The sequence below is a fragment of the Binatus sp. (SeqCode) genome (assembly GCF_049584895.1).
Classification (GTDB): domain Bacteria; phylum Desulfobacterota; class Binatia; order Binatales; family Binataceae; genus Binatus.
In genome coordinates this window covers 115,344-157,921 of record NZ_JBAUYR010000147.1, presented here as the reverse complement: position 1 = coordinate 157,921, position 42,578 = coordinate 115,344, and the positions used below count along the sequence as shown (strand labels likewise).

The following is a 42,578-nucleotide window of genomic DNA, read 5'->3' as shown; positions in this document are numbered from 1 at the left end:
CGCTCGATACTCTGCCATACGCGATTCGATCGGAATGACAGAGCGGCGAGAGGCAGATAGGATGATGTGAGATTCATGAGCCAGGCGAAAAATCCCGAAAGTCACGTCGGCCGCAAGCCGAATCGGTTAATCAACGAACAGAGTCCGTACCTGCGGCAGCATGCGTACAATCCGGTCGATTGGTATGCGTGGGGGCCGGACGCGCTCGCGCGCGCGCGGACCGAGAACAAGCCGATCATGCTGTCGATCGGCTATTCGGCCTGTCATTGGTGCCACGTGATGGAGCGCGAGTCGTTCGAGAACGATGCGATCGCGCGGGTGATCAACGAGAACTTCATCCCGATCAAGGTGGATCGCGAAGAGCGGCCCGACCTCGATCAGATTTACATGGATGCGGTGCAGCTGATCACGGGTCGCGGCGGATGGCCGCTGACGATGTTCCTCGCGCCCGACGGTCGGCCTTTTTTCGGCGGGACCTACTATCCGCCCGAGGATCGGCAGGGCATGCCCGGCTTCCCGCGAATCCTGGCGGCGGTGTCGCAGGCATATCGCGACAAGGCGAAGGAGGTCACCAACAATCTCGAGAAGCTGACCGAGGCGCTCGGCGCGATTACCAACTACGTGCCGACCGTCGGCGATTTGAAGCCGGGCCTGGCGACCGAATCGGCGCGCGCGCTCGGCTCGCACTACGACAGTATCAATGGCGGTCTTGGGCAGGCGCCGAAATTTCCCAACACCTTCGTGTTCTCGCTGTTTCTTCGCGTGCATGCCGCTGACGGCGATGAGGCGATGGCCGAGATGGTTCGGCATACGCTGTCGAAGATGGCGCGCGGCGGAATTTACGATCAGATCGGCGGCGGATTCCATCGCTACAGCGTCGACGAGCGATGGCTGGTGCCGCATTTCGAAAAAATGCTCTACGACAACGCGCTGCTTGCGCGCCTTTACCTCGATGCCGGCCGCGCGCTGAACGAGCCGGAGTTCCTGGGCGTCGCGCGCGAAATTTTCGACTACGTTCTGCGCGAGATGACGAGTCCCGAGGGCGGCTTTTACTCGGCGCAAGACGCGGACAGCGAGGGCGAGGAAGGAAAGTTCTTCGTCTGGACGCCGGAGCAGGTCGACGCCGTGATTGGTCCCGAGCTTGGCGCGATAGCCGAGCGCTATTTCGACATCTCGATCGAAGGCAACTTCGAAGACGCGAACATTCCGCATCGCACAATCGAGCTGCCTGACGCGGCGCGGATGTTCAAAATTTCGGAAGACGAGATGGCGTCGAAGATTCGCGAGATTCGCGAGAAGCTGTTTGCGGCGCGCGAACAAAGGGTGAAGCCGGGCCGCGACGAAAAGGTGCTGGTGGCATGGAATGCGATGATGATCGGTGCGTTCGCCGAGGGTTATCGCGCGCTGCACGAGCGCCGGTATCTCGATGCGGCCGAACGCGCGGCCGATTTTATCATGACTACGATGTGGGACGGCCGTGCGCTCAAGCGGTCGTTCAAGGACGGCGTTGCGCGGCACAACGCATACCTCGAGGACTATGCGCAGTTGGTGGGCGCGATGCTCGACGTCTACGAAGCCTCGCTCGACGCGAAGTATCTGGCGCATGCGCGGACGCTGGCCGACGTGATCCTCGATCGCTTTATCGACAAGGAAAAAGGCGGCTTCTATTTCACGTCGGACGATCACGAGGCGCTGATCATGCGCTCGAAGGCGGCCTTCGACGGCTCGACCCCGTCAGGCAACAGCGCGGCCGTGATGGCGTTGCTCAGGCTGCACGGGTACACCGGCGATGAGCGTTACCGCGTCGAGGCGGAGCGGACGCTCAGGCTGTTCCGCGAATTTATCGAGAAGCAGCCGTTCGGATTTTCGCACATGCTCGAGGCGGTGGATCTTTATCAGCGCGGGCCAATCGAGGTTGTGATTGTCGGCGACCGCAAATCGTCCGAGCTGATCGAATGGACCGAGCGGCTCGGCCTGCTCTACGTTCCGAATCTTGCGATCTTCGTCACCGACCCTGCCGACGCTCAAACCGGTTTCATCCCGGAGCAGGTGCGCGACAAACGGCAGCTCGACGGCCGCGTGACCGCGTACGTCTGCCGCGATCATACCTGCACGGCGCCGATCACCTCGTTCAAAGATCTTCAGAAGGAATTGGCCGACTAGCTCCTGGCGATGCACCGCGACGCGCTCGATCTCACCGCGGCAGGCGCAAAGCTGGCGCCGCATTTTCCGCCGGTCGTCGTCAATCGTGCGGCGCGCCGGGCAAAGTCGCGGCTGCGAGTCGTGCTGCTCAACGCCGCCGGCGGGAGAAGATTCCGCGACATCGTGAAGTGTCTGAAGCGTCCGCCGCTCAACGGCGCCGAGGTGATCCTGCTGTGCGAAGTCAATGCGGGATCGAAGCCGTCTGCCGGCCGCGACGTTGCCGCCGAGATGGCGGCGATGCTCGAGATGAGTTGCGCATACATTCCCGAGTTCGGTGTGACGAATTCGCGCGGAGAAATCATCGGATACATGGGCAATGCGATCCTGAGCGCTGCGCCGTTCGACGACGTGCTCGCAGTCGCGATGCACCGACCGCGCACGCCGCCGATGTTGAGGCGCCGCCGGCGCTGGTCGCGAAAAGGCACGCCGACGGGACTCGTGACCAGGGTGAATTTCGGAGGTAGGGAATTGACCGTCGGCCTCGCGCATCTGCATAGCCGATGCATGCCCGCCGAGCGCGCGCGCCAGATGGCGACTTACCTGGAGTCGTTTCCGCGGACAGGTCGCGCGGTTTTCGGCGGCGATCTGAATACTACAACTACCGAGCTGGCGAGCTGGGCCGATATGCGGGCAACGGCGCGGCAAATGATCGCTACTCCCGATCGATTTCGCGCACCCCAGGCATACGAGCCCCTGTTCGAGCATTTGCGAGAGCATCGGCTCGAGATCGAGGGCGTCAACGTTGCCAATCACCCGACTTTCACTTTCTCCGGACTGATTCCGCGATCGATGCGACCAAAACTCGATTGGCTCGCGGTCCGCGACCTCCATCCAATAGCGGGGACGGCGGCGGTAGTCTCTCCGCGGTCGTCGATTCTGATGCGCCGCATATCCGATCATGATTTCGTGACAGTCGATCTCGAGCCGTAGTCGCTCCCAGAAATACTTCCGCATCGCGATGTGAACTGACTAGAATTGCGCGGCTCGTCACGAGGAGGCGCACGCGATGGCATCGTTCAATGGACTCGGCATGCATATGGGGAATCTCGCGATCCTGTCGACGGCGGAAAGCCGCTCGATAAGTGCGGAGAATCCGACTGGCGAAAAGGGGAAGGGCGCGATGGCGACTCCCGACCCGGCGAAGAGTCCTGCGCGAAAGCTCGGCCGCGGATGGAAAGTTGCGCCCTACGTCGTAATCGAGCCGGGCGAAGTGAAAGTGCTCGCCGATATCGCGGGTGCGGGCGCGATCGCGCAAATCTGGATGACCCCCACGGGAGCGTGGCGCTCGAGCATCCTGAGAATTTACTGGGACGATTCGCCGGAGCCGTCGGTGGAATGCCCGGTCGGCGATTTTTTCGCGTGCGGATGGAACAAGTACGCGCAGGTTTCGTCGTTGGCAGTATGCGTGAATCCCGGCAGCGCCTTCAATTGCTATTGGGAAATGCCATTTCGCAAGCGATGCCTGATTACTATGTCCAATACCGCTGACTCGGCAATGATACTATTCTATCAAATCAACTACATACTCACTGAAGTACCTACTGACGCTGCCTACTTCCATGCACAGTTCCGGCGTGTGAACCCCCTGCCGTACAAAGAGGTATACACAATCGTCGACGGCATAACCGGGCGCGGGCAATACATCGGCACCTACATGGCGTGGGGCGTTCACAACAGCGGATGGTGGGGCGAGGGCGAGATAAAATTCTTCATGGACGGCGACGCGGAGTTTCCGACGATCTGCGGCATCGGCACCGAGGATTACTTTTGCGGCTCGTACAACTTCGACGTCGGCGAGGAGAACGGCGGGTATCGCGAGTTCACGACGCCCTACGCGGGATTGGCGCAAGTCATTCGGCCCGACGGGCTTTACGCGTCGCAGCAGAGATTCGGAATGTACCGCTGGCATATCGCGGACCCGATCAGGTTCAAGCGCGACCTGCGGGTGACGATCCAGGCGCTCGGATGGCTGGGCGACCCGCGAAAGGGCGCGGAGTTCCTGCCCCTGCAGGACGACATCGCGTCGGTGGCATACTGGTACCAGACGCTGCCGGCGGCAAAGTTCCCACCGCTGCCATCGCCGGCCTACCTGCGAATTGTGTAGTGCCTTTTTCCGACTGGCTATTTGAGTTTGCTCGCGGCTTCGACTATCAACTCGTACACTTGGCGCGGGTCTTCGAGTGCGAGTATCCGGTACCACTCGTTGCCGGTCCAATCCGGCGGAACAGATGGGTCGGTGAATGGGAGGGCTCCCGAACGACTATCCGGTGGGCTCAATTCCACAGTGCGATTGATACGCAGGACGCGGAGGCGCGGCGTATTCAGGGCGTCCAACGGAACGGCGGTCATCTCGGGCTCTCTCAATCCCGATACGATGATCGCGCGCTGATTGGTGACGCCGTAAAAGGTGTTCGAGAGATAGGTGTGGAAAACGATCGCTTCCGCGATCAAGAACGCAGACCAGCACCGCGAGCAGAATCGAATTGATGTCCGCACGCTCGGCAAGACTGGATTCGAGCGGCAGTGCACGCAACGCAAGCGCCGCGATTCCGACCAGGACTATCGCGACGACGCGCCATCGCAGCAGCGCGGCGGTGTCATGCGGGCGTCCGCACCAGAGCAGTTTCTCGCGCGCCAGCAGATGCGGAGTGATGACGGCGGCCGCCTCAGGATCCATCGATCACTTGACGATGCGGGCGGCGCGCAAATCGGCGATTCGGTTGGCCGAGTAGCCGAGGTACTCACGCAGGATCTCGTCGGTGTGCTCGCCCAGCATCGGAGCGGCGCGTTCGATCGTGCCGGGAGTCGCGGAAAACTTCGTCAGCATCCCGGTTTGATGCACGCGGCCCCATTGAGAATGAGACAACTCGGCGATCAGATCGTTCGCGACTACCTGCGGATCGTCGAAAAGTTCGCGGGTGTGATTTACCCGCGTTGCCGGGATGTTGGATTTCTTCAACGCTGCGAGTGCGTCGTCGCGATTGAGCTTCGCAAACTGTTCCGCGAGCGCTTCCGCGAGAGCACCCTCGTCCGGCTCGGTGGAGGCAGTGTCCCAGTTGGTATTCGGCAGCCCCGGCATAATAGTCAGTAGCGCGTTCCACTGAGGTTCACTGGATAGCGAGATGAATAGCCATTCGCTGTCGCGGCATTGGTACGCTCGCGAGAGCGCGGAGCGTCCGCGATTCTCAGTGGCCCCATTTTCCATGTCGGGCCGGCCGGTATAGAACGCGAACTCGCCAGCCTGAAAGGCCATCGCGGATTGCAGCAGCGAGGTCTCACAGAACTGGCCGCGACCCGTGAGTTCACGTGCTCGCAGCGCGAGGACGCATCCAAATGCGGAGAGCATCGCAGCACCGTAGTCGCAAATCGCGCAGGTCAGGTACACCGGATGCCCGTGATGGCCGCCCTGCGCCGCCATCACGCCCGACCGCGCCTGCAGCAGCGGATCGAAGCCGGGCTGATTGTGCTCAGGCCCGCGATTTCCGAACGCGTTGACCGACATATAGATGATGCGCGGGTTGCGCGCTGCCAGCGCTTCGTAGTCGAATCCGAAATTGCGCATCCGGCCCGGCCGCAGATTCTCGACCACGATGTCGGCCTGGTCGGCGAGCCCGTGGATTATTTCGCGACCTTCCGCACTTGTGAGATTCAAAGAAATGCCGCGCTTGCCCTGGTTCCAGCCGAGAAAGCCGAAGCCGAAATGGCGAAACGAATCGCCTTCGAGGCTTTCGATCTTGATAACTTTGGCGCCGAGTTGCGCGAGAATCATCGGGCCGTACGAACCCGCGATGTAGCTGGCGAAGTCGAGCACCGTGACGCCATCAAGCGGAGGTTTTCCAGCCACGCGCAGATCGCTTTTCGCCGATGTGTCGCGCTTTGGCTCTGCAAGCCATTGTGATGCTGCTCTCTCGTCGCCGACCTTGGGAACAGGGCCGGTGATTTCACCGGGAGTGTCGTTGAGGAACACTGGCAGGCCCATCTGAATCATGCGGCCGAGAGTGGGGTCGTCGATTTCCCGACGCATCGCGAGCGCGCGCGTCTGCGGGTGATCGATGAACTCCTGGCGGGACATAACCGGCGCGCATGGAACGTCGGACTCGCGCAGGATGCGCAGCCATTCGTCGCGCGGGCGCGTGCGGATGATCGGCTCGATGATATCTTTTAGGGGCTGCCAGTGCTCTTGCGCGATTCCCCACGGCGCATTTTCGAAGCGCGGGTCGCCGACGAGATCGGGCCGGTCGATTGCAATCGCGAACTTGCCCCAGAAGGTCGCGTTGCCGCATGCGGCGAAAAGGTACTGGCCGTCGGCGGCTTCGAACAGACGATAGACCGGAATCGGACCGAGCGGATCCTGCGGACCGTGATAGAGCGTCGTCATTTTTTCGTGGCGCAGAATTCCGCCGGTATGCAGCGAGAAGGCCCCGGCCAGGAGCGAGACCTCGACGGTCTGACCTGCTCCGTTCGGTCCGCGCGCAAGGATCGCGGCAACCGCCGCAGTCGCCGCCATCACACCCGCCGAATAACTTGCCGCCGGAAAAACCAGCGCGACGGGATTGCCGCTGCGCGCCCACTGGCTTCCGGTGATTCCGCCGCGCGCAGCGACCAGATCGTCGTTCGCGTCGAAGTCCGCGTCAGGGCCGCGGCTGCCGAGCGGAGGCACGCCGAGCGCAATCGCGCGGGGATTCATCCGACGAATCGATTCAGGATCGAGGCTGAGTTGACGTAGCCGGGCCGGCGTGAAGCCGGTCACCACGACGTCAGCCCATCGAATCAACTCCGCGACGCGCGCCTGCGACGCGCGATCGTCGAGGTCCAGTTCGAGCGCGCGCTTGCTGCGGTTGAGGACGTGGAAGTGCGGCGTGCCGCGCTCGCGCGAGCCGCCGCGGGGCTCGACCTTGATGGCGCGCGCGCCGTTTTCCGCAAGCAGCATCGTCGCGTAAGCCGCGCCCATGTTTGAATCGAATTCAATGATATTGATTCCGTCGAGTGATTTGCTCATTGAAAATTGCCAATGGTTGGTCTGCGATTTGAATTGTCGTTGAGCAATGCCAAGAAAAGCAAACGATCGTGCCAACGCATGATTATGCTCCGGAATTGCGCCCCGGGGCCGAACGATTTCAACCCGCCGACACGCCGGGTTCATACGCTGTTAACGTTGAGTGCATAGCTTCTGCGCGCCGCCATTCAGATCCACGGAGCGGGGACGACTAACTTCGAGGCAAATTCAAGAAGATGCTCAAACGACGACTCATTCTGGTTCTCTTCACAATCGCGTCGATTGCCGGGATCGCCAACATCGGATTCGCCGACTTGTTAATTAATGGCGCCGGCGCAACGTTCCCGTATCCGATCTATTCCAAGTGGTTCGACGTTTACGCGAAAGAAAATCCCGGTATAAAGTTCAACTATCAATCGATCGGCTCGGGCGGCGGAATCAGGATGCTCTCGAATCGCACGGTTGACCTCGGCGCGAGCGACGCTCCGCTCACCGATCAACAGCTCGCCGACGCGCCCGGCAAAATTTTGCACTTCCCGAGCGTGATGGGCGCGGTAGTAGTCGCGTACAACCTGCCCGGATTTACCGGCACGCTGCGTCTGACGGGTCCGGTCATCGCGGACATTTATTCGGGAAAAATAACCAAGTGGGACGACGACAAGATCAGGGCACTGAATACAGGTGTGGCGCTCCCGTCGGGTCAGGACATCGTCGTATGCCACCGATCGGATGGCAGCGGCACATCGTACATTTTCACCGATTACCTTTCCAAGGTTAGTCCGAGCTGGGCGACCGACCCGGGCAAGGGCACTGCGGTTAAGTGGCCTGTGGGACTGGGCGGCAAGGGCAATGAAGGCGTGACGGCATTGGTCCAGCAAACGCCCGGCGGGATCGGATACATCGAGCTGATATACGCGCTCAACAACAAAATTCCATTCGCGCAGTTACAGAACAAAGCGGGCAACTGGGTGGATGCGAGCCTGGCGGGGGTTACGGCGGCGGCGGCTTCGATGGCTGAAAAGATTCCGGCCGATTTCCGCGTGTCGATCACAGACGCGCCTGGCCCAAATGCGTATCCGATCTCGTCGTTTACCTACCTGCTCGTTTATCAGAAGCAGACGAAAAAGGATGTTGGTGATCAGATCAAAAAGTTCCTGGGCTGGGCGCTGACGGAAGGACAGAAGGAAGCGCCGGATCTCAAGTACGCGCCGCTGCCGGCCGGAGTCGTCCAGAAGGAGACTGCGCAGATTCAGGAGATCCAGGTTCCGTAACGCGATCGTCGTCAGTCTAAAGACGCGCGGGCGTCGAACATAGGCGCCCGCGCTTTTTCTTTTCGTCGAATGCTTCAGCTATGGTCGAGGGCTGTGACACGACAACTGCAAGCATTCATCCTGGCGCTCTCAATTGTGGTAGCGACATGCGGTATCGGGCGAGCGCAGGACTATGTGATCGATCAGCGCACCAGCGACGCGCTTACGAAGTATCTACATATGAGCGAGCTGCCGATGGTGACGGCGCAGTTCTCGACGTCGCCGGGCGGCAGCAAACAATTGATACTCACGGGATTTGTAACGACACAGTTTGGGCGCAATGACGCCGAACGAATCGCGATCGGCTACCTGAACGATCCGAGCGTCAATATGGTCGATCAGATCCTGCTCGATCCGCACATCGAAGATATGCGCGGCGGGCAGCAAGGTTCAGGCACGGCTGGTTCGCAATCGCAAAACAGTCCCGACCAACTTTGGAATAAGACGATGCAGGGCATCTACAAGAACGGCGGGCAGACACCCTCTGGCAGCGGGCCGATGCTGCCCTAGGCGGCATCGTAACTTGCGGCGCGCGGCGTGGTAGGATCGCGCTTGCCGTGGCCGACAAGGTAATTTACCTGCGCGAAAAGCCGGCGTCGCCGGTCGACGAGCGCAACTTCAAAATCAAGTACGCCGAGCTGCTGAATCCCGCTCAGCTCGCCGCCGTGACACATCGCGACGGCCCGCTGCTGGTCGTGGCGGGAGCGGGATCGGGCAAGACTCGCACACTCATCTATCGCGTCGCGCGACTGATCGAGAGCGGCGTGCCGCCGGGCGCGATCCTGCTGCTGACGTTCACCCGTCGAGCGGCGCAGGAGATGTTGCGTCGGGCGGAGCAGCTCGTTGGAGATCGCGCAGGCGCGGTCGCGGGCGGAACGTTTCATTCCTTCGCGAACAACATACTGCGGCGGCATGCGGCGCCGATGGGCCTCAAGTCCAACTTCACGATTCTCGATCGCTCCGACATGGAAGACGTCATCAACCTGCTGCGGACGCGGATGGGACTGGCGTCGCGCGAGCGCCGGTTTCCCAAGAAGAGCACGATCGCCGAGGCGATCAGCATGGCGCGCAACAAGCGCCGCGCGTTGGAAGAGGAAATCGAGATCGATTTTCCCCATCTCGGCGAGCATGAGACGGAGATTCTCGAGCTCGCGAAAAATTACGAGAGCTACAAGCGCGAGCGCGGCCTGCTTGACTACGACGACCTGCTGTATCGGCTCGCCGAGCTGCTCGAACAGTACGAGAACGTGCGGCGAAGGATTTCAGACAGCTATCGCTACATCATGATCGACGAATACCAGGACACCAACCTGATCCAGGCCGACCTGGTGCGGCTGCTCGCGATGAATCATCGCAACGTGATGGCGGTCGGCGATGACGCGCAGTCGATTTATTCGTTTCGCGGCGCCAATTTCCGCAACATCATGGATTTCCCCTCGATTTTTCCCGGCGCGAAGATCGTAAAGCTCGAAGAGAACTATCGCTCAATCCAGGGAATCCTCGACGTCGCCAACGACGTGATTTCACGCGCCGGCGAGAAATACACCAAGGCGCTGTTCACGCAGCGCGAGGGCGGGTTTCGGCCGTTCCTGGTGCGTGCGCAGGACGAGCACATGCAGTCGCGATTCGTCGCGCAGAGAATCCTCGAGCTGCGCGAGGAGGGCGTCGATCTCAGCGAGATCGCGGTGCTGTTCCGATCGAGCTTTCACTCGTTCGATCTCGAACTGGAGCTGCAGCGGCGCGACATCCCGTTCATCAAGCGCGGCGGGTTCAAGTTCATCGAAACTGCGCACATCAAGGACGTGCTGGCGCATCTGCGGGTCATCGCGAATCCGGCGGACGCCGTCTCGTGGCTGCGCGTACTCACGCTGGTGAAGGGTATCGGGCATCGCACGGCGGAGCGGACGATCGATTCGCTCGTCGCCACTGACGATCCGGCGGCCGCTATTGCGAAGTTTGCTGAAAAAGCGCGCGGCGGTGCGGAAGGTGGTCTCAAGCGGCTCGGCACGCTGCTGGCGGAGTTACGCAGCGGTGAAAAACGTCCACCAGAGCAGATTGCGATGACGCTCGAATACTATCTGCCGGTGATGCGCGAGGCGTACGCCGACGATTACCCCAAGCGCGAACGCGACCTCGAGCATTTTCAGAATCTCACGGAGCGCTACAAGAGCCTTGAACAGCTTCTCGCGGACATGGCACTCGAGCCGCCGACCGATTCGCTCGACGGCGTGCTCGCGACGGATTCTGAAGACGAGCACCTGACGCTCTCGACGATTCACTCCGCCAAGGGGCTCGAATGGAAAGTGGTCTTCCTGATCTGGGCCGCGGACGGACGCTTCCCGGGACCGCAAAGCGTCGGCGACGATGAAATCGAGGAGGAGCGCCGCCTGATGTACGTCGCGAGCACCCGCGCGCGCGACGAACTCTACCTGTCGTATCCGATACACATGTTCGACCGCACCTTCGGCTTCGTGATGGGCCGCGTCTCGCGCTTCCTCGAAGACGTCCCGGCAGAGCTGCTGCAGACCGCAACCCTGCAGGAGTCCGAGGAGTCCTAGCGAAGTTACTCTCCGATCAGCTTTATCAATATGCGCTTGGGGCGGTGGCCGTCGAACTCGCCGTAGAAGATTTGTTCCCAGGGGCCGAAGTCGAGCTTGCCATCCGTGATTGCGACCACCACCTCGCGGCCCATCACCTGGCGCTTATGATGCGCGTCGCCGTTGTCCTCGCCGGTGCGATTGTGATGATAGCGCTCGGGGCTCGGGTCGTAGGGCGCCAGCCATTCGAGCCATCGCTTGTAATCTTCGTGAAGCCCGGGCTCGTCGTCATTGATAAAGACCGATGCGGTGATATGCATCGCATTGACGAGGCAAAGTCCCTCGCGCACGCGGCTTTCCTTCACGGCCTTCTCGACGTCACCGGTGATATTCACGAAATCCATCCGCTCCGGCACCTTCATGGTGAGATATTTGGTATGCGACAGCATGAGAGGTAGTCCTCCGATGATTGTTATTTCATTTGACTGCCTCGAACTTGGCGTAGCCGGTCAGGTCCTGATCCGACGTTGTGTGCATCGGCGTCGAGACTTCGCGCAGTACCGGGACCTTCTCGGTGATCGTTCCCGTTGCCGGCGCGTCCTTCGGCACTGTGATTACGCGCGTGCCGACGAAGCGGACCACCGTTGGCAGCATTCCGCCGGTGTCGGTGTAGTGCGTGTGCGTGGCCTCGAAGACGGTGTCGGCCTTGAAGAGTTTCGAGCCGGCGCGGATCAGGTACTCGTTATTCGGGAGCGGGCGGACCAGGGTCGACTGGCTAATCACATATAGATGTCCGACGGTCGGGCGCAAAAATCCGGGGTACAGCGGATTCACGCCGAGCCAGTACGGCATGACGATGCGGCGGCCGGGCTTCCAGTCGGTCAGGCTGACGTGCGCCTCGTGATCGTTGGCGGCGAGGATGAAGTCGCGGCCGTCGAAGTCGCGCATGATGTCGCGGCTCAATTGATCCTCGGGCGGCGTGCTGATTTCGCCGGTGGGTCCGAAGTCGAGCGCCTTGTCCGGCGTGCATCCGGCGACGACCGCGATGAGCGCCAGCGCGATTGCGAGGACGATCGTTCTGCCGCGGCGAATCATGTGCTGTATCTCGCGTAATCCTTCGGGATATGGCCGCCGAGCGTCCATTTCATCGGCAACGAAACCTCGCGCAGCACTGGAATCTGAACCGTTTTGCCGTCGGGTCGTTTGAATTCGCGCTTGCCCATGTATTGCACGATCGTCGGCAGAATTTTTCCGGTGCCTAAGTAGTTCGTGCGCGTCGTGACGAACACCGTCTCTTGTTTGACGAGCGAGCTGCCCGCTTCAATCATCCATTCGCCGGGCGCGTCGAGCGGCTTTTCGAGAGTCGCCTCACTGATGACGTAGAAGTCGCCTTCTTTCGGCGCCATCACTCCGGGGACGAGGATGTTGACGCCGAACCAGAACGGCAGCTTGAGGAACTTATCCTTGCGCCAATCGAGCGGGCGCACTTCGGCGATTTCATTGTTGTCACCGAGCACGAAAGTGCGGTCGCGAAAGTTGAGCTCGACATCTTCGGCGCTGGCGTAGATGCTGGGCGGCGGCTTGAGCGGCTGGGACTTTGCACATCCTGAAAAAATAGCGACCACGAATGAGAACGCGATCGCGATCCGCGCGAACTTTTCAGGCCGCAGCGTAGTGCGAGGCAATCTCGCGGCCGACCAGTTCGATTTGCTTCGGCCACGCATCGGGTTCCGCAATTGGCCACAGTACAAACTTGTCGAGACCCTTCGCAACGTATTCGCTCAAGCGTGCGATTACGTCATCGGGCGAGCCGTAAACCGTGCGCTCCAGGTAGGCCTCCGCGCCACGGCCCATCGCGGAGAGCATCGGGCGCATTTCCTCGAGCGCGCGCTCGCGCGATTTCGAGATGCGGCAGAGCAGGATTAGTCCCGATTCGATGTGCGCGTTAGCGCGTCCGTAGCCGGCCGCGTAGTCGCGAATCTTCGCCATGCTCGCGCCGAATTCTTCGGGCGTTTGAAACGAGGCGAAGAAGCCGTCGGCCAGGCGCGCCGCGCGTTTCAACGCCGCATCGGAACGGCCGCCGACCCAGATGTCCATCGTGCCGAAATCGTTGTTGGTGCGCGCGACCGGACGCGGCTCGATCGTGACGTTATCAAAGTTGAAGAAGTGTCCGTGATAGCTCGCGACGCGCTCGCGCCAGACCGTGCGCAGCACCTCGATTCCTTCGTCGAGGCGCTTGCCGCGCCCTTCGAGCGGGATTCCGCACGCGGCGTAGTCGGCGAGATTCGCGCCGGTGCCGACCGCCATCACCATCCGGCCGTTCGACAGGTAGTCGAGCGACGCGAACGATTTCGCAACCATCAGCGGGTGACGCAGGTTGAGCAACAGCACGCTCGGTCCGAGTTTCATGCGCGAGGTGCGCGAGGCGAGGAGCGACAGGGTCGCGACGACGTCGAGTTCCGGCGAGGGCGCGAGCAGATGATCTGAGAGCCAGAACGAATCGAGGCCCCAGTCTTCGGCGCGTTCGGCGACGTGCGCGATCGTTTCCGCGGCGGGCATCCCAAGCCGCCAGAGTCCGAAACCGACACCGATTTTCACCTGTTTCATCGCGGTTCTCTCCCATGTTTGCGCGGCTCTCCTGATGATAATAGCATAGCTCGCCTGAATGAATCAGAATCCTACGGCATCGAATGGCGCGAATGGTACGAAGGTGACCGTCACTCTGCTGGGCACCGGTGATGCGTTCGCGAGTTTCGGCCGTTCACAAGCTGGTTATCTGATCGACGCGCCCGCGGGCCGAATCCTGATGGAAGCGGGTCCCGGGCTGATGCAGGCGCTCAAGGGCGGCGGGATTTCCACCGACAGCTTTGATCTACTGCTGATCAGTCATCTGCATGGCGATCATTTCGGCGGCCTGCCGTTTCTAATCCTCGACTACATGTGGGAGACGCGCCGCAAGAAGGCGCTGACGATCGCGGGGCCGGCCAAGCTCGAGGAGCGCACCTGGACGCTGGTGCGCACGATGTTCCCGCATTTCGAGCTCGACCAGATCAAGCACAAACTGAAGTTCGTGGTGCTCGAGCCGGGGAGTTCGACGCGGCTGGGCAAGTTCAAAGTCAGCGCGATTCGCAGTCCGCACACCAAGCCGGACATTTCGCTGTCCTTAAGAGTCGACGGCGGCGGCAAGTCGATAGTTTTCTCGGGCGACAGCGGGTGGAATGATGAACTGGTGGACTTCAGCGAAGGCGCGGATCTGTTCCTGTGTGAATGCACGTACTTCGAGAGCGCGCATCTGAAGTTTCATCTCAACTATCCGCTGCTGGCGGCGAATCGCGATAAGTTCAAGGTGCGGCGGATGGTGCTGACGCATCTCGGGCGCGAAGTGCTGAGCCGCGAGGATGAGATCGCGCTCGAAATGGGCTATGACGGAATGAAGATCAAGATATAAGAATCGAGATCGACTCCTTCGCACACCCGCGCAGACAAGGAACTCCTCATGGGCATAGTAGAAGGCAAGCGAGCGTTGGTCGTCGGCGTCGCGAACGACAAAAGCCTGGCGTGGTCGATCGCGCAGACGCTGGCGGCGGAAGGCGCCGAGATCGCGATGACGTACCAGGGCGAGATTCTCGAAAAGCGCGTGCGTCCGCTGGCGGCGCAAATCGAAGCGGACGTGATCGGCGAGCTGGACGTCAATGACGACACGCAGATCGCGTCGGTGTTCGCAGCGCTCAAGAAAAAATGGGACGGGCTCGACCTGCTGGTACACGCGGTCGCATTTGCAGAGCGTGAAAATCTGCGCGATCGATTCCTCACGGTGAGCCGCGAGAGCTTCAAGAAGTCGCTCGAGATCAGCGCCTATTCTCTGGTCGCGCTCGCGCGTGCCGCGGAACCGCTGATGGAAGCGCGCGGTGGCGGATCGATCCTGACGCTCAGCTATCTAGGCGCGGTGCGCGCGGTTCCCAACTACAACATGATGGGTGTGGCCAAGGCGGCTCTGGAAGCCTGCGTGCGCTACCTTTCGGTAGACCTCGGAGCAAAGAATATTCGCGTCAACGCGCTCAGCGCAGGGCCGGCGCGCACGCTGTCATCGTCGGCGATTCGCGACTTCCATTCGATGCAGCATGAGGTCGAGGCGCGCTCACCGCTCCGGCGTGGGATGAAGATCGAAGAGGTCGGCAAGATGGCGGCCGCTGTGCTGAGCGATTTTTCGAGCGGCGTCACCGGCCAGACTGTATACGTGGATGTGGGCTACAATATCGTCGGCATATAGCTGCAAGGAGTATTGCGATGGCTATAGTTATCGTCCCCCAGCTATCGGACAACTACGCATACCTGGTGATCGACGACGGCAGCAAGGAATGCGCGGTGGTCGACTGCGCCGAGGCCGACAAGGTTATCGCGGCGGCGAAATCGCACGGCGCGAAGATCGTCGAGGTCCTGACCACGCACTGGCACGGCGATCATTCGGGCGGCAACAACGACATCGCGTCGAAGGTGCCGGGAATCAGGATTTACGGCGCGAGCGCGGAGGGCGGTAAGATTCCCGCGCTGACGAATCCGGTCGCCGACGGCGACAAAGTTCGAATCGGCGCGCTCGAAGGCCGCGTGATCGGAATCCCGGCGCATACCAACGGCCACGTCGCCTACTATTTCCCGACACTCAGCGCAGTGTTCACCGGCGATACGATGTTCGTCGGCGGATGCGGCCGCGTGTTCGAGGGCAACGCGGCGACGATGGTCTCGTCGCTGAAGAAGCTCGCGGCGCTGCCCGACTCGACCCAGGTTTATTGCGGGCACGAGTACACCGAGAAAAATCTGCGCTTCGCACTGACGCTGGAACCGGGCAACGAGGCGCTGAAAAAGAAGCACGATTGGAGCGTGAAGACCCGCGCGGAGCACAAGTTCACGGTGCCATCGACGATCGGCGACGAGAAGAAGACCAATCCCTTCCTGCGCGCCGACAGCCCGGAGCTGCGCGCGAATCTGAAGAAGCGCGATCCGTCGGTGAACGACGATCCAATCGCGATTTTCGCCAAAGCCCGCGAACTTAAAGATCACTTCTAAAAAGATCACATCCTGAAGACACCGAAGTTAGCGTGCTCCGGGATCGGCGCGTTCATCGAGGCCGCGATGCCTAGCGCCAACGCTGCGCGCGTCTCGACCGGATCAAGCACGCCGTCATCCCACAGCCGCGCGCTCGAATAATAGACGCTCGACTCGAGTTCGTAGGTCTCGAGTGTCGGGCGCAGAAATTCCTGTCGCTCCGCGTCAGTCATCGTCGCCCCTTCGCGTTTCAACTGATCGAGCTTCACCGTGAGCAGGGTGTTCGCGGCCTGTTCTCCGCCCATCACCGAGATGCGCGCGTTCGGCCACATGAAGAGCAATCGCGGCGAGTATGCGCGTCCGCACATGCCATAATTTCCCGCGCCGTTCGATGCGCCGATGATCACCGTGAATTTCGGCACCTGCGCGTTGGCGACAGCGTTGACCATCTTGGCGCCGTCCTTTGCGATGCCGCCCTGCTCGTAACGCTTGCCGACGATGAAGCCCGTGATGTTTTGCAGGAAGAGCAGCGGGATGCGCCGCGCGCAGCACAGCTCGATGAAGTGGGTGGCCTTCAGGGCAGACTCGCTGAACAGCACGCCGTTGTTGGCGATGATGCCGACGGGGTAGCCGTAGATTCGCGAGAATCCGGTGACGAGCGTGGTCGCGTAGCGCGCCTTGAACTCGTGCATCCTGCTCCCATCAACCAGGCGCGCGATCACCTCGCGCACGTCGTACGGCTTGCGCGTGTCGACCGGGATGATGCCGTAGAGTTCGGCGGGATCGTAATACGGATCCTCGGGCGCGTCCTGCTCGATCGACGTGTGCGTGCGAGGGCCGAGATTCTCGAAGATCGCGCGCGCAATTTGCAGAGCATGATCGTCGTCGTCGGCCAAGTGATCGCTCACGCCCGACAGTCGCGTATGCACGTCGCCCCCGCCAAGTTCCTCGGCAGTAACCTCCTCGCCGGTTGCGGCGCGGACGAGCGGCGGCCCCGCGAGGAAGATCGTTCCCTCCTCGCGAACTATAATGTTTTCGTCGCACATCGCAGGCACGTACGCGCCGCCCGCCGTGCAACTGCCCATCACCACCGCGACCTGCGCGATGCCTTTCGCGGACATCCGCGCCTGGTTGTAGAAGATGCGCCCGAAGTGATGCTCATCGGGAAAAATCTCGGACTGCATCGGCAGGAACGCGCCGCCCGAATCGACCAGGTAAACGCACGGCAGCATATTTTCAATCGCGATTTGCTGCGCGCGCAGATGCTTCTTCACCGTCATCGGAAAATACGTGCCGCCTTTTACGGTCGCGTCGTTGGCGACGATCACTGCTTCACGGCCATGAATTCTGCCGACGCCGGTGATGATGCTCGCAGACGGCGAGTCGCCGTCGTACATGTTGAACGCGGCCAGTGGCGAAAGTTCGAGGAACGGACTGCCGGGGTCTAGAAGCTTTTTGACGCGGTCGCGTGCGAGTAACTTGCCGCGTTCGACGTGGCGCTCGCGCGCGGAGGAGGAACCACCCTGGCGAACCCGCTCGATTTCGTCGCGCAGGCGTTTGACCAGCGATTCCATCGCCTCGCGGTTGCGGCGGAACTCGTCGGAGTTGGTGTTCAGCCGCGATTCAATTCGATCCATTTCATTTTTCCTTGAGGTCCGTTTAAGAATCGAGGATGCCTGCGACCCGAAGTTGGGCTAAATTTTAGAAAGCTGGCTGGATATTAGCGATGCGCGAACGCGATCTGAAAGCACTCGAATACGACAAGGTGATTCACCTCGTCATGGAGCTGTGCGCCTCCGAGCCCGGGCGCGAGGCCACCGCCGAGTTGCGCCCGTCGATCGATCCAGTCGAAGTGCAACGCCGCCTGACCGCGACCGCCGAAATGGTCGAGCTCAGATCGCACGCCGGCTCAATCCCGATAAGCGAGTTCGCCGATCAGCGGCCCTATCTGCTCGCTGCCGCGCGCGCAGGTGCTATTCTCGGCGGCGAAGCGCTGGTGAAGGTGCGCGATTTTATCGTGGGATCGCGCCATGTCAGCGGATTCCTGCGATCGCGCGTCGAGCGCTTCCAGCGTGTCGCGGCGTTGGTGCAGAACCTGCTCGCGCCGAAGGAGCTCGCCGACGCGATGCTCAGTGCGCTGGCCGACGACGGCACAATCCTCGACGACGCGAGTCCCGAGCTGAAGCGTCTGCGCAGCAGGCTGCGTGATGAGCGCAATGAACTCGAGACGCGCCTGCTCCGTTCGCTCAACGCCTCGGGCATGGAGTCGTTCGTCTCCGACTATATCGTGACGATACGCAATCGACGCTTCGTGCTGCCGATGAAGCTCAATTACTCGGAACGGTTCGAGGGAATCGTGCAGGACCGCAGCGTTTCCGGGGAGACGCTGTTCGTCGAGCCGATGTGGGCGGTCGAGCTGAACAACCGGCTGATGATGCTCGAGCGCGAAGCGGAGGCGGAAGAAACGCGAATCCTCGCGCAGCTTACGGCGATGGTTGGTGGCTACGCGCCGGAACTCCAGCTCACGTTCGACGCGATGGTCGCGCTCGACGCGCTCAACGCGCGCGCGCTTTTCGCCGAGCGATTTAGATGCGTCGAGCCGCAGATCGTCGACGATGGAATCGATTTTATCGGCGCGCGGCATCCGCTGCTGCTGACCAGCGGTCGCGACGTGATTCCGATCGACGTGAAGATCGGCGCCGGGCAGCGGGGCATCGTCATCTCGGGTCCTAACACCGGTGGAAAAACTGTCGCGCTCAAAACGGTCGGACTGCTGTCACTGATGGCGCAGGCGGGGATGCTGATTCCGGCGCTCCCCGGCAGCAAGGCGACGGTGTTTCGCAGCGTGTTCGCCGACATCGGCGACGAGCAGTCGATCGAATCCAACCTGTCGAGCTTCTCGGGGCACATCGCAAATCTGTCGGAGATCATCAGGTCGCTGGACGAACCGGCGCTGGTGATTCTCGACGAGCCGGGCGCCGGCACCGATCCCGCCGAAGGCGCCGCGCTCGCGATCGGCCTGATGAACCATCTCGGAACGCGCCGCTGCATGCTCGCGATCGCGACGCATTCGACCGCGGTGAAGCTGCACGCATACTCGCAGGCCGGCTTCGAGGCCGCCGCGGTGGATTTCGACGCCGAGCATCTCGCGCCGCTGTATCGGTTGAAGCCGCATACGATTGGCCAGAGTTACGGACTCGCCGTCGCGCGCCGGCTCGGTCTGCCTGAGGAAATAATTCGCGCTGCGGAACAATCGATGGGCACCGGCACTATCGAGCTGACCGACTCTCTAAAAAGGCTGGACGCCGAGCGCGCGAAGCTGAATGCGCAACTAGAAAAGTTGCGCGAGCGCGAACTCAACCTGGCTCAGATCGAGCAAGACGTCCTGCAGAAGGCTGAAAGAACGCGCGAGCGCGCCGAGCTGGAACGCAAGCGGCTGCGCGCCGAAGTCGCGGACCTGATCGAAGAATTAAGACGTGACGGCGCCGCGCTCATGGACGAACTAAAGACGCGAGCGAAATCGCGCACCGATTTGAAGGGGTTCATCACGACAGCGTCGTCGAAGCTCGAGAGCCTCGCGCCGGCTGACGCCGCATCGGAGTCCGACGCACCGCTGAAAGTCGGCGACAGCGTCGAGGTCGGCGACATCCGCGGCGAGTTGATCGTGCTCGAAGCGGGACGCGCCGTCATCAGTCGCGGTGGCCTGAGGATCGAGGTCGCGCCTGAACGGCTGCGGCGGTCAGCCGCAAGCGCGCCCGACCTGCGCCCCGCTCCGACAAAAGCCGCGACCGTCACCTTCAGCGTCGAGGGCGGCGAGGGCACCGAGTTGAACCTGATCGGGATGCGCACGACGGACGCGCTGCGCGCGCTCGAGGACTTTCTCGACACCGCCTTCCTGACCAATCGCGCCGAAGTGCGAATCGTCCACGGCATCGGCTCCGGCGCGCTGCGCAAAGCCGTCGCAGAATACCTGGGCACGTCGCCCTATTGCGCATCATTCCGCGGCGCCGAACCGCACCACGGCGGCGCCGGCGCCACCATTGTCCAGATGAATCTGTAGCGAGTGTGCTAGAACAACTTCTTCAGCTGATCCAGCGGATTCGGTGGCGGATTGGAGTTGCCTCCGCCGTTGCTGTTGCCTGATCCGTTGCCCGAGCCGTCAGTTCCACTCGAGTCGCCTCCGAGAAATTTGCTCAATCCTTTTGGGATGCCCTTCTTGCCGAAAATTTTCCCAAGATACTTCTGACCCTGGGATTGGGCCGCGTTGTTTGTCGCCAGCTGCGCCAGTTCCGTCACGTTGGGCAGGACCTGCGGCTTGGGCAATTGCCCGACGACTTGCAGCGGGATGTCGATTTGCCCGTCCTTGTTCGCGATGAACGCGACTTCTTTCTTCTGCTCGACCAGTTCCTTGCTGAATTGCGGCGAGAGCACGATTTCCGCCGCGAGGTCGATGTTCTTGTCCATGTCGAACCATCCGTCGCCGAGCAGATTGTAGTCCACCGTCTGCGCCTTGACATCGTGCGACGTGATTCGCGGACCGTCGAGCACGAACGTGAGGCTCGCAAGCTGGATATCAGTGTCGGGGTTGCTGAAGAGTTCGGGATGATTCTTGACGACCGCATCCGGAACCAGGTTGCCGATCGCGGGCAGATGCTGCACCTTCTTGAGCGCCTGGCCTCCAATGTTGACGCCGACCAGCTTGCCGTTGGTCAGCGTGAGATTGCCGTTGCCCTTAAACGTCGGTTTCATCTCGTCGAAGGTGCCGGTCTTTCCGCTGACTTTGATTTTCCCGCCGAGCGTTCCGCGAACGGTCCCGGCTGCCTTGGATTTTTGCGAGTCGAGCGCCTGCTGAAGGTCGAGATTGGTGAAACTGATCGACGCCTCCATCGGCGCCGACGCCTCGAGCCGCGTGTTCCCGGTCGCGACGATGTCGCCTGAGAACGCCTTCACTCTGAGCGTAGTCACTCGCGCAAGCTTGTCCGCGAGCGACAGCGACAGCCGCAAATTCTGATACGGAACATTCGCGAGGTTGCCCGACGGCGACGTAATTTCAGAATCGACGGTCGGGCCGGTCATCGATCCAATCGACACCGCGCCCTTGGCGAAAAGCTGGTTGATCACCTCGTCGGGCGGGCGCGACGGCGCGAGGTCCGCCAGGCGAACCGCGGCGGCATTCAGTTCGTAGCTCATGACCAGCGGCTGAAACTGATCGATATGCGATTTCAACGTCGCCTGCTGCGCGCCAAGGTTGAACGTCAGCGGCCCGACGTCCGCGCTGGTCCCCGTGAGCTTGATGTTGCCGCTGACATTGCTCAGCGGCGGCGCCTTTTGATCGGGTATCGACAATCCGACTCCGGCCAGCGCGACGGTGCCGTCCGCCGACGCTTTGCCATTCACAAGGGTCGCGGCGGTGTGAATCTCGGTCTTGCCTGTCAGGTTGTATTTGCCCAGCGCCGGAATCATATTCGCGATCGCCGCAAGATCGAAGTTGTTGGTATCGACGTGCGCCTCGCTCGTGCCGCCGCCGATTTTGATATCCGTCGCTTTCGCCTCGAGGTCGCCGAGCGTCACGTTGGCGACCGTCAGTCCGACTACATCATATGTCCGCGTTCCCTCGGCCGAAATTTTCAACGGCGTATCGGCGGGCTTGTTGAAGCTGTCGTCGAAAGCGATTGCAGGCGCGCTCAAATCGCTCGATATGTTGAATTTGATCGACTGAATATTGCCGTCAGCCGTGGCCTCGAAGGTGACGGGGCCGGAAACAGAAAGCTTCGGCGGTATCGCCTTCGCAACCATCGGGATCGTCTCGAGCTGCGTCAGCAGAATCGGACCGACCTTGGCCTTGCCGGACAGCGGAATCGCGTCGACGTCGATAACGGCGTTGTTGATCAGCGGGCCGATCGTCGCCGAAAGATCGAAGTTCTGTTGATCGCTGAGCGCCGCGAAAGTGACTGCGACGGTGAACGGCGCATTGAAGCCGAAATCGCGAACCTTCAGGTCGATGGCGTTGACGGTCGAGCTCTCCGGCGCGCCCTCGGTCTGAAAAATCAACGTGCCGCCGTTGATCGAGAAATTCTGCACCAGCAACGAACCCAACGCGGCCGGCGCGCGGCCCGCTTCCGCCATCGGCGACTCTTCGTTATCGCCGCCGCCTTTTCCGCCCTCGCCTTCGCCGCTCGATTCCTCCTCGGCGTGAACCTTCTTCCTGCCGAGCGTCGACACGTTGAACGTACCGTCGCGCGTCTGGACGATTCTGATCACAGGCTTGTCGAGCACGACTTCAGTCACTTCGATTCGGCGCGCCAGCAGCGGCAGCAGTTGCAGCCGGGTGTAGACGTTGCTCGCTTCGATGAACGGCTTGGTCGAGATATCGGGATCGTCAGCCACCTGCACTCCGGTAACATCGGCCATGATTCCCCAACCGAGACTCACCTTGATGTCGTCGGCGTGAATCTGGCGTCCGAGTGCGGTGCTGACTTTGTCGAGGATGGACTGGCGGCGCTCGGCGATTATCGAGTTGAGGTTGGTGGCGGCATAGAAGATGATCGCGCCGGCGAAAATCACGACTGCTCCGACAATTGCGGCGGCAACTACGATCACACGGCGCATATGAGGACCCTCACGTCAGCCAGCTTCGAAGCGGGTTCGCGACACGCTGGCAAGTGTAGTTGATGCGCGCTGGACGCGCACCATTTTGGGTGGCGACTTTAGTTCCGCTCCCTTGCACGTGGCACAGGCTTCAGCCTGTGATTCTTTCCTGGATTTTGCATGGACCACTAATCACAGGCTAAAGCCTGTGCCACCAAAGATACGTTCGCGGTTTGAACCGCGTTGCCTCCTCGGCATAGTCTGTCGAGCAGGCGTTGCTCCGGATCCTGCGGGCCTCTTCCGATGGCAAAAAAGCGAAAGCATGATCGCCTCGCCGAAGAACGAGAGGGCGAAGGAAAGGCGACTCCCGCTCCCGCGCGGGTTTTCTCGTCGCCATTTAAAGATCTGAAAAAGATGCTTGCCGATCGCGAGCGCGTCCTGCCTCAGTCGCAGCCGATACTCAAGCCCAAGGTTCCGGCCAAGGCGGCGCCAGTCGTTGAAAAAGCAGCGCCGCCGGTTGCGCAGCCACTCGACGAGGAATCCTTTTTTCGGCAAGCAATCGAGGGAGTGCGCCCGCTGCATCGCAACGGGACCGCTCGCTCACGAATACCGCTCGACCCGCCGACGACTCACACGATCGTCGATGAAGATGCCGAGGTAATCGCTCTGCTGTCCGACCTGGTATCGGGACAGGCACCGTTCGACATCACCGAGTCCGACGAATACGTCGAGGGTTACCGCGTCGGTCTCGACCCGCGCCTGGTGTCACAGCTTCGCCGCGGCGCGTTCGCGATGCAGGATCATTTTGATATGCACGGGATGATCCAGAGCGCCGCCAAAGAAGCGCTGAAGGAATTCATCATCAAGTCTGTGCGCAAAGGGCTGCGCGCGGTGCTCGTCGTGCATGGACGCGGGCTGCGCTCTCCCAACGGGCACTCTGTCCTCAAGCACGCCTCCGCAGGATGGCTCTCGCATGGCGCAATCGGCGGTCACGTGCTCGCATTCACCAGCGCGCGGCCGGCGGACGGCGGCGCGGGCGCTACTTACGTGCTGTTGAAGCGCGAGAAGAGCCGCGCCCCCTTCGACATTCTGCAAGGCGCCAAACGCCGCTAGCGGTTTCTTCACCGTCCCAGGAAATGCACTGCGATTATGATGTTCGTCACCACGAACGCTCCCGGGATGACAAAGCGCGAGTACTTGCGTATCCGTAGCCCCAAGTCGCGGCGCACTTCCGATCGATGGGTCACGTGGACCGTCATCAACTCCACCACCGCCAGGAAAACGTAGATGTAGCATTCGAGGAAGAACGCATCGATGTACGTCAGGTACGGCAGGCGTGGCATCGTCGCGGAGATCGCAAACGCGAACGCGATTACAGTCAGAATCGTGGTGACCGCGACTGTGATCTGATTCGACAAATCGCTCGCCTCGATCCAGAAAACCGCCCACGACAGGAACACCATCAGCAGCAGCGGCAGGAACACTTTCCAGATATAGAAGCTCGATCGTCGCTTGACGTCGATCTCGAATCTGGCTTCCGGCATCGTCAGTCCGCCGTACGTCGGCGCGACCAGCAACTGCGAAGTCATCGAGATCAGGTGCCACTGCGCGAGCGACGAGTAACTCCTGAATTCGCTGGCGGTCCACGTCGAGGTATTGTTGAGTTTGAACTTGATATGCGGGCCGTCCACCAGGAATGGATGAATGATCACCATCAACCGCTGCTCATCGAACGGGAAACGCCTCAGCTCGAAACTTGACGAGAGCGTTACCAGCAGGCGTTCCGCGTATCTCACCGTGCCGTCCGGGCTCACCATGATCGAGATTTCGTCACGCTGGCGCGGCGTCGAGGCGTTGATCATCTCGAGTTGAGGTATCCAGATCTGCCCGAACGCGTAGTTACGCACCTGGTCCTGCGGCCCCTCCGGACTAAATGCGAGTCGTGGGTCCTTCCATCGCTCGAACATATACGCGTCGAGTTGGAACTGTTCACTGACTTCGTCGATCGCAGCGACATTTACGATGTGCAGGCCGATGGTGACCTCGAGCGGTTGGCCGTTGTACGGTGGCGGCTGCAGGATCGGATCGGTCGCGATGCCACCCGGAGTTTGCGCCACGCCCGCCGTCGCCGATGAAAGCGCCGCGCCTGCGATAAAAAAGATCGCGATCGCAAAAAGAACGATCCCCGGCCGCATCCCGCCTCAGCCTTCCGGTGCCAGCATTTTCTCTGGCCGCACCAGCCGGTCGAACTCCTCTCCCGAGAGCAGCTTCAGCGCGATCGCTGCCTCGCGCAGCGAGATGTTTTCTTTGTGAGCCTTTTTCGCGACCTTGGCCGCGTTGTCGTAGCCGATCGGTTCGCTCAACGCGGTCACCAGCATCAAGGAACTTTTCACGTTGCGCTCGATCTGTTCGCGATTCGGCTGGATCCCTTCGACGCAATACTTGCTGAACGACGCGCACGAATGCGCCAGCAGCATCGTCGAGTGCAAAAAATTGTGGATGATTAGCGGTTTGAAAACGTTAAGCTCGAAATTCCCCTGCGACCCCGCCGTCGTGATCGCCACGTCGTTGCCGATCACCTGGATGCAGACCATCGTCATCGCCTCGCTCTGCGTCGGGTTCACTTTGCCCGGCATGATCGACGATCCCGGCTCATTCTCCGGCAGGATTAATTCTCCCAGCCCGGCGCGCGGTCCCGATCCCATCCAGCGGATGTCGTTGGCGATTTTCATCAACGAGACCGCCAGCGTCTTGAGCGCTCCAGAAGCCGCCACGATCGCATCATGAGCCGCGAGCGCTGCAAATTTGTTTGGCGCCGATTTGAATGGCAGCCCGGTGTACTCCGCGATCTTTTTCGCGACGCGCTCCGCAAATTCAGGATGCGTATTCAGTCCGGTGCCGACCGCCGTGCCGCCAATCGCCAGCTCGAGCAGGTCCGGCAGCGCCGCCTCGATTCGCTTCAAGTCGTAGTCGAGCTGCGCGACGTATCCCGAAAATTCCTGCCCGAGCGTCAACGGCACCGCGTCCATTAGATGCGTCCGTCCGATCTTCACGATCTCGGCGAACTCTTTGGCTTTGCGCGCGAGCGCGTCGCGCAACTTTCGCACCGACGGGATCAGGTCGTGTGTGACTTCTTCCGCCGCCGCGATATGCATCGCGGTCGGAAACGTATCGTTCGACGACTGCGACATGTTCACGTCGTCATTCGGATGAATCGGCTTCTTGCTGCCGAGCACGCCGCCCGCCATCTCGATCGAGCGATTCGAGATGACTTCGTTGGCGTTCATGTTGGTCTGCGTGCCGCTGCCGGTCTGCCAGATGCGCAGTGGAAAATGATCGTCGAGCTTGCCCGCGATCACTTCGTCCGCTGCGGCGGTCATCAGCCGAGCCTTGTCGGCCGGCAGTTTGCCGAGATCGCGATTAACTTCCGCCGCCGCCTTTTTCAAAATTCCGAATGCGCGCACCACCGATCGCGGCATCCGATCGAATCCGATCGCGAAGTGCAGCAGCGATCGCTCGGTTTGCGCTCCCCAGTAGCGATCGTTCGCGACCTCAATCGCGCCCATACTGTCCGACTCGACGCGCTTGCCCGTATTCGGCGCGTTGCTGGCCGCAACCGCCTTCGCGGTCACCGCGCGCTTGGCGACGCTGCCCTTGCGCATCTTCGCTTTCGACTTTGATGCCATCTTCGATTTCCTGTTGTATTTCCGATTCTTCGCGCCGAATATTCTAGCCCGGCTGGCCCCCGATGACAGGGTTTTCCCGACCCCGCGAAATCGCCCGCGCTGCCCTTTTCAGAGGCGCTGTGCCGATATAGGTTATGCGCGTACTCTCGACAATAGGGAGTGCGAGTTTAAATCGAGATAATCTAAGGACTGGATCCTAAGCGAGGCTGCCAACCATGCCCTGGACTATAACCCGCCTTTGCCGCGACTGCGTTGACACCGGATGCGTCAGCGTATGTCCGGTCGACTGTATCTACGAATACATCGGCCCCGACAAGGAAAAATTCCCCAACCAGCTCTACATCGATCCCGACGAATGCATCGATTGCGGCGCCTGCGAGCCCGAATGCCCATGGCAGGCGATTTTCGAGGAGCCCGCGGTTCCCGAGGTCCTCAAGGACGACATCGCATTAAACCACGCGCTGCTGGAGATCAAAGATCAGTTCAAGGTGATGCCGTTCAAAAAGGTCGATCACCCAACCCCCGAGCAGGTCGCCGAAAACAAGAAAAAGTGGGGCCTCGACCCGAACAGTTGATTTTGATTTACCTCGCCCGTTTCTTTTACGGGAGAAGGAGGCCGGCCGCATCGCAGCCGGTAGGTGAGGGTTCCGCGGTTCAAGTCGGAAGCGCGTAGTTCTGACGCCTTCCTTTTTCTGTCGGCTCCTATTTTGGTGTGCTTGGTGTGTCATCTGGAGAGAAGTCGAGGGACCCCGAATCTTTCTCGATGCTCGGTACTTCGACTTTCACTGAGGGGATTCGCAGAGGCGAGTTGCTCCGAACATTACGGTTGCGCCCAGAACCCTCACCTAACCTCTCCCGTAACGTAACGGGCGAGGGATCAGGCCGCTTCTTCGATCGCCGCCAGCAGCGAAGCAAGATCGAACGGTCCGTCGTGACGCACGCCGTTAATGAAAAAAGTCGGCGTGCCGTTCACTCCGCTCCTCACTCCGCTGCTGAAATCCTCGCGCACCCGCTCGAGGTACGCTCCCGATTCCATCTCCTTGACGAATCGCGGCATGTCGAGATGAAGCGCGCGCGCGTATCGCACCAGGTCTTCATCTTCGAGCGCATCCTGATTCTCGTAAAGCATGTCGTGCATCTCCCAGAACTTACCCTGGGCGCCGGCAGCCTCCGCGGCTTCGGCGGCATGCTCGGCATGCGGATGCGCCTCTCCGAGAGGGAAATTTCGAAAAACAAAACGCACCTGATCGCCGAGGCGCTTCTGTAGCGCCTTCACCACCGGATACGCTTCACCGCAGTAGGGACATTCGTAGTCACCATATTCGACTAGCGTGATCGGCGCCTTCGCCGGACCCTGCACGTGATCCCTCGCGCCGACGGGCGGCTTGAGCTTCGCAGATGGACTCATCCAACCGCCTCCTACTTTTTCGCGGCGAGCGCTTCGAGCGCCTCGAGAATTCCGTCAGCGCCGGGATTGACGCCGACCGGCGACAGGTAGCTCCACGCAATCGTCCCCTTCGGATCGATCACGAAGAGCGCGCGCTCGCTGACCCCCTCGTGATCGCGATACGCGCCGTACTTGCGTGCGACCCCGCCCTTCGGCTCGAAATCCGACAGCAGCGGGAAGTGCAGCTTGCGATCACGCGCGAACGCTGCATGGCACCAGGATCCATCGACCGAGATACCGACGATCGCAGCCTTGAACTTGTGGAACTCGGGCAGCACTTCATTATAAAGCGCCATCTGATCGCCGCACACCGGACTCCAGTCGGCCGGATAAAATGCCACGATCAGCGGAGCGCCGCGAAAGTCGCTCAACGAGACCAGTTGATCGGGCGTGCTATGCAGCGAAAAGTCCGGCGCTGCGGTGCCTGGGGCGAGTATCTTGTTCGGGTTTTCTGTAGCCACCTTGCGACCCTCCTTGAATTGGCTGGTAGGTCCGAAATGGTTCGCAGAAGCTTGATGCTAGTACCGCCGCATTTCTGTGACAAACCAATCAGCGCGATCGCGGCCTCTCCGACGGTGCTACTTGCTCGACATCAAACGCCCAAGTATAAGCCCAGCTAGTGCCTACCGTCAGTTATGTTAGTCCGCAAACTCGTAACATCCTTGCCAGCCTTGCGAGCCTGCTGATCTATCTGGCGCTGTCGGTATTGTTCTTCGGCCGTTCCCTCGCAGGTCATCTTTCGAACTTCCATGTAGGCACCGGTACCGACCCGTCGGTCATGATGTGGATGCTGGCATGGTGGTCCCATGCCATCGGTCGCCGCCTGAACGTATTTGTGACGCACGCGATCTGGGCGCCTTCCGGTTTCAACCTCGCTTGGGCAACCTGTATTCCGCTGGCGGCGTGGGTTTCGATCCCGCTCACTCGCATCTTTGGGCCAGTCGTAAGTTACAATCTGCTGTGCCTGATCGCCCCGGCCCTGGCGAGTTGGACCGCGTTTATCCTCTGCCGGTATGTGACAAAGAGTTTTTGGCCCTCGCTCCTGGGCGGCTACATATTCGGCTTCTCGTCGTACATGCTCGGCCAGATGTTTGGGAACTTGGCCCACCTTCTCGTGTTTCCGGTTCCGCTCGTCGTGTATCTTGTCGTGCGTAAACTCGCCGGTGAGATAAGGACTGCGAGCTTCGCGATGCTGCTGGCGTTGGTGCTGGTGGCGCAGTTCCTACTCACAATCGAAATCGTCGCGACCATGACGATGTTCGGCGCGATGGCAATCGCGCTCGGCATATCATTTACCTCGGGAGATCTGCGAAGCCGCCTCTTGCGCCTGATCGCGCCGATTCTGGCCGGCTATGCGATCGCAGTCGTGTTGCTGAGTCCCTATCTGTACTACCTTTTCGCCTTCAGCTTTCCGCATCAGCCGATGTGGTCGCTGTCGGCGTTCTCCGGGGATCTCCTCAACTTCGTAATTCCCACTCGATTGAACGTCCTCGGTCGGGTTGGCGCATTTGAATCGATCTCCAACAGGTTCCTGGGCAACGCCTATGAGGCCGGAGGTTATCTCGGACTTCCGCTGGTACTGATCGCGGCCATCTTCGCCCGCTACCACTGGCGCGAGCCCCTTGGCAAATTGCTGATCGATTCCCTGGTTATCATCTGCGTCCTGTCAATGGGTCCTCTCCTTCATTTGGCAGGGAAGCCTGGCATTGGCCTGCCCGGAAAGTTGCTTGCTCGGCTGCCGATCCTCGATAACGCTTTGCCGGCGCGGTTTATGCTCTATTCTTTTTTGGATCTCGCAATACTAATTTCGATCTGGCTGGCCACCAGCTCCACAAAATCAGCTTCGAAGTATGCTATCTCGGTTCTGGCGGTTTTGTTTCTCACGCCGAATCTTTCCGCCGGTTTTTGGATCGCTCCCGTGGATACGCCCGTTTTCTTTCTGGATGGGACGTACAAGAACTATCTGGCTCCCGACCAAACTGTAGTGGTCCTGCCCTATGGGTTCAGAGGCAACAGCCTGCTCTGGCAGGCCGAAACCGACATGTATTTCCGCATGGCGGGCGGCTATACGGGCATCGTTCCTCCTGAGTTCGAATGTTGGCCAATCGTGGATGCGATTTACGCTGGAGTTTATCTTCCAGACGCTGATCTTCAGTTGAAGGCATTCCTGGCCAATCATGACGTGAGCGCGGTACTCGTCAGCGACCCTGAAGAGGACGCCTGGCGACCTCTGCTCTCCACTTTCGGAGTCACGCCGGTCGACGTCGGCGGCGTGTCGCTCTACAAAATACCGCCGCTCCTGCTGGCCGCTTACAAAGGTCAGACCCCGCTTGATTTGGAGCGACAGGCCGATTCAACCCGTTTCGATACTCTGGTCGTCGCTGCCAACAAGTATCTTGAGCGTACCGGCGCGCTGGCCGGTCTGACTCCGCCCGTGGCCTATCGCCTGGGACTACTCCCCGCCGATTGGCTCGTAGGACCGCCGGTGCCGCCATACTATTTTAGTCAGGGTTCGGAGCTTCGGCTCGACAAGGGACTCTGGATTGGTCCGTGGACCAACGGCGAAGCCAGCGTCGGGGTGGAAGGTTCATATGATGCAATCAGACCGCTCATCGACAAATATCGCGGCTCGGCGAGCCAGATCTTTTTCCCTTATCCGGAGCAACTCTCGGGAACTTCAGAGAAAGCCGGCCGCTCGGCGCTTCTGGTGATGGTCTTCGACCGCGTGCAGCTATCACGTGCGGCCGCTCGGATTGAGGCGTTATCATCACGGCCTGCGTTTGATCCTCGATTGGGTCGATCGTTGCTGCCGGAACACGATCGCCCAACGCCGAGACCGCCCAGGATCGCGACGACTCCTTCAACACCGCCCGATGCGATTACGCACAGCTCTTTGTCGACGTGAGCCGTCCTTCGAAAGACTACCGTCCGACTCTCGACGGATGGCGCGCGATCGCCATCCTGCTGGTGATGTTCGAGCATGCCGGCGGTGCTTTGTTCGAGCCGGGTGGTCGATTTCCCAACCCAGCCTGGTACGCAATCAGCCTGCACGGCACCTTCGGGGTCGACCTGTTCTTTGGTATCAGCGGGTTACTCATTTGCGGCCGAATGCTCGACGAGAATGAGAGAACCGGCAGTATAAGTCTGCGCAGCTTCTACATTCGCCGTGTCTTCAGGATTCTGCCGCCCGCATTCACGTACCTCGCGACCATCGGACTGCTCGCTATCGCCGGCATTATCGTCGTGAGTCCGCGCGAATGGCTCAGCAGCCTGTTCTTTTCCCGCAACTACATCATCATGCCGCCGGAAACCGGATGGTACACCGGACACTTCTGGTCGCTCGCGGTCGAGGAACACTTCTACCTGATCTGGCCCGCCACGTTGGTGGCTCTCGGCGCCACTCGCGCCAGGCGATTCACGCCATGGTTCGCGATCGCCGTCGCGATGTGGCGAGTGATCGACTACGTTTGGTTCCACGGACAAATCTGGCCTGGCGTCCTCTCGAACCTCATTTACGAGAGAACTGATACGCGCTTCGACGGCTTGCTATGGGGATGCTGGATCGCGCTTATCGCCAGCGTTCCTGCTTACCGCGCGTCTTTCTCCCGGCCCTGGTCCGGTCTCATTATCGGCGTGCTGCTGCTTATGCTCATCTCATTGATCGCGCTGAACCCTCCGTTGCAGACCGGGCTGGAGAGTTTCCTGGTGCCGTTGATCCTGATTGGAACAGTTCTCAATCCCGGACTGTTGTTCAGCCGAATTCTCGAGACCTCGCCGCTGCGCTGGATAGGAAAAATTTCCTACAGCCTCTACATCTGGCAACAGCTATTTCTCGGGACGATTCGCGGTCCGCTTCCCCTCGGAAGGTTGCAGGAATTCCCGCTGAACATCGTGGCGGTATTCGTTTGCGCGGCCGCCAGTTACTATCTGCTCGAGCGGCCACTGGTCGCCATCGGGCATTCATTGTCGAGCGGGTTCAAGACTCCGCAAAGCCGGACCTTCGAAGTCGCAGAGCCGGTTGCGTCGATCAAGCAGTGAAGTCCAACCGACTGTGCCGTCCGCATGACAAATCAACAGATCGATTCGATCTGAGGCAGGATTTCTCTGTTCGGGCTAGTAAGCGGTGCTGCGGCGCGCCGACTGGACGAGTCTCTGAATTTCGTCCTCGGTAAAGCCCGCAAGGAGCCGTGATTCGCGCGCGATCGCAACCAAACTATTATCGTCCGCGCTAATATCCTCGCTCGCCCGGCGACGGCCCCGATAGTTGAGCTCTGTATCAAGGCCTTCTTGAAAGGCTTGCGCGGCGGCCAGACGTTCTGGATTCCCCTCGGTTAACTTGCGCATCCATTTTGAGCCCATGCGTACGTGCGTGATTTCATCGGCCAGCACGTAGTCGACGGCTCTTTCGATAATCGAATCACCGTTTTTCTGCGCAATTCGAATCAAATGTTCGAACACATCGCAGGCCAGGCCCTCGAGCCCACGGTTGATCCCCGCAACCCGCGCTGCGGGATCATCCGTCAGCGTGCAGCGCCAAAGCAGATCCGTCTCGACATAGTCACCCGGCGTCGCGCCCATGTATTCCACGAGGCGAACGAAAATCTCGGTATGCCGCGATTCGTCCCATACCTGGCGCGCCATTTCGAGTTGGAATTCCCATGGCGCTTCGGGAAAATCGAACAGCGTGCGCCCCGCCGCTTCCATCGCCTGTAGCTCGCCCGTATAAATCGTGTGGAGACGCGTGCGGAGGGCTTCTTCGTCGAGCGTAACGATCACTCCCGTCAATCCTTGCTCGGCCCGAATCGCCCGCATCTTCTCAACGCTCATCGTGATGAAACTGTCGGGGCGGCCAAGGCGATCGGCGGGAATCATGCGTTTCATGAAAAATCGGTTCCTTGACCAAGGGTTAGCAGCGCCAACCGCTCGAAGCGAGAGGTGAAAATCGTCTCTACACCCGTAACGTTCGCAACGTATCGTTTAGGGGATTGTCCGGTGTTGGACACCTGCGTAAAGAGCCCGTCTAATCACCAGAGGCGATGCGGGGGCAGAGTTCTTTGCGCTCAGCACCAAACAGCCAGCAATTACAAGGAGCCCGATCACTGGTCGTTTCATAGCGAATGTGTTGAAACTCTAGTCGATAAGTCATCAAAAAGTGAATGGCCGCTGGTGGGAGGCAGCGGCAACCTGCTCTTACCTAGCAAATGTCCACTGACCAACGCGACCTATTCGGAATTCTCGGTTTCTTAATCTCCGTGCTGGTTTCGATCATGTACGGAGTCAGTTTCTTCTGGCAGTGCTTGTTTTTAGCGTGTCTCATCATTTTCGTGACACATGCTTGCTGGTGCTCCCGACTGATCGTTATGCGTCCTATTTCCCGCATAGGAGCATCGGTATTACTCACGGTTGGAATTCTCGGTCCCTTAGCGAATCCCTTGCGTGTCAAGTGGATGGCGGAGCATCTGCAACCAAGCACTGCATATGTAATGCCTTACATGTGGGTAGGGGACAATTGGGAAATGGTCGTGCTTCATTACGGACCCGCTCCCGCCAAAAGTGTTGCAATGCATTTTCGAGATCGGGTTAAAGAAAAAGACGTTCGGAACAATCCCCACTTCAACAAAGATACCGGGATAGAACCGTACTTCACGGGATTCGAACTAAATTATCCAGAAATCGACCCTAATGCTTCTTTTGAAAACCGCATGTTTAATTGGAAACCTGAACTGAACGCGCAGCAACAGTACTACGAAGTCGATATAGACTCTTGGGATGGTGACCCGAAAGACGTCTATTTCAAGGAACTACTTGCAATCGAGAAAGCCGTTGATGGGCGTTGGGCTGTCTCACTGCTGCTGGCGCGCGAGCCGGATGGAAAAATCCTGATGTATTGTAAGGACCCTAACTTTCCACCTGGCGCGCCACCCGCTCCGCAATTTTGCGGTAACCAATACGGCCAACATCAAGGCGGCGCTCACCTGCCGTTGGAATTTCCCGAACGGTCCGAAGACCGCGCTATGGCGCTGTTCGTGTGCACGTTTGTCGCCCTTGTTCTATTTTCGCTTTACGGAGTGTTCGCAGCGTGGTGCATGGGCACGCAGGACTTACTTCAACCTAGGTAGTGTGATGCGGATGCGTTTTCAGGTGATACTCGCCGCACTTGCGACAATAGAAATGTGGATTCTCATCTGAGGCAGGTTCTTTGAGCAACTCACTCACAACAGCATCGAAGTGCACCTCGGACACTTTCGCGTCCAGGATATGCGGATGCTCCCCTATCGTTTACTGCGTGATGACCATCGCGGCGGTGCGGGTGAGCGGGATAGTGACGGAGGAAACCAGGCTGGTCAGGGGCGGATAGCGGTAGGTGACCGCCACTGTGACTACACCCCCGGGCTTGTTGTTCGGCGACCAGGTCGTGCTGACGGTCATCGCGCTCGTGTTCAGCACGCCGACCACCAGACCGTTTACGTAAGTCTGAACGTTGGATGCCGTCACCGCCGTCGTCGCGGTCGAGCCGTGGACTGTCGCATATCTGACTGCCTGCTGGGCGCTGTAGCAGACGAAGTCGTAGCAGTAGAGCGCCAGCGCAAAGTTGATCAAGCCGAAGAACAACATCAGGCATGGCGTGATCACCAGTGCGAACTCCGCCATCGCCTGTCCCGGGTGCGAGCGTCGGATCGCCGCGCACATGCGCCCGCGCCACAACTTGATGCCGCCGGCGTTCATCATGCCTACTGCACCACGCGCATGATTGCTTTGCCGGGCACCGTCATCGACGGCAGGATGCCCATGAAATTTATCAGCGGCGCGTATGACGCGCTGGTGTTCACCTGCGTGTACAACAGACGATGGCTGCTGGCGCAGTCGGTAGCCAGGCAGGTCGAGGCGGTTCCGTCGGAGCATATGCAGAAATGAGTCGCGGTCGCCGTCATGCCGACGAGATTTGGCGCGTCGTTGGTCGCCGCCGTCCGCATCCCTGCATTGTCCGCGGCGGTGGTGAGACTCTGTGAGCCGTATTGAACACCGGCGCGCGCAGCGTTGGCGACCGAAATCGCGATGTAAAATGCGCGCCCCATTTCCACCACTACCAGGAACATCATCAGCAGCAACGGCAAGCTGAGCGCGAGCTCTACTGACGCCTGCCCACACCGGTGCGCGCGATTCGGCCTCATCTCGACGGATTTGCGCGATGAATTCATTCGGCCAGTATCGTTCCTTTTATCGGTGAGCCGTTGGCCAGCGACGAATAGTTGCTGCCAAGTGACGCGTTGCCACTCAGCGTCAGTTGATTCGCCACCACGATGCTGTAGCCGCTGGCACTGCTGTTTCCGTTGAAGCTAAGCGCCGTAGTCGGGAAATAGACCGCTCCATCGAAAGTCGAACTCGAATTTCCAGTGATCGTGCTGCCCGCGCCGCTACTCGGGATCGAGCGATCCTGAAAGAACAGGATCCCCGCCAGCGGACCCGAGGTCGGGGCACTGAGATTGGCCTGCGTGTTTCCATTCATACTGATCGCGCCGTAACCGCCGGTTCCGGTCGTATTGTAAAAGGTCACCCCGGTGCCGGTCATGGTCGTGTTGGCGCTGATCGCCATTCCGCCGCCGGCAAGCACATAAGTTCCCGCGTTGAATTTCAGCCACGCATTGCCGTGGACCGTGATACCGCCGCAATAGGTGCCGGCATAAAGCTGGAGCGGAGTGCTCGCGCTTCCGCTGTTCCCGTTCAGCGAATAATTGGTGTGAGCGCATGAACCGACAGTCGGCGCCTGCAGGTAGGCCAGCGGGTCGCTGGCCGCAATTACGCCGGTCTTCGGCGTCGGCGTTAGACTGGAATTGCCGCCCGCACTATATCCTCCCACCACCCCGATAGTCGGCGCCGTAATCGAGACGTTGCCGACCACCGACAAACCGCTCGACGAGCTCGAGTCCACCAGCAGGCCGCAGCTGCTGGTGACCGAAACATTGCCGTTGGCCGAGAACGCGCCCGAGGCCGACGGATTCAACACATATATGCAGTTCGGCCCGTTGCCCTCGTACGCAACCGCTCGCGTGGACACCGTCATCGTGCTGACTCCGAGCACGCGCAGAAAATAAGTCGGCTCCGGCTTGCTGACGATCGCCTCGACATACGCCGAGTTTGACGTATTCGGTCCCGTGCTCGGCGGATTGTTGATCGTTACCGTGACACTGCTGACGCCGTTGGTGTATCCGTTGCTGGCCGCGTCCGTCTGCCCCGCCGCCACCTGGTCGCCGTAGTTCAATTCTTCGGCGCCGGCCATCGCCGCGCTGTCCGCCGCCGTCTGCATCATGTTCTTTTGATGCTGCATGAAGCTGAAGTCTGTAACCACGGCGATCATGCCCATGAGCGCGATCAGCGAGACGCAAACCAGCACCATCACCTGGCCGCCTGCGCTCGCCGCCAGCGTAAACATTCTGTTGGCACTATCCCGGCGGACAGCCTGATGCGTCGCCGGCAAAACTTTTCTGCTCATCTTCAGTTTGCTCCGACTCACAAAGCACCGCGCGTGCCATCGGGGTGTTTCCTCTGATTCATCGGGAATCTCCCCCCAATCTGTCCCAAACTGACTATTGTGTCCCACGATGCGTATCGTAAAGAGTCTCTTAACGTCAGATACAACCGTTTGCTGATTTAAATTGTCGTATAAAGAAAATTCCTTAGCATCGATATCAATCAAAAAAACTTGACGGAGCCCACCTGAATTTCTTATGTTTCGATAAGTTCAATAGCGGCAATTGGTCGTCTCAAACTTATCAGGGAGGCCCGTTATGCGAAGGGTGAAAAGCGCGTCGTTACGTTTCGCGATGATCCTGGCTGCTTTGGTGCTGCTCGCGATTGGTTCCTACACCACTCCCAGTCATGCTCAGGTTAAGCCGGGTGATTTCATCACGCCCGACAACGCATCCAAGGTCAGAGATCTGGTAGGCCCGGGCGTCTACTACAAGGTCGAGCGCGGCATGTCGATGAAGATCGTGCCGACCGAGCGCGTCGATTGGCCGCCTCCTTATAAGGATGCGACCGAAAAGTATTCGTCGCAGGTACAACTGTCGCGGGACAAGAAGTCGATCGTCGGCTTCGTCGCCGGGCAGCCGTTCCCGTTGATCGACGCCAATGATCCTGACGTCGCGGTGAAGATCATCTGGAATAACGTCTTCCGCCCAATCACTTCGGATGACTACGATCTGCGCTTCTACGACTGCGATTCCGAGTACCAGAAGAAAGGTGCGCAGACCGGCCAGATCGAGTATTTCCAAATCGGGCATTATGCCGGTTACGATCTCGTCGGCCGCACCGAAGTCGAGCCGCTCCCGACCGATCCCGATTTCAAGACCACCGGCCGTTACTGGCTGTTCGGCTTGTACCCGATTCTTGCTCCTCAGGAAATTCGCGGGACCGGATTCATCCGATGGCGTTACGCCGATCCGAGACGTGGCGACGATATCTGGAGTCTTGACGCCGGCTCGCGCCGGCTGCGCCGCGTCAACGAGGCCATAATGAGCTCGTCCACCGCCAGCGGAACCTCGGCCCATGCGTGGGACCCCGATCATTACTCGGGCTTCAATCCCAAGACCGAGCAGTACACCTACAAATTCCTGGGCGAGAAGAACATGCTCGCGACCATCCACGCGGTACATTCGCCCGAGCAGCGATGTCCGACCGACGGCGGCGCCAGCGCATGCCCCGAGGCTTGGGAGATGCGGCATATGTACATCGTGCAGGCGCTGCCTGATCGATCGCGCATCAACGCGCTTGATTCGCGCACCGTCATCTTCATGGACAGCGAAATGTGGTTCGAGCCCTACATCGACACCTACGATCGCGCCGGCCATCTCTTCCGCGCGCACATCTACTGGCTGGCGACTCGCGATCGCCCGGTGCCGGACGCCAAGGTCGCAATCTATCCGTTCAAGCGATCGTTCGTCGTAGGCGCGGTCTCAACCGACGTGCAGTCGGGCCTGGCGACGATGTGCTATCTGCCGGGCCTCGAAACGCCCGAGCGCGAATGCTGGTACATCAATATGGGTGCGGTCGATCGCAGCTTCTTCACCACGGAGGCAATGTTCCGCGCTGCGTCGTTCTAGGCGATTCGCATAGAGGACAACGGACGGCGATTAACGGGCAGTTCTCCGATCGTCGGGGCGCGCCGCGCGGGACTGCCCGTTATGAGGCTGTCGAGAAAATGATAATCGCACGAGCCAGCCCTACCTAACGTTTGTTAGGAGTGGTTGATTGATATTTAGATCTGCCCGATCAGCATGCCTTATGCGAATTGAGCAAACGCTATCGTCGTACGAAATAAGGCACTCATCGGCCATGAGCCCTTTTCGGCGAGAAGGAGGCGACACTCGTCGGTGAAATAATACTAATAATACTGATGATCCGGAAAAGTCGTGATTAAAGGCAGTCGACGATTTTTCAGCGTCACGTTTTCCGAAATCATCGCCAGAGGCTCAGAAATCTTCGCGCGAATCGTTCCGCGTACACTGACTCGCATGCTCGATGCGGCCAGTATGGTTCCCTCCGTGACGTTGGGTTCGGCGCGTCATTCAGATGGCAAGTCGGAATTTGGCCATTAGCCAACCTGAACTGCCGCATAATCCTGAGCCCCGTAAATCGCAATCTGCAAGAAATTATATTGACGATTCAGTCAGACCTCCCCTAATGTCGGAAACAATTGATTAAGACCGCGGCCACGGGCCGCTCGGGAGGCTATCGTATGCGAAGGCAGAAGGCTTTGTCGTCAACGATCTCGACGACCGTCGCTACCTTGGTGTTGCTCGCAATTTGCGCGTTCAGCACTCAAGGTTACGCCCAGGTCAAGCCGGGTGATTTCATCACGCCCGACAACGCATCCAAGGTCCAGGACCTGGTAGGCCCGGGCGTCTACTATAAAGTCCAGCGCGGCATGTCGATGAAGATCGTGCCGACTCAGCGTGTCGATTGGCCGCCTCCTTATAAAGATGCGACCGAGAAGTATTCGTCGCAGGTACAGCTGTCGCGGGACAAGAAGTCGATCGTCGGCTACGTCGCCGGTCAGCCGTTCCCGTTGATCGACGCCAACGACCCTGACGTCGCCGTCAAAGTCATCTGGAACAACGTCTTCCGCCCAATCACTTCCGACGACTACGATCTGCGCTACTACGACTGTGATTCCGAGTACCAGAAGAAAGGCGCGCAGACCGGCCAGATCGAGTATTTCCAAATCGGGCACTACGCCGGCTATGACCTGGTCGGCCGCACCGAGGTCGAGCCGCTGCCGACCGATCCCGATTTCAAGACCACCGGCCGTTACTGGCTGTTCGGCCTGTACCCGATTCTGGCGCCGCAGGAAATTCGAGGAACCGGCTTCATCCGATACCGCTACGCCGACCCCAGACACGGCGACGACATCTGGAGTCTTGATGCCGGATCGCGCCGGCTGCGCCGCGTCAACGAGTCCATCATGAGCTCCTCGACCACGGCCGGCGGTACCTCCGCTCATGCGTGGGATCCGGATCACTACTCGGGCTTCAATCCCAAGACCGAGCAGTACTTCTATAAATTCCTGGGCGAGAAGAACATGCTCGCGACCATTCACGCCGAGCACTCGCCCGAACAGCGATGCCCCACCGACGGCGGCGCCAGTGCATGCCCCGAGGCTTGGGAGATGCGCCACATGTACATCGTGCAGGCGCTGCCTGATCGCTCGCGCATCAACGCGCTTGATTCGCGCACCGTCATCTTCATGGACAGCGAAATGTGGTTCGAGCCCTACATCGACACGTACGACCGGGCCGGCCATCTGTTCCGCTCGCACATCTACTGGCTGGCGACTCGCGACCGCCCGGTGCCCGACGCCAAGGTCGCAATCTATCCGTTCAAGCGATCGTTCGTCGTAGGCGCGGTCTCGACCGACGTGCAGTCGGGCCTCGCGACTATGTGCTATCTGCCGGGCCTCGAAACCCCCGAGCGTGAATGCTGGTACATCAACATGGGTGCGGTCGATCGCAGTTTCTTCACCACCCAGGCGATGGTCCGCGCAGCATCGTTCTAAGCTCCAGTCGCAACCGTCCGTAACTTAAAATGGGCGCGGGATCATCTCCCGCGCCCGTTTTTTAAACGTCATCCTGAGCCGCTGCGGCGAAGGATCTCGCGCGTCAGCGCGTCAGCCTGGTAGCGCCGGACGCTGGAGCGTCCGTCGAGATTCTTCCCCCTCGGCTTCGCTCAGGGCTTCGGCTCAATCACAGCAGCTTTCGCTCAGAATGACGGAGTAAGAGGGTCACACAATCCGCTTCTGCCCGTGCTTGAATCCGCCCTGCTCGCCAATCGCCTCGTTGCCGCGCTCAGGCTCGATTCTCTGCACTTCCTGCACTTCCCGCTCGCGCTCGCGAGGCTTCTCGCGCTCGGGCTCGCGCCGACGCCCGCGATTCTGCCCGTCGCCTTTCTGCTCGCGACGCCCGCCGCTGCTGTCCGTCGGCACTATCTCGATCGCGCGCATTATTCCGTCGCCCCCTGAGCGCGTCGTGATCATCGGATCGTCCTTCAACGCCAGATGTACCACGCGGCGGTCGCGCGGCGGCATCGGCTCGAGCCGCACCGGCTTATGCTCACGCTTGGCCTTCTCGCCCATCGAGAGCGCCATCCGATGCAGTTGCTGGCGGCGTCGTGCGCGATACGATTCGGTCTCGAGTGAAATCGGGGCCGCGTCCTTGATTCGCCGCGCCAGGATTCGATTCACCAGGTACTCGAGCGCGTCGAGCGTCTGCCCATGTCGTCCGATCAGAATCCCCGATCCATCGCCCTTGATCTCGATCTCGACCGTCTCCGCATCGATTTCAATTTGCCGCACTTCGGTCGGCTCGCCCATCTGCTCGAGAATCTGCTTGAGGATAACCATCGCCTCGCGGCGCTGCTCCTCGAGGTCCGCGCTCCTGCGTCCTGCCGCGCCGCCGTCATCGTCGCCGCCGCTGGACGCCGCCGGACTCTGGCTCCGTGAGCTGCCGTCGTTGCGACCCCGCCGTTGATTCTCACGCCCGCGACCACGCCCATCCGACGCGCCTTCGTTGCGTTCTCGCGGAGCTTGCGATGCTGGCGGCGTCGCCGCCGGCTCCGCGCCGACACCTTCCGCGCCTTTGCGCGTAACCCGCACTCGCGCCTGACGTGCGCCCAGTCCAAGCACGCCCGCACGCGGCGTCGAGATCACTTCGATCGTAACGTCGTCCTCGCGCGCGCCAAGCTGCTCGAGGGCTTCCCGGGTCGCCTCTTCCACCGAGGCGGCTTCCACTTCTTTCCAGTCCATATTGCTCATGTAGTCGGCGTGTATTGTTGGAATTCGCGGTTGAGAAAGTATTGCTGGATCACGCCTAGCAGGTTAGACGAAAAATAATACAAAGCGAGGCCCGCGGGAAAGTTTATCAACATGATCGTGAAAATCAGCGGCGTCAGCATCATCATCCGCTGCTGATTCGGGTCAGGCGTCGTCGGCGTCATGTACTGCTGGATAAAACTGGTCAGCCCCATCAGCAGCACCAGCACCGGCAGGCCGTGGCAATGCGTCAGCGGCAGTTGCGGCATCCAGGAAATATGCAGGCAGTCGGGCGTCGACAAATCGTTGATCCAGCCGACGAACGGCGCATGCCGCAGCTCGACCGAGTTCCGCAGCGCCTCGTACATCCCGATAAAAATCGGCAGTTGCAGCGCCATCGGCGCGCATCCTCCGAGCGGATTGACGTGATTGCGCTTGTAGAGATCGACCATCTCTTTCTGCAACTGCTCGTTGTTGTCCTTGTACTTGTCGCGCAAGCGCTGGATTTGCGGCTGCAACCGCTGCATCTTCATCATCGATCGCTGGCTTCTGATCGAGATCGGCAGCAGCGCGACCCTCAAGGCCACCGTCACCAGAATAATATCGACCCCGTAATTGGGCGCGATGTAGTGAAATAGTTTCAGGATGCGCAGAAAAATGATCGCCAGGATTCCCGCCCAGCCGAAAGTGATCGCCTTGGTAAGCGCCGGATTCACCGATTCCAGGGCCTCGAGTAGCTTCGGCCCCATGTAGATTTCTTGACGGGTTCGCGTCGTGTCGTCGAACAACAGCCGTGCGATTGCCTCGTCACCTATGTACGCCATCGCGAGCGTGCCGACCTTCGGATCCAGGGGCAAAAATACCGCCAGGAAATACTGATCGCCAAAACCGGCATACGTGATCGGGCCGGACCTCGGAGGCACGCCCTTCTTCAGGTCTTTCTCGTTCTCGGTGAACGACTTGTCGGCCACGTCAGCCTCCAGCGCGGGGATATCGTAGTACCCCTGATGCGCCGTCAGCGGCTGGCTCATCGACACGCCAAGCTGATTCAGCGGCGGCCCGCCCGTGACCGCAACGTCCATCGTAAAGACGTAGCCCGACGGCTTGAACGTGAAAGTCTTGGTGATAGTAGTGCCGTCCGCCTCCTTGGCGACGAACACCGCGGTCGCATCCGCCCCCGCCGTCGTTATTTTCTCAGGCGCGTTCGTCTCGTAATTGAAATCGCTGTCGTCGACGACATTCCCGCCACGCGTCAGCACCGCGCCGAGCGGCAGTCGCCCTCCCGGCGACACCTGCACCATCTCGTAAGGCGGACTATTCTTGTCGGCAGTCTGCCGGTATTTGTTGAGCTTGAAACTCTTGAGCCGCGCGCCATGAGTAGTAAACACGGCGACGTACAAATCCGAATCAACTTCGATAGTGCGCTCCGGCACCAGCGCCATCGAAGGCGTCATGCCGGCAGATTG

35 protein-coding genes (1 of these 35 only partly in view) are annotated in these 42,578 nt (G+C 60.1%); 17 read left to right on the top strand and 18 right to left on the bottom strand.

Going from position 1 to position 42,578, the window contains the following annotated elements; genetic code table 11:
* Positions 1-75: 75 nt before the first annotated feature.
* The 3 genes from WB650_RS24855 to WB650_RS24845 all read left to right on the top strand — a co-directional run bounded on the left by WB650_RS24855 (position 76) and on the right by WB650_RS24845 (position 4,306).
* Complete coding sequence (locus tag WB650_RS24855) at positions 76-2,163, top strand: thioredoxin domain-containing protein (RefSeq protein WP_423962443.1); 2,088 nt, start codon at positions 76-78, stop codon at positions 2,161-2,163.
* A 9-nt stretch (positions 2,164-2,172) separates the two neighbouring features.
* Complete coding sequence (locus tag WB650_RS24850; protein ID WP_422301718.1) at positions 2,173-3,132, top strand: endonuclease/exonuclease/phosphatase family protein; 960 nt, start codon at positions 2,173-2,175, stop codon at positions 3,130-3,132.
* 76 nt (positions 3,133-3,208) lie between these two features.
* Positions 3,209-4,306 (top strand): glycoside hydrolase family 172 protein, encoded by a 1,098-nt coding sequence (locus WB650_RS24845; RefSeq protein ID WP_423962441.1) that lies wholly within the window; start codon positions 3,209-3,211, stop codon positions 4,304-4,306.
* A 156-nt stretch (positions 4,307-4,462) separates the two neighbouring features.
* On the opposite strand, the gene WB650_RS24840 is transcribed toward WB650_RS24845, so the two are convergent.
* Positions 4,463-4,879, bottom strand: a complete 417-nt coding sequence (locus WB650_RS24840) for a hypothetical protein (protein WP_423962439.1) — start codon at positions 4,877-4,879, stop codon at positions 4,463-4,465.
* A 3-nt stretch (positions 4,880-4,882) separates the two neighbouring features.
* On the bottom strand, positions 4,883-7,201 hold the full coding sequence (locus tag WB650_RS24835; protein WP_422301722.1) for a CaiB/BaiF CoA transferase family protein: 2,319 nt from the start codon (positions 7,199-7,201) through the stop codon (positions 4,883-4,885).
* Positions 7,202-7,434: 233 nt separating this feature from the next.
* Between WB650_RS24835 and pstS the strand changes: the two genes are divergently transcribed.
* The 3 genes from pstS to WB650_RS24820 all read left to right on the top strand — a co-directional run bounded on the left by pstS (position 7,435) and on the right by WB650_RS24820 (position 11,066).
* Positions 7,435-8,469 carry a phosphate ABC transporter substrate-binding protein PstS gene (gene pstS / locus WB650_RS24830; protein WP_423962437.1) on the top strand — a complete coding sequence of 345 codons (1,035 nt, stop codon included), beginning with the start codon at positions 7,435-7,437 and terminating at the stop codon, positions 8,467-8,469.
* Positions 8,470-8,562: 93 nt separating this feature from the next.
* Positions 8,563-9,018: a hypothetical protein gene (locus tag WB650_RS24825; protein ID WP_422301388.1), complete on the top strand. Its 456-nt coding sequence runs from the start codon at positions 8,563-8,565 to the stop codon at positions 9,016-9,018.
* Between the two features lie 47 nt (positions 9,019-9,065).
* Positions 9,066-11,066, top strand: coding sequence for an ATP-dependent helicase (locus tag WB650_RS24820; RefSeq protein ID WP_422301390.1), 2,001 nt, complete (start codon positions 9,066-9,068; stop codon positions 11,064-11,066).
* Between the two features lie 5 nt (positions 11,067-11,071).
* Here WB650_RS24820 and WB650_RS24815 read toward each other — a convergent pair whose 3' ends face one another.
* The 4 genes from WB650_RS24815 to WB650_RS24800 are packed head-to-tail and all read right to left on the bottom strand — an operon-like array spanning position 11,072 to position 13,652.
* Positions 11,072-11,494, bottom strand: a complete 423-nt coding sequence (locus WB650_RS24815; protein ID WP_422301392.1) for a secondary thiamine-phosphate synthase enzyme YjbQ — start codon at positions 11,492-11,494, stop codon at positions 11,072-11,074.
* 28 nt (positions 11,495-11,522) lie between these two features.
* A complete protein-coding gene (locus WB650_RS24810; protein ID WP_423962434.1) occupies positions 11,523-12,188 on the bottom strand; it encodes a hypothetical protein in 666 nt (221 codons plus the stop codon).
* Positions 12,137-12,730, bottom strand: a complete 594-nt coding sequence (locus WB650_RS24805) for a hypothetical protein (RefSeq protein ID WP_423962432.1) — start codon at positions 12,728-12,730, stop codon at positions 12,137-12,139. Before WB650_RS24805 ends, WB650_RS24810 begins: the two co-directional genes overlap by 52 nt.
* Entirely contained in the window at positions 12,705-13,652 is a 948-nt protein-coding gene (locus tag WB650_RS24800) for an LLM class flavin-dependent oxidoreductase (RefSeq protein ID WP_422307189.1), read from the bottom strand. The genes WB650_RS24805 and WB650_RS24800 overlap by 26 nt, the downstream gene beginning before the upstream one ends.
* 58 nt (positions 13,653-13,710) lie before the next feature.
* Between WB650_RS24800 and WB650_RS24795 the strand changes: the two genes are divergently transcribed.
* The 3 genes from WB650_RS24795 to gloB are packed head-to-tail and all read left to right on the top strand — an operon-like array spanning position 13,711 to position 16,109.
* Complete coding sequence (locus WB650_RS24795; RefSeq protein WP_423962430.1) at positions 13,711-14,493, top strand: MBL fold metallo-hydrolase; 783 nt, start codon at positions 13,711-13,713, stop codon at positions 14,491-14,493.
* Positions 14,494-14,541: 48 nt separating this feature from the next.
* A complete protein-coding gene (locus tag WB650_RS24790; RefSeq protein ID WP_422307185.1) occupies positions 14,542-15,315 on the top strand; it encodes an enoyl-ACP reductase FabI in 774 nt (257 codons plus the stop codon).
* Positions 15,316-15,332: 17 nt separating this feature from the next.
* The gene (gloB, locus tag WB650_RS24785) at positions 15,333-16,109 is read left to right on the top strand and encodes a hydroxyacylglutathione hydrolase (RefSeq protein WP_422307183.1); all 777 of its coding nucleotides are present in this window, start codon (positions 15,333-15,335) and stop codon (positions 16,107-16,109) included.
* A 5-nt stretch (positions 16,110-16,114) separates the two neighbouring features.
* On the opposite strand, the gene WB650_RS24780 is transcribed toward gloB, so the two are convergent.
* Positions 16,115-17,725, bottom strand: a complete 1,611-nt coding sequence (locus tag WB650_RS24780) for a carboxyl transferase domain-containing protein (RefSeq protein WP_423962428.1) — start codon at positions 17,723-17,725, stop codon at positions 16,115-16,117.
* A gap of 89 nt (positions 17,726-17,814) precedes the next feature.
* On the opposite strand from WB650_RS24780, the gene WB650_RS24775 reads away from it, so the two are divergent.
* Positions 17,815-20,148 carry an endonuclease MutS2 gene (locus WB650_RS24775; protein ID WP_423962426.1) on the top strand — a complete coding sequence of 778 codons (2,334 nt, stop codon included), beginning with the start codon at positions 17,815-17,817 and terminating at the stop codon, positions 20,146-20,148.
* A gap of 8 nt (positions 20,149-20,156) precedes the next feature.
* Here WB650_RS24775 and WB650_RS24770 read toward each other — a convergent pair whose 3' ends face one another.
* Positions 20,157-22,697, bottom strand: coding sequence for an AsmA family protein (locus WB650_RS24770; protein WP_422301730.1), 2,541 nt, complete (start codon positions 22,695-22,697; stop codon positions 20,157-20,159).
* A gap of 282 nt (positions 22,698-22,979) precedes the next feature.
* On the opposite strand from WB650_RS24770, the gene WB650_RS24765 reads away from it, so the two are divergent.
* Positions 22,980-23,789, top strand: a complete 810-nt coding sequence (locus WB650_RS24765; RefSeq protein WP_422301728.1) for a Smr/MutS family protein — start codon at positions 22,980-22,982, stop codon at positions 23,787-23,789.
* Positions 23,790-23,797: 8 nt separating this feature from the next.
* Here WB650_RS24765 and WB650_RS24760 read toward each other — a convergent pair whose 3' ends face one another.
* Positions 23,798-24,871: a hypothetical protein gene (locus WB650_RS24760; RefSeq protein ID WP_422301726.1), complete on the bottom strand. Its 1,074-nt coding sequence runs from the start codon at positions 24,869-24,871 to the stop codon at positions 23,798-23,800.
* Between the two features lie 6 nt (positions 24,872-24,877).
* On the bottom strand, positions 24,878-26,362 hold the full coding sequence (gene fumC / locus WB650_RS24755; RefSeq protein ID WP_423962425.1) for a class II fumarate hydratase: 1,485 nt from the start codon (positions 26,360-26,362) through the stop codon (positions 24,878-24,880).
* Positions 26,363-26,577: 215 nt separating this feature from the next.
* Between fumC and WB650_RS24750 the strand changes: the two genes are divergently transcribed.
* Positions 26,578-26,937, top strand: a complete 360-nt coding sequence (locus tag WB650_RS24750) for a 4Fe-4S dicluster domain-containing protein (RefSeq protein ID WP_422303457.1) — start codon at positions 26,578-26,580, stop codon at positions 26,935-26,937.
* A 302-nt stretch (positions 26,938-27,239) separates the two neighbouring features.
* Here the strand turns inward: WB650_RS24750 and WB650_RS24745 are convergent, their stop codons facing one another.
* Both WB650_RS24745 and WB650_RS24740 read right to left on the bottom strand, forming a co-directional pair.
* Positions 27,240-27,770, bottom strand: coding sequence for a DsbA family protein (locus WB650_RS24745; protein WP_422303458.1), 531 nt, complete (start codon positions 27,768-27,770; stop codon positions 27,240-27,242).
* An 11-nt stretch (positions 27,771-27,781) separates the two neighbouring features.
* Positions 27,782-28,270: a redoxin domain-containing protein gene (locus WB650_RS24740; protein ID WP_423962423.1), complete on the bottom strand. Its 489-nt coding sequence runs from the start codon at positions 28,268-28,270 to the stop codon at positions 27,782-27,784.
* A 158-nt stretch (positions 28,271-28,428) separates the two neighbouring features.
* On the opposite strand from WB650_RS24740, the gene WB650_RS24735 reads away from it, so the two are divergent.
* Complete coding sequence (locus WB650_RS24735; protein WP_422303713.1) at positions 28,429-30,714, top strand: hypothetical protein; 2,286 nt, start codon at positions 28,429-28,431, stop codon at positions 30,712-30,714.
* Positions 30,711-31,847, top strand: coding sequence for an acyltransferase family protein (locus WB650_RS24730; RefSeq protein ID WP_422303712.1), 1,137 nt, complete (start codon positions 30,711-30,713; stop codon positions 31,845-31,847). Before WB650_RS24735 ends, WB650_RS24730 begins: the two co-directional genes overlap by 4 nt.
* Before the next feature lie 75 nt (positions 31,848-31,922).
* Here WB650_RS24730 and WB650_RS24725 read toward each other — a convergent pair whose 3' ends face one another.
* Complete coding sequence (locus WB650_RS24725) at positions 31,923-32,690, bottom strand: DUF455 family protein (protein WP_422303711.1); 768 nt, start codon at positions 32,688-32,690, stop codon at positions 31,923-31,925.
* Between the two features lie 566 nt (positions 32,691-33,256).
* On the opposite strand from WB650_RS24725, the gene WB650_RS24720 reads away from it, so the two are divergent.
* Positions 33,257-33,928: a hypothetical protein gene (locus WB650_RS24720; protein WP_422303710.1), complete on the top strand. Its 672-nt coding sequence runs from the start codon at positions 33,257-33,259 to the stop codon at positions 33,926-33,928.
* A gap of 160 nt (positions 33,929-34,088) precedes the next feature.
* Here the strand turns inward: WB650_RS24720 and WB650_RS24715 are convergent, their stop codons facing one another.
* From WB650_RS24715 to WB650_RS24705, 3 genes are read right to left on the bottom strand one after another with little or no spacing between them, the layout of a single operon-like run.
* Positions 34,089-34,535, bottom strand: a complete 447-nt coding sequence (locus WB650_RS24715; protein ID WP_423962420.1) for a TadE/TadG family type IV pilus assembly protein — start codon at positions 34,533-34,535, stop codon at positions 34,089-34,091.
* Positions 34,536-34,540: 5 nt separating this feature from the next.
* Entirely contained in the window at positions 34,541-35,008 is a 468-nt protein-coding gene (locus WB650_RS24710; protein WP_422303708.1) for a TadE/TadG family type IV pilus assembly protein, read from the bottom strand.
* Positions 35,005-36,300 carry a pilus assembly protein TadG-related protein gene (locus WB650_RS24705; RefSeq protein ID WP_422303707.1) on the bottom strand — a complete coding sequence of 432 codons (1,296 nt, stop codon included), beginning with the start codon at positions 36,298-36,300 and terminating at the stop codon, positions 35,005-35,007. The genes WB650_RS24710 and WB650_RS24705 overlap by 4 nt, the downstream gene beginning before the upstream one ends.
* 295 nt (positions 36,301-36,595) lie before the next feature.
* Here WB650_RS24705 and WB650_RS24700 point away from each other — a divergent pair, with 295 nt between their 5' ends.
* Both WB650_RS24700 and WB650_RS24695 read left to right on the top strand, forming a co-directional pair.
* Positions 36,596-37,909 (top strand): DUF1329 domain-containing protein, encoded by a 1,314-nt coding sequence (locus WB650_RS24700; RefSeq protein ID WP_422303706.1) that lies wholly within the window; start codon positions 36,596-36,598, stop codon positions 37,907-37,909.
* Positions 37,910-38,544: 635 nt separating this feature from the next.
* Positions 38,545-39,861 carry a DUF1329 domain-containing protein gene (locus tag WB650_RS24695; protein WP_422303705.1) on the top strand — a complete coding sequence of 439 codons (1,317 nt, stop codon included), beginning with the start codon at positions 38,545-38,547 and terminating at the stop codon, positions 39,859-39,861.
* 225 nt (positions 39,862-40,086) lie between these two features.
* Here WB650_RS24695 and jag read toward each other — a convergent pair whose 3' ends face one another.
* On the bottom strand, positions 40,087-41,106 hold the full coding sequence (gene jag / locus WB650_RS24690) for an RNA-binding cell elongation regulator Jag/EloR (protein ID WP_423962417.1): 1,020 nt from the start codon (positions 41,104-41,106) through the stop codon (positions 40,087-40,089).
* A gap of 5 nt (positions 41,107-41,111) precedes the next feature.
* A protein-coding gene (yidC, locus tag WB650_RS24685; RefSeq protein ID WP_422303703.1) for a membrane protein insertase YidC crosses the window boundary here: on the bottom strand, positions 41,112-42,578 show its 3' portion. 243 nt of this gene lie beyond the right edge of the window; the window shows 1,467 of its 1,710 coding nt (coding positions 244-1,710); its start codon lies beyond the right edge, outside the window — the gene reads right to left on this strand; it ends in the stop codon at positions 41,112-41,114.

Bases quoted from the DNA above. Each gene is read 5' to 3' on its own strand.
- WB650_RS24855 (WP_423962443.1), top strand. From the start codon at position 76: ATGAGCCAGGCGAAAAATCCCGAAAGTCACGTCGGCCGCAAGCCGAAT.
- WB650_RS24850 (WP_422301718.1), top strand. From the start codon at position 2,173: ATGCACCGCGACGCGCTCGATCTCACCGCGGCAGGCGCAAAGCTGGCG.
- WB650_RS24845 (WP_423962441.1), top strand. From the start codon at position 3,209: ATGGCATCGTTCAATGGACTCGGCATGCATATGGGGAATCTCGCGATC.
- WB650_RS24840 (WP_423962439.1), bottom strand. From the start codon at position 4,879: ATGGATCCTGAGGCGGCCGCCGTCATCACTCCGCATCTGCTGGCGCGC.
- WB650_RS24835 (WP_422301722.1), bottom strand. From the start codon at position 7,201: ATGAGCAAATCACTCGACGGAATCAATATCATTGAATTCGATTCAAAC.
- pstS (WP_423962437.1), top strand. From the start codon at position 7,435: ATGCTCAAACGACGACTCATTCTGGTTCTCTTCACAATCGCGTCGATT.
- WB650_RS24815 (WP_422301392.1), bottom strand. From the start codon at position 11,494: ATGCTGTCGCATACCAAATATCTCACCATGAAGGTGCCGGAGCGGATG.
- WB650_RS24810 (WP_423962434.1), bottom strand. From the start codon at position 12,188: ATGGACGCTCGGCGGCCATATCCCGAAGGATTACGCGAGATACAGCAC.
- WB650_RS24800 (WP_422307189.1), bottom strand. From the start codon at position 13,652: ATGAAACAGGTGAAAATCGGTGTCGGTTTCGGACTCTGGCGGCTTGGG.
- WB650_RS24795 (WP_423962430.1), top strand. From the start codon at position 13,711: ATGAATCAGAATCCTACGGCATCGAATGGCGCGAATGGTACGAAGGTG.
- WB650_RS24790 (WP_422307185.1), top strand. From the start codon at position 14,542: ATGGGCATAGTAGAAGGCAAGCGAGCGTTGGTCGTCGGCGTCGCGAAC.
- gloB (WP_422307183.1), top strand. From the start codon at position 15,333: ATGGCTATAGTTATCGTCCCCCAGCTATCGGACAACTACGCATACCTG.
- WB650_RS24780 (WP_423962428.1), bottom strand. From the start codon at position 17,725: ATGGATCGAATTGAATCGCGGCTGAACACCAACTCCGACGAGTTCCGC.
- WB650_RS24775 (WP_423962426.1), top strand. From the start codon at position 17,815: ATGCGCGAACGCGATCTGAAAGCACTCGAATACGACAAGGTGATTCAC.
- WB650_RS24770 (WP_422301730.1), bottom strand. From the start codon at position 22,697: ATGCGCCGTGTGATCGTAGTTGCCGCCGCAATTGTCGGAGCAGTCGTG.
- WB650_RS24765 (WP_422301728.1), top strand. From the start codon at position 22,980: ATGGCAAAAAAGCGAAAGCATGATCGCCTCGCCGAAGAACGAGAGGGC.
- WB650_RS24760 (WP_422301726.1), bottom strand. From the start codon at position 24,871: ATGCGGCCGGGGATCGTTCTTTTTGCGATCGCGATCTTTTTTATCGCA.
- fumC (WP_423962425.1), bottom strand. From the start codon at position 26,362: ATGGCATCAAAGTCGAAAGCGAAGATGCGCAAGGGCAGCGTCGCCAAG.
- WB650_RS24750 (WP_422303457.1), top strand. From the start codon at position 26,578: ATGCCCTGGACTATAACCCGCCTTTGCCGCGACTGCGTTGACACCGGA.
- WB650_RS24745 (WP_422303458.1), bottom strand. From the start codon at position 27,770: ATGAGTCCATCTGCGAAGCTCAAGCCGCCCGTCGGCGCGAGGGATCAC.
- WB650_RS24725 (WP_422303711.1), bottom strand. From the start codon at position 32,690: ATGAAACGCATGATTCCCGCCGATCGCCTTGGCCGCCCCGACAGTTTC.
- WB650_RS24720 (WP_422303710.1), top strand. From the start codon at position 33,257: ATGGCGGAGCATCTGCAACCAAGCACTGCATATGTAATGCCTTACATG.
- WB650_RS24715 (WP_423962420.1), bottom strand. From the start codon at position 34,535: ATGAACGCCGGCGGCATCAAGTTGTGGCGCGGGCGCATGTGCGCGGCG.
- WB650_RS24710 (WP_422303708.1), bottom strand. From the start codon at position 35,008: ATGAATTCATCGCGCAAATCCGTCGAGATGAGGCCGAATCGCGCGCAC.
- WB650_RS24705 (WP_422303707.1), bottom strand. From the start codon at position 36,300: ATGAGCAGAAAAGTTTTGCCGGCGACGCATCAGGCTGTCCGCCGGGAT.
- WB650_RS24700 (WP_422303706.1), top strand. From the start codon at position 36,596: ATGCGAAGGGTGAAAAGCGCGTCGTTACGTTTCGCGATGATCCTGGCT.
- WB650_RS24695 (WP_422303705.1), top strand. From the start codon at position 38,545: ATGCGAAGGCAGAAGGCTTTGTCGTCAACGATCTCGACGACCGTCGCT.
- jag (WP_423962417.1), bottom strand. From the start codon at position 41,106: ATGGACTGGAAAGAAGTGGAAGCCGCCTCGGTGGAAGAGGCGACCCGG.